Source organism: Bradyrhizobium sp. GW821-FHT12B03 (assembly GCF_058807535.1).
Window position 1 is genome coordinate 613835 of the sequence record NZ_JBXAQU010000001.1, and the last position, 55924, is coordinate 669758.

Consider the following 55924-nt stretch of genomic DNA (forward strand, 5'->3'; position numbering starts at 1 on the left):
TCACGAGGCCCTGGAGGTTGATGAAGCCCCAGACGTCCCTTGCCGGAATGAAGGCCGAGATGATCAGCGTGTAGACCGGAATGCGCGCCGAGCAGGTCATGAGCGGCGCGATCAGGATCGTGGTCAGCCGGTCGCGCTTGTTGTCGATCACGCGCGTCGCCATGATGCCGGGAATGGCGCAGGCAAAGCTCGACAGCAGCGGAATGAAGGCGCGGCCGTGCAGCCCGGCGCCGCCCATGATGCGGTCCATCAGGAATGCGGCGCGTGCCATGTAGCCGAAATCTTCCAGGAGCAGGATGAACAGGAAGATGATGATGATCTGCGGCAGGAACACGATGACGCTGCCGACGCCCGAGATCACGCCGTTCTGGAGGAAGCTCTGCAGCAGTCCGGCGGGCAGGGTGGCGTGCACGAACTCGCCGAGCGCATCGAAGCCGTTGTTGAGCAGCTCCATCAGCGGCTGGGCCCAGGCGAACACCGCCTGGAACATCACGAACAGGATCAGCGCCAGCACGATGAGGCCGCCGACGGGGTGCAGCACCACCGCGTCGATCCGCGCGGTCCAGGTGTCGGGTCTCGCAGGCAGGCTGACGCAATCGGCGATGATGCGGTCGGCCTCGCGCTGGGTGGAGCGCAATTCGCCGACGCTGAGCGCGCGCCAGGTGTTCTCCTGGGGCTCGGCGGCGAGCCTGGCCGAGATCTCGTCGGTCAGCGTCAGGAGGTCGGCCGTGCCGCCCTTGCGCACCGCGATCGAGGTGACCACGGGTACGCCGAGCTCCTTGGCGAGCCGTTCGACGTCGACGGCGATGCCGCGGCGGGCGGCGATGTCGAACATGTTGAGCACGAGGATCATCGGGCGACCGGTGCGCTTGAGCTCCAGCAGCAGGCGGATGGTCAGGCGCAGATTGGTGGAATCGGCCACGCACAGCACGAGATCGGGCACCGCCTCGCCGGTGGCCTTGCCGAGCACGAAGTCGCGGGTGATCTCCTCGTCCGGGCTGCGGCCGCGCAGGGAATAGGTGCCGGGCAGGTCGACCACCGAGACCTGGCGTCCCTGGGGCGTGACGAAGAAACCTTCCTTGCGCTCGACGGTGACGCCCGGATAGTTCGCAACCTTCTGCCGGCTGCCGGTCAGCGCATTGAACAGCGAGGTCTTGCCGCTGTTTGGCGTGCCGACCAGGGCGAGATGCAGCAGGGGTGCTTCCATGACTTCTAACGATCTGGGATCAAAGGCCTGGGAACGAGGGTCCGGTCGCTGTCTAAGCGACGATGATGGCCATGGCTTCGCGCCGGCGGACCGCGATCGTGATGCTGTCGACCCTCACGGCGATCGGGTCGCGCCCGACCAGCCCCTCGTGCAGGACCTCGACCCGGGCCCCCTCGACGAAGCCGAGCTCGATCAGCCGGCTCTCGAGCTCGACGTCCGAGAGTGCCGAACCCGCATCCCCAGCAGACAGGTGCTGGATGACGCCGGTATAGCCGCGCAGGGCCAGACCCAGCGGCATGTGAGGGCGCGTATCTTTGGTGTCGGTCATGCCCTGTATTTTCAACGCAGGGCATTGAGGTCAAGCGCACTTGCGCGCCGAAACTGCACCTTAGAGTGATTTTAAAGTGCAGACGCCGGTGTGCGTCGGAAAGTCGCCTCTGCGGCTACTGGGCCGGGACCTTTTCCGGCTGGATGGCGGCCATGGCGCGGCTCTTGAAGTAGTCCAGGACGAACAGGCGGATCGCCGAGGACAGGTTGCCCTGCTGACGGGCACCGTCGATCTCGCCGACGAGCTCGGACAGCGTCATGTTGCGCAGACCCGAGATCTCCTTCATGCCGTTCCAGAACGCCTCTTCCAGGCTGACGCTGGTCTTGTGGCCGGCGACGACGATCGACCGCTTCACGACGGGCGACTTCATGACTGATCCTCGCGATCGATCTGATGCTGGTCCAGGTGCTCCTTGGCCCTGTCCGCGCGCGTCTCCTCCGCCGACCGTTCCGCCTTCGTGCGGCCGAACTTCGCCCGATTGGTGTCCGCCTGCTTCGCCGAGGCTTCCCGCTCGGCGCGCTTCCGGAAACGATTCAGGTTGATGACGTTCCCCATGCCGCGTCTCCATCATCCGATCCTCTTCAGGCAGGATGAAACATTCAGGAGGGCGCGTCGCGCCCCAAAAGACTTGATTGCCATTCGCTCGCCCTCGTCAATCGGCCGCTTGGGCCATCAAACGATGAATTTCGCCCCGTCAAGGGCAGAAGGGCTGCGTAACACGCCGTTCCGCCGCAACATTGACGGTAATCAAATCCCTCCCCCAAAGCCGCATATTTCTGCCGGTCAGGCGCCCGTATCACTACGGATGGCTATCGGAATTCGGAATTTATCCCGGGCTGGTCATCTTCTCGGGGCGTACCAGGCGGTCGAATTCATCCGCCGAGACGAAGCCGAGTCGCAGCGCCTCCTCCTTCAGCGTGGTGCCGTTGGCATGCGCCGTCTTCGCCACCTTGGCGGCGTTGTCGTAGCCGATTTTCGGCGCGAGCGCCGTCACCAGCATCAGCGAGCGTTGCATCAGCTCCTTGATGCGCTTTTCGTCGGCGCGGATGCCACTGACGCAATGCTCGGTGAAGGAGCGGGCGGCATCCGCCATCAGGCGGATCGAGTGCAGCATGTTGTAGGCCAGCACGGGTTTGTAGACGTTGAGCTCGAAATGGCCCTGGCTGCCGGCGACCGTGATCGCAGTGTGATTGCCGAACACCTGGCAGCACACCATGGTCATCGCCTCGCACTGCGTCGGATTGACCTTGCCCGGCATGATCGAGGAGCCCGGCTCGTTCTCCGGCAGGATCAGCTCGCCCAGGCCCGAGCGCGGGCCCGATCCGAGCAGGCGGATGTCGTTGGCGATCTTGAACAGGCCTGTTGCGACCGAATTGATGGCGCCGTGCGCCAGCACATAGGCATCGTTCGAGGCCAGCGCCTCGAATTTGTTGGCGGCGCTGGTGAAGGGCAATTTGGTGATGCCGGCGACGTGCTTGGCGAACAGTCTTGCAAAGCGCGGCTTCGAGTTGAGGCCGGTGCCGACGGCGGTGCCGCCCTGTGCCAGCGGATAGAGATCCTTCACCGCGACCTTCAGTCGCGCGATGCCGCTTTCGACCTGCGCGGCATAGCCGGAAAACTCCTGGCCGAGCGTCAGCGGCGTCGCGTCCTGGGTGTGGGTGCGGCCGATCTTGACGATCCTGGCGAACTCCTTCTCCTTCTTGCGCAGCGCGCGGAGCAATTCCCCGAGCGCAGGAACGAGATCGGCATTGATGCGGCTGGCGGCCGCGATGTGCATCGCGGTGGGAAAGGAGTCGTTCGACGACTGGCTCATGTTGACGTGATCGTTGGGATGCACCGGCTTCTTGGCGCCGAGCTCGCCGCCGAGCAGCTCATTGGCGCGATTGGCGATCACCTCGTTGAGGTTCATGTTGCTCTGGGTGCCCGAGCCGGTCTGCCACACGACGAGCGGAAAATGGTCGTCCAGTCTGCCCTCGATGACCTCGCGCGCAGCGCGGATGATGGCATTGGCGCGGCGCTGGTCGAGCAGGCCGAGCTCGCGGTTGGACTGCGCCGCGGCGAGCTTGACGATGCCGAGCGCATGCACGAGCGAGATCGGCATGCGATCGGTGCCGATGCGGAAATTCTGGCGCGAGCGCTCGGTCTGCGCCCCCCAATAGCGATCGGAGGGGACCTCGATGGGACCGAAACTGTCGGTCTCGATGCGGGTCGCGGGGCGGGCGGTCTTTGAGTTAGTCGGCTTGGAGCGAGCAGCTTTGGCCATGAGCACATCCATTCCGCCGCGCGAAACGCCGCGCGGCCTCTTCAGGTGCTCTTCTATATAGGCAGTTTTGCCGGGCGCGACCGTTTCGCGGCCAACCTAGATCATTTCTTGCGGAAACGATCGAGCCGCACGACCTCGGCGCCGCCCTGGCTCGGCGGGGTCGGCTCTTCCGCGGTCTCCGCCTTGTCAGTGGCGGGCGTGGGCACCGACAGGGCCGAGGGGGCGGGGGCTGCCGGCAACGTCTCCGGAGCGACCTCGGCGACATCGGACGTGTCGAACTGGAGGCCGAATTTCACGGACGGATCGAGGAAGCTCTTGATGGCGCTGAACGGCACCACCAGCCGCTCCGGAATGCCGCCGAACGACAGGCCCACCTCGAAGCGGTCCTCGAGCACGGTCAGATCCCAGAACTGGTGCTGGAGGATGATCGTCATCTCTTCCGGATATTGCGCCAGCAGCCGCGACGACAGCTTCACGCCCTCGGCCTTCGACACGAAGGTGATGAAGAAATGATGCTCGCCGGGCAGTCCATGGGACGCGGCGTCGGTCAGCACCTTCCGCAGCACGCCGCGCAGCGCGTCGCGGGCCAGCACATCGTATCGGATATGATCGGTCGCCATGGTGTCCTGTTGCATTCCAGGAGTTGGGCCCTGCCGGCCCGACTCGCCAAGTCGCAATAGTACCGCGCCTGACGGGTCAGCAGGAGTCCCCGCCGGGGAGGAAATAAAATGTAAGTGGAGGCTTCTGTTGCCAGGTGCCTCCGAACCCCGCCTAACGGAGCTTAACCCGTTAGGACTTTAAGATGGTCTTTCAAACTGCGTTACGCAGCCTGAGCAACCGGAGCAAAGTTGTCGTTGGCAACTATTGCAGTAGCCCGATAACGGCGGAACAATACCGGGAAAAAGCACGCCCTTTACGCCCTCGTCGATCCTATTTCGCCCCCGCCAAAACCCGCTTCCAGGGCTCGCCCGCTGTGGGCTTTGGTGGAGGCGCCGGGTACCGCCCCCGGGTCCGAATGGTTTATTGCGACGACCGTTTATTTCCATAGCCGGCGAACCGGCCCCCCCAATATAGGGGGCAAAGGTTTAGAAAGACAGGGGTTTGGCGCAGGCATGGCGCGGTTCCCTTTGGATAGGTTCCGGACAGCCTTGGCCTTGCGGCGGCCCACGTTCTAAGCTCCTGACATGTCCCCGGATTCAGCACCGGCCGCCCAAGAGCCGGATCGTGCCGCGACCAGCGGCCCCCCGCCCAGCCTGGCCGCGCTGTTCGTGGCTTTCGCCCGGATGTCGCTGGCCGGTTTCGGCGGGGTCCTGGTGTTCGCCCGGCGGGCGATCGTCGAGCAGCACCGCTGGATGACGGCGGACGAGTTCAACGAGACCTTTGCGCTCTGCCATTTCCTGCCCGGACCCAACATCGTCAATCTGTCGATGGTGTTCGGCGCGCGGCTGCGCGGGATTGCGGGCGGCGTTGCCGCCTTTGCCGGCCTGCTGCTGCCGCCGACGCTGATCATGACCGTGCTTGCGATCATCTACGCCCGGTTCGGCGACGTGGAGGTGCTGCGCCGCATCCTCGCGGGCATCTCCTGCGCGGCGGTCGGCCTCCTGATCGCGGTCGTCTTCCGCATGATGACGCCGCTGCTCAAGCGGTTGGAGCCGGTCGCGCTCATTCTGATGCTCGGCGTCTTCCTCGCCATCGGCGTGCTGCGCCTGCCGCTGCAGGCGGTGCTGCTGGTCGCGATCCCCGTGAGCATCAGCGCCACCTACCTCCTGCGGCGGAAGGTAGCAGCGTGAACGCCGAGAACCCGATCTGGGCGCTGATCTCGACCTTTGGTCTGATGTCGCTATTCGCGGTCGGCGGCGCCGCGGCGGCGGTGCCCGAGATGCACCGCATCGCGGTCGACGTGCATCACTGGATGACCGACAAGCAGTTCACGGATGCCTATGCGATCGCGCAGCTCTCGCCAGGTCCGAACGTGCTTATCGTGACGTTAATCGGCTATGCGGTCGCCGGCATCCCCGGCGCGCTGGCGGCGACGCTGGCGATGTGCCTGCCGACCGCGCTGGTTGCCTATTATGTCAGCCGTCTGTTGGGCCGGCCCAGCCAATCGCGCTGGCCCGGCCTGATCCAGGCTGCACTGGTTCCGCTCTCGATTGGATTGATGGCAGCCAGCGCCCTGATCCTGGCCCAGTCGACCGATCGCACGATTGCTGCACTGCTTCTGACCGCGGTGGTTGCGGTGGTCGCGTCTGTCTCGCGCATCAATCCACTATGGCTCCTGCTCGCCGGGGGCTTGTTGGGTTTTGCTGGCATTGTGTAATGAAAATCGCTAGGCAGTGATCCGGGCGGGGGATCCATTTCCAGCCGATTAGAACAACACTGCGCGTGACTTACGGGTCGCGGAGGAGACATGCATGGCCGATACGATGGGCCACTCAGCGACGGCCACCCGAAACACATCGGTGGCGATCGGCTTTTGCCTGCTGGCGATTGCGCCGCAGATCTTCGAATTCATCTGGTCGATCGGGACGATTTTCGGCTGGGGCGCGGGACGCGGCCCGGCCACCGTCCTGATCAGCCATGCCACCGCGCTGGTCGCGGGCGCTCCCGCTGCGCTGATCGGAGCGGCCAGTGGTGACACCAAGAAGGCGTCATCCGATGTGCTGCTGGCGCTGATCTATTCCTACCCGATCCTTGTGGTGGCGATCGTCACGCTTTTCATGACCATCCGGTCGGCACAGGATTATGTCGGCGGCATCATCCTGATGGCGCTGGCTTTGTTCGCGCTGTGGGCCTCGAGCGATTTGCAGGGGATGCGCGGCTTCTCCTTCGGCGCGGGCACCGCGCCGCGCATGTTCGGCGGGCTGCTCGTCGCCTTGTCCGCTGGCATCGCCTTGACAGGCCTACTGACCGATGGGCCGGCGATGGCGCATTATGCCTGGCGCGGGCCGATGTTCGTGATGGCCTCGATCGTGTTTTTCGCGCTGGCGATCCGGCCACTCGGTGTTGTGGTCTCGGCCTTCGTCAGCTTCATGATCGCAGCGACAGGATCGCATGAGACGCGCTGGCTGGAGGCTGCCATCGTCGGCGCCTGCCTGACGCTCGGCTGCGCGATCCTGTTCCCGTACGTGCTCGGGCTGCCGATGCCGATGTTCCCGCGTTTCCTGGTCCAGTGAGGGCGTGATGGATATTTTTGCCAACCTCGCTCACGGCTTTGCCGTCGCGCTCTCTCCGATCAACCTGCTGATGTGCCTGATCGGCGCCCTCGTCGGCACGCTGGTCGGCGTTCTCCCTGGGATCGGCACCATCGCCACGGTCGCGATGCTGCTGCCGATCACCTTCGGTCTGCCGCCGGTCGGCGCGCTGATCATGCTCGCCGGCATCTATTACGGCGCGCAATATGGCGGCTCGACCACGTCGATCCTGGTCAATATTCCAGGTGAGGCGACATCGGTCGTCACCGCCATCGACGGTCACCAGATGGCCAAGCAGGGTCGCGCCGGTCCGGCGCTGGCGATCGCCGCGATCGGCTCGTTCTTCGCCGGCTGCGTCGCGACTGTCCTGATCGCTGTCCTCGGCGCGCCACTCACAAAACTCGCGCTGGCGTTCGGTCCGGCCGAATATTTCTCGCTGATGGTGCTCGGCCTGATCTTCGCGGTCGTGCTGGCCAAGGGCTCGGTGCTGAAGGCGATCGCGATGATCGTGTTCGGTCTGCTGCTCTCGATGGTCGGTTCGGACATCGAGACCGGCGCCTCGCGCATGGCCTTCAACATTCCTGAGCTTGCCGACGGTCTCGGCTTTGCCACGGTGGCGATGGGCGTGTTCGGCTTTGCCGAGATCATCCGCAATCTCGACGCCGGCGCCGAGATGAACCGCGATCTCGTGCAGCAGAAGATCACCGGCCTGATGCCGACCAGGAAAGACCTGACCGACTCGGCGCCTGCGATCCTGCGCGGCACGGTGCTCGGCTCGATCCTCGGCATTCTGCCGGGCGGTGGCGCGGTGATCGCGTCCTTTGCGGCCTACACGCTTGAGAAGAAGCTCGCCAAGAACCCGTCGCGGTTCGGCCGCGGTGCGATCGAGGGCGTGGCGGCGCCGGAAAGCGCCAACAACGCCGCGGCGCAGACCTCCTTCATTCCGCTGCTCACCCTCGGCATCCCGCCCAACGCGGTGATGGCGCTGATGGTGGGTGCGATGACCATTCACGGCATCGTGCCGGGCCCGCAGGTGATGCAGAAGCAGCCGGATCTCGTCTGGGGCATGATCGCCTCGATGTGGATCGGCAACCTCATGCTGATCATCATCAACCTGCCGCTGGTCGGAATCTGGGTCCGCCTGCTGCGCGTGCCCTACCGGCTGATGTTCCCCTCGATCGTGATCTTCTGCGCGATCGGCATCTACTCGGTGAACAACGCGCCGGTGGACGTCATCCTCGCGGGCGTCTTCGGTCTCGTCGGCTACTGGCTGATCAAGCACGATTTCGAGCCGGCGCCGCTGCTGCTCGGCATGGTGCTGGGCCCGCTGATGGAAGAGAACCTGCGCCGTGCGCTGCTGATCTCGCGCGGCGACTGGAGCGTGTTCCTGACGCGTCCGCTGTCGGCGGTGCTACTGGCGATCGCGGCATTCCTGCTGGCGCTCACGCTGTTGCCCATGCTGCGCGCCAAGCGTGACGAGGTGTTCACCGAGTCCGAGAACTGAGCGCACCTGCGTCGGCGCGGCGCCCTGCGTCCGGGCGCCGCATTCGGAAGTCGAATCGACTTGTGTGATGTCTTCGTGACATGAAAATGCCGGCCCTTGTGGCCGGCATTTTTGTTTGTGTCCCGGGGGAAACGACATGATTTCTATTCGCGCGCTCGCGACGGGCGCATGTGCTGCTGCGCTCGCATCGCTGTGTGCCTTTGTCGCACCGGCGAAGGCGCAAACCTATCCGACGCGCGGCATCACCATGATCGTACCGTTCGCTGCCGGCGGCCCGACCGACGTGATCTCGCGCATCGTCACCTCGCATATGGCGCAGACGCTCGGCCAGAGCATCATCATCGAGAACGTGGTGGGCGCCGGCGGCACCACCGCGACCACGCGCGCCGCGCGCGCGGCCAATGACGGCTATACGCTGATCACGGGGCATATGGGCACGCATGCCGCTTCCGTGCCGCTCTATCCGAAGCTTGCCTATCATCCGGAGAAAGACTTCGAGCCGATCGCGCTGCTCGCGGGCACACCGATCCTGATCCTGGCGCGCAAGGACTTCCCGCCGAAGGACCTGAAGGAATTCGTAACCTACGTGAAGGCCAATGCCGAGAAGGTCAACGCGGCGCATGCCGGCGTCGGCTCGGTCTCGCATGTATCCTGCGAGCTCTTGCATTCCATCCTGGACATCAAGCCGGTCGGCGTGCCCTTCAACGGCACCGGTCCCGCGATGAACGCGCTGGTGGCGGGGCAGGTCGACTACATGTGCGACCAGATCGTCAACGCCGTGCCGCAGATCAACGCGGGCACCATCAAGGCCTATGCGATCGCGACGGCCGAGCGCAATCCGTCGCTGCCGAACGTGCCGACGACGACGGAAGCCGGGCTGCCTGCGTTCCAGGCCCAGGCCTGGAACGCGATATTCGCCCCGAAGGGAACGTCGCCGGCGATCGTGGCGAGCCTGAACGCCGCTGCCATCAAGGCGCTCGACGACGAGACCGTGAAGAAGCGCCTGCTCGAACTCGGCAGCGTCATCCCCACGCCCAAGGACCGCACGCCGGAGGCGCTGGCGACCCTCGTCAAGAGCGAGATCGCGAAGTGGACCCCGGTGCTCAAGCCGGCAAGTTAGCCAGCACTTTCAGACCGATAGGCAAGGGGCGGGACGCCAAGTTCCGCCCCTTGTCGTTTGTGCCGGGAACGCTCACTTTTCCGGGTATAATCGGTGGAGGCAGCGAATCGCCGCTGTCGCAGCGCGGGGGCGGCCGTTAAGTTCGCCGCTTCCCCAAAGGCTCACGGCACATGCACCAGTATCAGGACCTGCTCGAGCGGATTCTTTCAGACGGCGCCGAGAAGACCGACCGGACCGGCACCGGCACGCTCTCGGTGTTCGGCCATCAGATGCGCTTCAATCTGTCGGCCGGCTTCCCGATGCTGACCACCAAGCGGCTGCCGCTCAAGGCGATCGTGCACGAGCTGTTGTGGTTCCTGAAGGGCGACACCAACATCAAATATCTGCGCGATAACGGCGTCACCATCTGGGACGAGTGGGCGGATGCCAATGGCGATCTCGGCCCGGTCTACGGCCATCAATGGCGTTCCTGGCCCGCGCCGGACGGACGCAGCATCGACCAGATCTCGAATGTCGTCGACATGATCAAGCGCAACCCGGACTCGCGCCGCCTGATCGTCTCGGCCTGGAATCCGGCCGAGGTCGACAAGATGGCGCTGCCGCCGTGCCATTGCCTGTTTCAGTTCTACGTCGCCAACGGCAAGCTGTCGTGCCAGCTCTATCAGCGTTCGGCCGACGTGTTCCTGGGCGTGCCCTTCAACATTGCCTCCTATGCGCTGCTCACCATGATGGTGGCGCAGGTCACGGGTCTCAAGCCCGGCGACTTCGTGCATTCGTTCGGCGACACCCATCTCTATTCCAACCATCTGGAGCAGGCGAAGCTCCAGCTCACGCGCGCGCCGCGTGCGCTGCCGGTGATGCGGATCAATCCCGATGTGAAGGGCATCTTCTCCTTCCGCTTTGAGGATTTCGAACTCGTCGGCTACGACCCGCATCCGCACATCAAGGCGGAAGTCGCGGTCTAGATGTCGCTGAACATTCGCCGCGCGCGCCCGGGTGAAGCCGGGCTCGTTCTCGACTTCATCCGAGAACTTGCCGAATACGAAAAGCTCACGCACGAGGTCGAGGCGACCGAGGCCGACATCGCGGCCGCGCTGTTCGGCGAGAGACCGCAGCTCTATTGCGCGATTGCCGAGTGGAACGGCGAGGCGGTCGGCTTTGCGGTGTGGTTCGCCAATTTCTCCACCTTCAGCGGCCGTCACGGCATCTATCTCGAAGATTTGTATGTGCGGCCGTCGCATCGGGGCAGGGGCCTCGGCAAGGCGCTGCTGGTCTATCTCGCCAGGGAATGCGTCGAGAACGGCTGGTCGCGCCTGCAATGGGCGGTGCTCGACTGGAACGCGCCGTCGATCGCGTTCTACAAGTCGCTCGGCGCCGTCATGATGGAGGACTGGACGCTGTGCCGCGTCACCGGTCCTGCGCTGACGCGGCTTGCGGGGAGTGTTGCCTGATGGAGATCGTCTTCGTCGTGGCGATTGCGGAGAACGGCGTCATCGGCGCCGGCAACGCCATTCCTTGGCGATTGAAGTCCGACATGGCGCGCTTCAAGGCGCTGACAATCGGCAAGCCCATGATCATGGGCCGCAAGACCTTCGAATCCCTGCGCCGGCCGCTGCCGGGCCGCACCCACATCGTGATCACGCGCGATCCGGACTATCGTGCCGCTGGCGCCATCGTCACGACATCGGCCGCGGACGCAGGCGCGATCGCCCGTGGCGATGCCCTGCGGCGTTCGGTCACCGAGATCGCGGTGATCGGCGGTGCCGAGATCTATCGGCAATGGCTCGATCGTGCCGATCGCCTCGAAATCACCGAAGTGCATGCGCGGCCCGAAGGTGACACGCATTTCGACATCGACAGGGCAGAATGGGAGGAGACGGCGCGCGTCCGTCATCCTGCCGGAGCGGACGACAGCGCCGATTTCTCCTATGTGACATATCGTCGGCGGCCGCCCCATTAACCGCATTCGTCAATGTTTACATTGACTTTTTCGTGCCCGAGCATAGCTCCAAAGACAGGCCGGGCTGCGTTGTAAGGGACTTGCCTGTCCCCTATAAAGCCGGACCGGACAAAGCGGGCAGGGGCAATTCCACCCCGCCGAGGAGAGCGTCGAATGCCGTGGAAGAATCAGGGCGGTGGCCCATGGGGCTCGGGTCCAAAGGGACCATGGGGTTCAGGCCCGCAACCGGTCGGGCCGAGGCCGCCGGATCTGGAAGACCTTCTGCGGCGCGGCCAGGATCGCCTCCAGCAGATCATGCCGGGCGGCTATTTCTCCGGCGTCGGCATCACGCTGATCATCCTGCTCATCATCGCGTTCTGGCTGCTGTCGGGCTTCTTCCGCGTGCAGTCCGAAGAGCGCGGCGTCGTGCTGCGCTTCGGCAAGCATGTCCGCACCGTGGATCCGGGCCTGAACTATCATCTGCCCTATCCGATCGAGACAGTGCTGCTGCCCAAGGCGCTGCGCGTCAACACGATCTCCATCGGCATGACGCTGATCGACGATCCGGCGCGGCGCGGCCGCTCCATTCGTGACGTGCCGGAAGAGAGCCTGATGCTGACCGGCGACGAGAACATCGTCGACGTCGATTTTACCGTGCTGTGGCGCATCAAGCCCGACACCGCCGGCGTCGGCGACTTCCTCTTCAACATCCAGAACCCCGAAGGTACGGTGAAGGCGGTCGCCGAGAGCGCGATGCGCGAGGTGATCGGCCGTTCGCAGATCCAGCCGATCCTCACCGGTGCGCGCAACGTCACTGAACAGGGCGTGCAGGAGCTGATCCAGAAGACCCTGGACAGCTACGGCGCCGGCATTCAGATCAGCCAGGTGCAGATGCAGAAGGTCGATCCGCCGGCGCAGGTGATCGACGCCTTCCGCGACGTGCAGGCGGCGCGCGCCAATCTCGAGCAGTTGCAGAACGAAGCGCAGACCTACGCCAACCAGGTGGTGCCGCAGGCGCGCGGACGTGCGGCGCAGATCATGCAGGCCGCCGAAGGCTACAAGGAGCAGGCGGTTGCCGAGGCCAAGGGCCAGAGCTCGCGCTTCCTGAAGGTTTACGAGGAATACAAGAAGGCGCCCGACGTGACGCGTGAACGGATCTATCTGGAGACGATGGAGCGCGTGCTCGGCGGCGCGGACAAGCTCGTCTATGACGGCGGTCCCTCGGGCCAGGGCGTCGTGCCCTATCTGCCGCTCGGCGAATTGACGACCAAGCGGCCGCCTACCCCCGGTCAGCAGTCGAGCGGAGGCACGAGATGAGGTCTCCGGTCACAGGTATCGTCACCCTTCTCGGACTCCTGCTCGTCGTGATCGTCGGCTACATGTCGCTGTTCACGGTGCAGCAGACCGAGCAGACCATCGTGCTGCAGTTCGGCAAGCCGGTCGACGTCGTCACCGATCCCGGCCTGCACTTCAAGGCGCCGTGGAATTCGGTGATCAATGTCGACAAGCGGATCCTCGATCTGGAGAACCCGTCGCAGGAAGCGATCGCGTCCGACCAGAAGCGGCTCGTGGTCGACGCCTTCGCGCGCTACCGGATCAAGGACGCGCTGCGCTTCTATCAGAGCGTCGGTTCGATCCAGGCCGCCAACATCCAGCTCACCACGCTCCTGAACGCGGCGCTGCGCCGCGTGCTCGGCGAGGTCACCTTCATCAACGTGGTGCGCGACGACCGCGAGAAGCTGATGCTGCGTATCCGCGACCAGCTCGATCGCGAGGCCGACGGTTACGGCATCCAGGTCGTCGACGTTCGGATCCGGCGCGCCGATCTGCCGGAGCAGAACAGCCAGGCGGTCTACCAGCGCATGAAGACGGAACGCGAGCGGGAAGCCGCCGAGTTCCGGGCGCAGGGCGGCCAGAAGGCGCAGGAGATCCGCTCCAAGGCCGATCGCGAGGCGACCGTGATCGAGGCGGAAGCCAGATCGCTGGCCGAGCAGACCCGCGGCGTCGGCGACGCCGAGCGCAACCGCCTGTTTGCGGAAGCCTACGGCAAGGATGCCGACTTCTTCGCCTTCTACCGGTCGATGACCGCCTACGAGAACGGGTTGCGCGCGAATGACACCCGCTTCCTGCTGCGGCCGGACTCGGATTTCTTCCGGTTCTTTGGTAACCCGTCCGGCAAGGCGGCGACCGCGACGCCGGCAAAGCCGTAAGCCAGGCAAGGGCGGCAGATATGGCCGCCCTTCGCCCAGAAGAACAGCACAACGGGAGGTTCCAATCCGATGAGGTCCATTGCGTTCGCCGACTTCCTCATCGGCTTAGGCATCCTGTTCGTGCTGGAAGGCTTGATGTTCGCGGCGAGTCCGAACTGGATGCGCAAGGCCATGAAGAGCGCGATCGCCACGCCGGACAACGTCCTGCGGGCGGTCGGGATCGGTTCGGCCGTGGCCGGCCTGATCCTGATCTGGGTGATGCGGCGTCCGATTTAGGCCTCGCGCCAACGCCAAAGTGAAGGCGAGGGACCGGTTTTCGCCGTATTATCCGGGTCTTGGGGCCCGTGAAGCTCCGCGCTTGCGCCGTCCCCCCGTTCGAGCGCAGTCTTGACGCCGAATCCCTTTCTCTGGAGATCACAATGACCGCTGCCATCATTGCCCCGTCCCGCTTGCGCCATCGTGCGCGACTTGGCGTGCGAATTGGGCTGGCCGCGCTCGCCGTCAGTGCTTTCGGCGCGTTCGGCGAGCCGGCTCATGCGCGCGGTCCGGAGGGCATCGCCGACGTCGCCGAGAAGGTGATCGACGCGGTCGTCAACATCTCGACCTCGCAGACCGTCGAGGCCAAGGGCGGCGGCAGCAACACCATGCCGCAACTGCCACCCGGCTCGCCCTTCGAGGAGTTCTTCGACGACTTCTTCAAGAACCGCAGGGGTCCCGGCGGCGGCAAGAGCGACAACGGCCCGCCCCGCAAGACCAACTCGCTCGGCTCCGGCTTCATCATCGACACCGCTGGCGTCGTCGTCACCAACAACCACGTCATTGCGGATGCCGACGAGATCAACGTCATCCTCAACGACGGCACCAAGATCAAGGCCGAGCTGGTCGGCGTCGACAAGAAGACCGACCTCGCCGTGTTGAAGTTCAAGCCGACGAAGCCGCTGGTCGCGGTGAAGTTCGGCGACTCCGACAAGCTGCGGCTCGGCGACTGGGTGGTCGCGATCGGCAACCCGTTCAGCCTGGGCGGTACGGTGACGGCCGGCATCGTCTCGGCCAAGAACCGCGACATCTCCTCGGGTCCCTATGACAGCTACATCCAGACCGACGCCGCCATCAACCGCGGCAATTCCGGCGGTCCGCTGTTCAATCTCGATGGCGACGTCATCGGGGTCAACACGCTGATCATCTCGCCCTCCGGCGGCTCCATCGGCATCGGCTTCGCCGTGCCGTCGAAGACGGTCGTGGGTGTCGTCGACCAGCTCCGCCAGTTCGGCGAGCTGCGCCGCGGCTGGCTGGGGGTGCGCATCCAGAGCGTCACCGACGAGATCGCCGAGAGTCTCAACATCAAGCCGCCGCGTGGCGCGCTGGTGGCCGGCGTCGATGACAAGGGCCCGGCGAAACCCGCCGGCATCGAGCCCGGCGACGTCGTCGTCAAGTTCGACGGCAAGGACGTCAAGGACCCGAAGGACCTGTCACGCGTCGTCGCCGACACGGCGGTCGGCAAGGAGGTCGACGTCATCATCATCCGCAAGGGCCAGGAGGAGACCAAGAAAGTCACGCTCGGCCGTCTCCAGGATCCCGACAAGGTGCAGGCGGCGGTGAAGACCGACGAGCCCGCGCCCGAGAAGCCGGTGACACAGAAGGCGCTCGGCCTCGATCTCGCCGCGCTGAACAAGGACCTGCGGACGCGCTACAAGATCAAGGACAGCGTCAAGGGCGTGGTCGTCACCAATGTCGACGCCAATTCCGACGCTGCCGAGAAGCGGCTCTCCGCCGGCGACGTCATCGTCGAGGTGGCGCAGGAGGCGGTATCGAGCGGTGCCGACATTCAGAAGCGCGTTGACCAGCTCAAGAAGGACGGCAAGAAGTCGGTGTTGCTGCTTGTCTCCAACGCCGACGGCGAGCTGCGGTTTGTCGCGCTGAGCGTGCAGTAGGCGCGGTACAGTCTCGTAGGGTGGGCAAAGCGACTTGTCCGCCGTAGCTCGAAGGGCGAAGGCGGGAGCGTGCCCACCATCTTTCCACCATCACGGCAGGAGTGGTGGGCACGGCGCAAGCGCGCCTTTGCTCACCCTGCGGCTGCTGAGCAGGCAGCAAGAGCTGACGACGGAGGAGGCTAGGCCTCCACAAACTCCTCGCGCCGATACCCCTGCGCATAAAGCAGCGCGGTGAGATCGCCGTGGTCGATCCGCGCGGCTGCTGCCGCAGCAACGGCCGGCTTGGCGTGATAGGCCACGCCCAGCCCCGCCGCCTGGATCATCGCCAGATCGTTGGCGCCGTCGCCGACCACGACCGAGTCGATGTCGTCGAGATCGAACGATTCCATCAGATCCACCAGCGTCGCGAGCTTTGCGGCGCGGCCCAGGATCGGCTCCTTCACCTCGCCGGTGAACTTGCCGTCGCGCACGATCAGCTCGTTGGCGCGGTTCTCCTGGAAGCCGATCCTGGCGGCGACCGCGCTCGTGAACAGCGTGAAGCCGCCCGAGACGAGGCAGGTATAGGCGCCGTGCGCCCGCATGGTGGCGACCAGCGCGCGGCCGCCCGGGGTCAGCGTGATGCGCTTGTCCAGCACCTCGTCGACGACGCTGGCGGGAAGGTCCTTCAAAAGCGCGACGCGTTCACGCAGCGCCGGCTCGAACTCGATCTCGCCGCGCATGGCGCGTTCGGTGATGCCTGCGACATGGGCCTTCATCCCGACGAGATCGGCGAGCTCGTCGATGCATTCCTGACCGATCATGGTGGAATCCATGTCGGCGAGAAAAAGCTTCTTGCGCCTGAAGCCAACAGGCTGCACGACGATGTCGATCGGCAGGTCGCCGCGAAGTTCGCGCAACCGCTGTTCGATGGCGTGACGGTCGCCTTCGAGGTTACTGTCGGCGCCGAAGGGAATGTCGACCGCAACCCCGTCGAACAGCCAGTGCGCAGGCGCCGCCTGAGGCAGCACGGCGCGGGCGCCGTCGACGAAGGTGCTGTCGAGCGCGGGACTATCGGGATTGCAGATCAGCGTGGCGACGAGGGACATTTGAGGTTTTCGTGAGCGAGGGGCAAGTCAGCAGAAGCCAAGTTGGCAAGGCCGTGCTTATCGCAGGCCCGACCGCCAGCGGCAAGTCGGCGCTGGCGCTCGAGCTTGCCCTCGGCGCCGGCGGCGTCGTCATCAACGCCGATTCCATGCAGGTCTACCGCGACCTGCGCATCATCACGGCACGTCCCACGCGGTCGGATGAAGCGCGCATTCCGCATCGCCTCTACGGCCATGTCGATGCGGCCGTGAATTTCTCGGCCGGCGCCTGGGTGAGCGATGCTGCGAAGGCGCTCGAAGAGGCCAGGGCCGAAGGCCGCCTGCCGATTTTCATCGGTGGCACCGGGCTCTATTTCAAGGCACTGACCGCGGGTCTCTCGGTGGTGCCGCCGATTCCCGCGGAAGTACGCGACGACGTGCGCGCGCGGCTGGAGCGGAATGGCGTCGAGGCGCTGCATGCGGAACTCGCACGCCGCGATCCGCGCGCGGCCGGGCGATTGAACCTGCGCGACCGCACCCGCGTCGCGCGGGCGCTCGAAGTCGTCGAGGCGACCGGCCGCTCGCTTCTCGACTGGCACCAGGAAGGCCAGCCACCTTTGTTGCCCAGGGACAGTTTTCACGCGGTCTTTCTCGCTCCCGAGCGTGACGAGCTCTATGCCCGCATCGATGCCCGTTTCGACGCCATGCTCGGCGCCGGCGCCTTGAGGGAGGTCGAGCGCCTCGCCGCCAGAGAGCTCGATCCGCTGCTGCCGGCCATGAAGGCCCATGGCGTGCCGGCCTTGATCAGGCATCTGCGTGGCGAGCTCAGCCTGGAGCAAGCCGGCACGATCGGCCGCGCCGATACCCGCCATTACGCCAAGCGGCAATTCACCTGGTTCCGGCACCAGCTGCCGGAATTCGAATGGGTGAAGCCGGAGGAGGCACGGGGGTGGCTTGCGGCGCTCGTGAAGGCGGCCCGGGACCCCGGCTGACACGGTTTTGTGCCGCAGTTCCCGAATTTACCTCTCGCCGAACCCCGGGAACACCGCTACACTGCCAAAATCGCGCGGGAACGGCCGCATCGCCTTGACATCCAGGCTTTGGCCGCTATGTTTCGCGCAACCTTTGGGAAGCCGGGCACCTGCCATGCGTAACATTATTACCAAACTCCTTATCGCCGTCGTACCCAGGCACACCGCCGGGGATGGCTAGCTGCCATCCACATGACAGGCGGTGTGCATGGGCCCTCTTCGGGGCCTTTTTTATTTCCCGAACCCGACACGAACGAAGCCGCTGACAACAGCGCATCCGGAGCAAGCCAATGAGCGACAAGAGCCACGATCCGAACCAGATGACCGGCGCTGCGATGATCGTCCGCGCGCTCATCGATCACGGCGTGACCGACATTTTCGGCTATCCCGGCGGCGCGGTGCTTCCGATCTATGACGAGATCTTCCAGCAGAGCGAGGTCCAGCACATCCTGGTCCGCCACGAGCAGGGCGCGGGCCACGCTGCCGAGGGCTACGCGCGCTCGACCGGCAAGCCGGGCGTTGCGCTGGTGACCTCCGGTCCCGGCGCCACCAACATGGTGACGCCGCTCACCGACGCGCTGATGGACTCGATCCCGCTGGTCTGCATCTCCGGCCAGGTGCCGACGCACCTGATCGGCAACGACGCGTTCCAGGAATGCGACACGGTCGGCATCACGCGCCCCTGCACCAAGCACAACTGGCTGGTGCGTGACGTCAACGACCTCGCCAAGGTGCTGCACGAGGCGTTCTACGTTGCGACCACGGGGCGACCGGGCCCGGTGCTGGTCGACGTGCCCAAGGACGTGCAGTTCGCGACCGGCACCTATCATCCGCCGCGCAAGTCCGACGTGCACCGCTCCTACGCGCCGCGCGTGAAGGGCGATGCGACGCAAATCCGCAAGGCCGTCTCGCTGCTCGCGAACGCCAAGCGGCCGGTGATCTACAGCGGCGGCGGCGTGATCAATTCCGGCCCCGAGGCAACCAAGCTGCTGCGCGAGCTGGTCGAGGTCACCGGTTTTCCGATCACCTCCACGCTGATGGGCCTGGGGGCGTACCCGGCGTCGGGCAAGAACTGGCTCGGCATGCTCGGCATGCACGGCACTTACGAAGCCAACATGACGATGCACGATTGCGACGTCATGCTGTGCGTCGGCGCGCGCTTCGACGACCGCATCACCGGCCGCGTCGATGCGTTCTCGCCGGGCTCGAAGAAGATCCACATCGACATCGACCCGTCTTCGATCAACAAGAACATCCGCGTCGACGTGCCGATCATCGGCGATTGCGGCAATATCCTCGGCGACATCCTCCAGGTGTTCAAGGCGGAAGCGAAGAAGCCCGACATCAAGGCGTGGTGGCAGCAGATCGCGCAGTGGCGCGCCCGCAACTCGCTCTATTACAGGAAGAGCAGTGACGTCATTCTGCCGCAGCACGCGATCCAGAGCCTGTTCGAGGCGACGCGCGGCAGGGATACGTACATCACCACCGAGGTCGGCCAGCATCAGATGTGGGCGGCACAGTTCTACGGCTTCGAGGAGCCGCATCGCTGGATGACATCGGGTGGTCTCGGCACGATGGGCTACGGCTTGCCGGCCGCGGTCGGCGTGCAGGTGGCGCATCCGGACAGCCTCGTCATCGACATTGCAGGCGATGCCTCGGTGCAGATGACGATCCAGGAGATGTCGACGGCAGTTCAGTACGAATTGCCGATCAAGATCTTCATCCTGAACAACCAGTACATGGGCATGGTGCGGCAGTGGCAGCAGCTGCTGCACGGCAACCGCCTGTCGCATTCCTACTCGGAGGCGCTGCCGGATTTCGTCAAGCTCGCGGAAGCCTATGGCGGCGTCGGCATCCAGGTGCACAAGCCCGCCGATCTCGACGGCGCCATCCAGGAGATGATCTCGGTCAAGCGCCCGGTGCTGTTCGACTGCCGCGTCGCGGCGCTGGAAAACTGCTTCCCGATGATCCCCTCCGGCAAGGCGCATAACGAGATGCTGTTGCCTGAACAGGCCAACGACGAGGCGACCGCGAAGGCGTTCGCCGGCGGCAAGGCGCTGGTGTGAGGCTTCGGGATGTTTGACCTGACAGAGCTCGAACGCGCCCACCAGATGGTCGGTGCCGCCATGCCGGCAACGCCGGCGCATGCCTGGCCGCTTCTCGGCCAGCGCTTGGGGACGCACGTCGTCGTCAAGCATGAGAACCACACGCCGACCGGTGCGTTCAAGGTGCGCGGTGGCCTCGTCTATCTAGATCGGCTGAAGCGGGAGCGGCCGAACGTGCCGGGCATCATCTCGGCCACCCGCGGCAATCACGGCCAGAGTCTTGCCTTCGCAGCGCGGCGTCACGGCGTGCCCGCGGTGATCTATGTGCCCAAAGGCAATTCGGTCGAGAAGAATCATGCCATGCGTGCGTTCGGCGCCGATCTGGTCGAGCATGGTGACGATTTCCAGCTGGCGCGGGAGGAGGCCGGGCGCCGTGCGCAGTTCGAAGGCCTGCACATGGTGCCGTCGTTCCACCCGGACCTCGTTCTGGGGGTTGCGACCTACGCACTGGAGCTGTTTCGCGCGGCGCCTGATCTCGACGTGCTCTACGTTCCGATCGGGCAGGGCTCCGGCATCAGCGCCTGCATCCTGGTCCGAGACCTGCTCGGCCTGAAGACCGAAATCGTCGGCGTGCAGTCGACCGAAGCGCCGTCTTATGCGCTGTCGTTTGCGGCAGGCCACGTCGTGACCACCGAGACGAGCAACACGCTGGCCGATGGGGTGGCGACGCGCTTTCCGGACGCGGAAGCCGTCGCGCTGATCCGCAAGGGCGCTTCCCGCATCGTGCAGGTGACCGACGACGAGATCGCGCGCGCGATTCGCGCCTACTGGACCGACACGCACAATCTCGCGGAAGGCGCCGGCGCGGCCGCGCTCGCCGCGGCGCTCCAGGACAAGGCAAAACTGTCGGGCAAGCGCGTCGGTCTCGTGCTGTCCGGCGGCAATATCGATTTCGATCTGTTCCGCAGTTGGGTCGGGATGGATGCGCCGGCGACGGCGTAGCGACAAGATCAGAGGGGACGATAATGAACCAGCCCGCATCCGCCTATTTCATCGAGGATCGCCACGATCCCAACGAGACGCATACGCTTTCGGTGCTCGTGCAGAACGAGCCCGGCGTGCTCGCGCGCGTCATCGGCCTGTTCTCCGGGCGCGGTTACAACATCGAGAGCCTCACCGTCTCGGAAACCGAGGCCCAGAAGCATCTGTCGCGCATCACCATCGTCACCACGGGAACGCCGATGGTGATCGAGCAGATCAAGCACCAGCTCGACCGCATGATCCCGGTCTACCGCGTCGTCGACATGACGCAGACCAAGCGCTCGATCGAGCGCGAGCTGGCGATGGTGAAGGTGCGCGGACAGGGCGAGCACCGGGTCGAGGCGCTGCGGCTGGCGGATGCGTTCCGCGCCCGCGTGATCGACGCCACCACCGAGAGCTTTGTGTTCGAGATCACGGGCAATACGGACAAGATCAATCAATATATCGATCTGATGCGCCCGCTCGGCCTTGTCGAGGTGTCGCGCACGGGCGTTGCCGCGATCGGCCGCGGGCCTGAAGGGATGTGAGCCATGCTGGCGCGCGACTGGTACTATAACGAGCGGAACCGGATGGGCATCGGGCCCGCGGTGGCGTCGATCTATGACAGCCACGACGATGCCGACCTGCGGGCGCGCGCCGCCCTGAAAATGCTCGGTGTCCAGCGCGGCTGGCGTATCGCCGACATCGGCTGCGGCAACGGCGTGCTTGCGACCGAAGCCGCGCTGATGGGCGCCGAGGTCGACGCCATCGACATCTCGCCGGCGATGCTGGCACTCGCCGAGATCTATGCGCGCGACCGCAAGGCGCCCGTGCGCACGCAGTCTGCCGGCCTGCTCAGCTTCGCCTACCGGCCCGAGTCCTATGATTTGATCGTCAGCGAGTTCACGCTGCACCATCTGCCGGATTTCTGGAAGGCGGTGGCGATGTCGCGGATCTATCGTGCGCTGAAGCCGGGTGCGACGTTCTATCTGCGCGACATCGTCTATGCGTCAATGCCTGATGCGATGGAGCGCGACGTCGAGCAATGGGCCGACTTCCATATCAAGAACCACGATTTCCCGCGCGAGAGCGTGGTCACGCACATGCGCGACGAATATTCCACATTCGGCTGGGTGATGGAGCGGATGCTGACCGATGTCGGCTTCACGCTGGTCTCGGCCGATTACCACGCGCCGATGCACGGCACCTATCTGCTGCGGAAACCGAAAGCCGGCGAACAAGGCTAGACTAGTGGCAACGAACCCAGCCAGCCAGAGCGGCGGTGCGCTCCCTCTCCCGCTTGCGGGGGAGGGTTGGGGAGGGGGTGTCTCCACGAGTCGGAGCCCCCGTGTGGAGAAAGCCCTCACCCGCGCCTTCGGCGCGACCTCTCCCGCAAGCGGGAGAGGTTAAGGAGTTGAGATGAAGCCGGCCGACATCCTCATCGCCGTCGTGGTGGCGATCATCTGGGGGCTTGCCTTCGTGGCGAGCCGGATCGCGCTTGACGAACTTTCGCCGGAGCTGATGACCGCGATGCGATTCAGCATTGCCGCGGTGCCATGCCTGTTCATCCGCAAGCCCAAGATTGCCTGGTCGCTGCTGATTGCGATCAGTTTCACGCTCTTCCTCGGTCAGTTCCTGAGCCAGGCCTACGGCATCGCCCATGGCGTGCCGGTGGGCCTGACCTCCGTCGTGGTGCAGAGCCAGGCGCTGTTCACGATCGGCTTTGCCGCGATCGCCTTCGGCGAGCGGCCGACACCCGTGCAGACGCTCGGCATCGTCATTGCAGCAGTCGGCCTTCTGATGATCTGCGGCACAGTGGGCTACGATTTCAGCGTCGGTGCCTTCGCTGTGCTGATGGTCGCGCCTGTCAGTTTTGCCGTCGGCAATCTGCTGCTGCGCGGCGCCCGCGGCGCGCCGATGTTCGACTTGTTCGCTTGGCTGTGTCTTGCGTCAGCCGTGCCGCTGTTCGCGCTGGCACTGATCGCCGACGGCCCCGCGCCGACCTGGGCCTCGCTGACGCAGATGTCGCTGACCTCCGGTCTGTGCATGCTGGGGCTTGGCGGCATCTCGACCAGCATCGCCTATTGGCTATGGGGCCGGCTGCTGCGCGATTATCCGGCTGCCCAGGTGGTGCCGTTCGCGCTGCTGGTGCCGTTCGTCGGCTCCGCCGCCTCCAGCATCGTGTTCGGCGAGCGGTTCGGACCTTTGAGGCTCGCCGGCATGCTGACCGTGATCGGCGGTATCGCAGTGATGGTGCTGGCGAAGCGTCCGCAAATCCTGCCGAAGACCGCGTGAGGTGACTATGGCCTACTCGCTGTTCTATGCCTTCCTCGCCTTCATGGTGGTGATGTACTTCACCCCCGGGCCGAACAACATCATGCTGCTGGCGTCGGGCCTGACCTACGGCTTCCGGCGCACCATCCCCCACATCGCCGGGATCGTCATCGGCTTTGCCTTCATGGTCGCGGCGGTGGGCCTCGGGCTCGGGACCGTGTTCCTGGCCTATCCGATCCTCCAGACCATCTTGAAATATGCCGGCGCCGCCTATCTGATTTACCTCGCGGTGGTGATTGCCATGTCCGGCCCGACCACGCCGGGCGGCGACAGCGGCCGCGGCCCGATGACCTTCTGGGGCGCGGCCATGTTCCAGTGGATCAATGCCAAGGGCTGGGTGATCGTGATCGGCACCATCACCGCCTATGCGGCGATTGCCCAGTTTCCCGTCAACATCGCGATCCAGACCCTGATCAGCCTGCTCGTCGGCACGGTCTCGACCGTGGTCTGGGCCCTGTTCGGCACTGCACTACGGCCGGTCCTGACCTCCGAGCGGCTGGTCCGGGCCTTCAACATCGTGATGGCAATCCTGCTGCTCGCCTCCCTCTACCCCGTTTTCATGGATGCATGATGTCGCGGATTTCCATGCAGAAACGGGTTTCCTTAAGGGGCCAAAATGCTCTAGACAGCCCCCGAAATCCGCAAATTTCGCCCTTCGGACACTGACCTTTGGCCGATTCTGGCCCTGAATGAGGAAACGACTATGCGTGTTTATTACGATCGCGACGCCGACCTGAACCTGATCAAGGGCAAGAAGGTCGCCATCGTCGGCTACGGCAGCCAGGGCCATGCCCATGCGCTCAACCTGAAGGATTCCGGCGTCAAGGACGTCGCCATTGCGCTGCGCAAGGACTCCGGCTCGGTCAAGAAGGCGGAAGCCGCCGGCTTCAAGGTGATGGAAGTCGCCGAGGCCGCCAAATGGGCCGACCTCGTCATGATGCTCACCCCCGACGAGCTCCAGGGCGACATCTACCGCGAGCACCTGCACGACAACATGAAGAAGGGTGCCGCGCTGGTGTTCGCGCACGGCCTCAACGTCCACTTCAACCTGCTCGACCCGCGGGCCGACCTCGACGTGCTGATGATCGCGCCGAAGGGCCCCGGCCACACCGTGCGCTCGGAGTATCAGCGCGGCGGCGGCGTGCCCTGCCTGATCGCAATCGCCAAGGACGTCTCGGGCAACGCCCATGATCTCGGCCTGTCCTACGCCTCCGCCGTCGGCGGCGGCCGCGCCGGCATCATCGAGACCACCTTCAAGGAAGAGTGCGAGACCGACCTGTTCGGCGAGCAGGTCGTGCTCTGCGGCGGCCTGGTCGAGCTGATCAAGGGCGGCTACGAGACCCTGGTCGAAGCCGGCTACGCGCCGGAGATGGCCTATTTCGAGTGCCTGCACGAAGTGAAGCTGATCGTCGACCTGATCTATGAAGGCGGCATCGCCAACATGAACTACTCGATCTCCAACACTGCCGAGTACGGCGAGTACGTCACCGGTCCGCGCATCGTCACCGCCGAGACCAAGGCCGAGATGAAGCGCGTTCTCGCCGACATCCAGGGCGGCAAGTTCGCCCGCGACTGGATGCTCGAGAACAAGGTCAACCAGACCTCGTTCAAGGCGACCCGCGCCAAGCTCGCCCAGCACCCGATCGAGGAAGTCGGCGCGAAACTCCGCGACATGATGCCCTGGATCAAGAAGGGCGCGCTGGTCGACAAGAGCAAGAACTAAGGTTTGCAGTCCCGGACGCCGCTCATCACGCAAGTGGCGCGCGGCATCTGTCGGGCCCGCGCGAGCAACACAGGCTTTGCGCGTCCAATCAAATCTTGAATCTTCGCGGCTACATTCGAGCGAGATCGCACGGCAGCGGTCTCGCTCTTTTCGTCTCGCGCGAACCATGCTGCTTCGTTCAAATTCTTGGCGGGTTGGAATTGCTCCGCGAGCTGACGCCTAAACCAAATTCTTGAAATCGCGTCGCAGGCCTCAACTGGAGAAGCGACACCTGCAATGCCTTGTTGTGGCACCTCGCGGGTGAAGGAAAGTGTCAATGTTGCGCGTGGTGAGAACCGCTGTCCATTGCGCTGGCGCGGCGCTCTCCTACATGATCGTGGGAACTTCGGGGGGAAGAGACCATGCGATCTGTCGTCGTCACCGGCGCGTCTACCGGCATCGGCTGGGCCATTGCAAAATTCCTGGTCGGGCGCGGCTATCGCGTCTTCGGCAGCGTCCGCAAGCAGGCTGATGCCGATCGGCTCAAGGGTGAATTCGGCGCCAATTTCACGCCGCTGCTGTTCGATGTCACCGACGAGGCCGCGGTACTGACCGCGGCGCGCCAGGTGCGCGAGACGCTCGGCGGCGAGACGCTGGCGGGGCTCGTCAACAATGCCGGCGTTGCCGTGGCCGGTCCCGTCCTCGAATTGTCGGCCGCCGATTTCCGCCGCCAGATGGACATCAACGTCATCGGCCCGGTGATCGCGACACAGGCTTTCGGGCCGCTGCTCGGCGCAGACCCGTCGCTGAAGGGGCCGAAAGGGCGGATCGTGATGATCAGCTCGGTCGCGGGCAAGAACGGCAATCCGCTGTCGGCGCCCTACTGCACCTCCAAGCATGCGATGGAGGGACTGTCGGAAAGCCTGCGCCGCGAGCTGATGCTGTTCGGCATCGACGTCATCATCGTCGCCCCCGGCGCGGTCAAGACGCCGATCTGGAGCAAGGCGGAAGAGATCGATCTCTCGGTCTACAAGAATTCGCCCTACCTGCCGGCGCTGAACAAGGTCATGGCGTATATGATGGCGCTCGGCGCGAATGGCCTGCCCGCCGAGCGCATCGCCGAAATCGTATTCGAGGCGCTGACGGCGGCAAGCCCCAAGGTCCGTTATCAGATCACACCCAATCGGATGCGCCATCTGATGATGGCCGTGCTGCCGAAACGGACGCTTGACCGCATCATCGCCAAGCAACTCGGGCTGCTGCCGCGGGGCTGACGCCCGTTTCAGCCTGCCACGGCCGCCCGCCCGCGCGGATGTGCGGCCATCGCGATCAGCCGCAGCGCCATCACGGCGAGCAGAGGGACGAGGAAGGCAGCATAGAGCGGCATCGCCGGCACGCGCTTGCCGAACGACACCATGAACTGGAACCAGAGATAATAACCGGCGGTGAGGTGCAGTGCGCGCCAGGCGCGAGGCCCGATCAGGGCGGCGGTGCGGTCGAACGAGGTCGCACTCATGATGACGATGGCGCCATAGCCGATGCCGCCGAAGATGTAGGAGGCGGCCGAGGTGGCCTCCGCAAAGCCGGCTGGATCCATGTTGGCGAATGCGACGATCGCGACCGCGTGGATCGCGTGGGAGGCGGCGAAGCTCAGGCCCAGATAGCGGCGGTTGCGACGCTGCCAGCGCGTCCACGCATTGGGCCAGAGCCGGGCGAGAGCTGCGGCGCCGAAGGCGAGGCAGAACAGGAGCAGCGAGCTGCGCGCCGTGAAGCGGATCACCATCCGCACGCCCTCGGCCTCGAATTGCCGCATCGAGGCGATCCACAGGCTGAGGACGATCAGGCTGAGAGTGAGGGCGGCCAGCAGCCGCCAGCCTTCGAGCCAGCTTTGACGTTGCGACACGGTTGTCTCCTCCATTATGTAATCATCGATTACATTTACTGTCGCCGTCTCCGTCAACGGTGTAATCGCTGCTTACATTCACGTTCGGGTGATGCTAGAAGGCGCCATGCCCATCCGTCAGACGTCCAAGCCCCGCGCCCGCCGCCGTCCTTCGGAAGCCCGGCCGTACCACCACGGTGACCTTCGCCGTGTGCTGATCAATGCTGCGCTGCAACTGGCGGAGGAGGGCGCCGAAGTCTCCGTCCGGGAGGCCGCGCGCCGGGCTGCCGTGTCGCCGGCGGCACCGTTCCGGCACTTTCCGAGCCGTGACGCCTTGATGGCGGCGGTGGCTGAGGAAGCGCAGCGGCGCCTTCGGACCGAGATCGAGGCGGCGCTGGGCGAGGCCCTGGCCACCGATCCGCTCGGCCGCTTCCGCGCCTTCGCTCTCGCCTACCTGCGTTGGGCGATGCGCAATCCTGCGCATTTCGAGATCATCTCGACGGGACGCTACTTCGCCCATGGCAGCTCCGCGGAACTGACCCGCGACAATGCCGAGCTGATCGCTCTGACGGAGCGAATACTGGCCGAGGCGGCGGAGCAGGGCCTGCTGCGGCCTGCCGACCTCAAGCGCATCCAGATCGCCGGCCGAGCCCTGGTCTACGGTTTTGCCCGGATGAACCTCGATGGCCACTTCCCGCGCTGGGGCGTCGAGGAGGGCGAGATCGAACGGATGGCGGAGGGGGTGATCGACCTGTTCATCGCCGGGATCGCCAAGCGCTAGCGTTGCTCGCCGTGCGGCACATTCGCTCGCCGCTAAGATTAAGCGAAGGTCGGGCCATTGCGCGCGTTGCTTGTCCTTGACCGTTCCGTTACAGTTTTATGACACGGTGCAGGCTTCCGGCTGCGCCGGGCGCCGTGGCCGTTTTCGACCGGCCTGACGGCTTGGCATCACTGCGCCGGACCTCAGTTTAGCGTGTCGTCGATGGCGTCCGCGCCCAATCCAGGTCCTTCTGCCACGACCGCCGTGCTGGCGAGCGTCGCCGCGCTCGGCATCTGGCGGCTGCTCGCGGTTGCCGCGCCGCATCTGGCGGCGCTCGCGCTGATGTACGAGACCGAGACCGATTTCGGCTCGCGCCTCTCCTTCGTGCTCGCCTGGGGCATCCTCAACTTCTTCTGGCTTACGCTGCTGCGGCGGCCGGCGCTGTCGGGCGCGCTGTCGCTGACCATGGTCGTCGTGCTGGTGCTGCTGTCGCGGCTCAAGCACGACGTCGTGCAGATGACGGTCAACTTCATCGACCTGATGATGATCGACCGCGACACCGTTGCGTTCCTGTTCACGATCTTCCCGAACCTGCGCTGGTCGGTGATCCTGACTGGCCTCGTCACGCTGCCGCTGATGTATGCGCTGTGGTGGCTCGATCCGTTCCGCATCCGCCGCCTGCCGGCGCTGACCTGCAAGCTCGCTTGTCTCGCCGCGCTGGTCGGCTATTCGCTCTATCATCCGGACGAGGCCTGGCGCGGTTACTACGACGACGGCTATCTCTCGAAGTTCTTCCGATCCGGCGTCAGCGCGGTGTCCGACTTCGCGCAATACGGTTTCATGGAATCGGCCATCTCGACCGACGAGCGGCTCAACATGCCGCTGGTCGATGCCTGCCATCCCGCGGGCCGGCGGCCGAACATCATCATGGTTCATGATGAATCGAGCTTCGACATCCGCGCCGCGCAAGGAATCAAGGTGCCGACGGGCTATGGCAGTCACTTCAAGTCCTGGGACGGCAAGCAGCGTACGTTTCTGGCCGAGAGCAATGGCGGGCCGAGCTGGTTCACCGAGTACAACGTTCTTGCCGGCCTGTCCTCGCGCTCGTTCGGCCGCTTCGCCTATTTCGTGACGCGCATCGCGACGGGCCGCGTCGAGCGCGGCCTGCCGCTGGCGCTTCGCCGTTGCGGTTACGATACCCTGTCGCTCTATCCCGCCTATGGCGGCTTCATGGGTGCGCGCAGTTTCCAGATGACGACCGGCATCGAGCGCTTCCTCGACTCCAAGGATCTCGGCGCCAAGGACGTCGAGCCCGACAGCTTCTTCTACGACAAGGCGCTCCGGCTGATGGGCGAGCGGACGCCGAACAAGCCGCTGTTCACCTTCATCTATCTCGGCGCCAATCATTTTCCCTGGGAGACGCGCTTCCGTCCCGATCTGATGCCGAACTGGCGCGCGCCGGGCAATGTGGCGTCCATCGACGAATATCTGAGACGGCAGGCGATGAGCGCCGAGCAGTACAGGGCTTTCGTTGCCGGCCTGAAAAAGAATTTTCCCGGGGAGCCCTTCCTGATCGTGCGCTATGGCGATCATCAGCCCGAGTTTGCGCCTGCGATCCTCGAGCCCGGGCTCGACGAAGGCGCTCTCGGCAAGAAGCTCGACGCCTACGATCCGCGCCTCTATGCGACCTACTACGCGATCGACGCCGTCAATTTCGAGCCGGTGAAAAGCGAAGCCGTGATGGACACGATCGACGGCCCCTATCTGCCGCTGGTGATCCAGGAAGCCGCCGGCATCCCGCTCGACCCGTCCTTCGCCGAGCAGAAGGACATCATGCTCCGCTGCAAGGGCGTCTTCTACGGCTGCAAGGACGGCGCCGAAGCGCGGCGGCTGAACCGGCTGCTGATCAATGCGGGGATGATCCGGGGGCTGTAGCGGCCCGGCCAATGCCTTGGACGTGCCTGCATATTCCTGCTGATCCTCCGTCGTTCAATATTTTGTCGATTTGTATTTTGTTGATTTGTGCGATGTTCCTGCGCCTGCTGTCGCCGCAATTTCTCGTGCTTTGGGCCTTCATCGGCTCGACCCTGGCCGTGCACTTTCGCGGGGAAGTGCGGCTCGGCTTCTGGCGTCAGCTCTCCGACCATTCGACGCTGACCGCCCCGTACAACGTGCTGATGTACATGTTCTCGGTGGTACCAAACCGGCCAATCCTGAACGTCGGCATGATCCCCGAGCTCCGTATTCTGCGCGACAATTGGCAGACCATCCGTGCGGAAGCGCAACATGTGTTCGCGCAAGGCGGCATCAAGGCCGCCGACAAGTACAACGACTGGGGCTTCAACTCCTTCTTCCACACGGGCTGGAAGCGCTTCTATCTGAAATGGTACGAGGCGCCGCTGCCTTCCTGCCGCTGGGCGGCCGGCTCGTGCAGCACCGCGATCCCTATGCCGGCTCGTTGCGCTATCACCTCGGCCTCCAGGTGCCGGCCTCCGCCGGCGAGTGCCGCATCTTCATCGACGGGCAGCCCTATAGCTGGCGCGATGGCGAGGGTCTGCTGTTCGACGAGACCTATCTGCATTATGCGGAAAACACCACCAGCGAGGATCGCCTGATCCTGTTTTGCGACGTCGAGCGGCCGCTGACGGCGCACGCGATGAGCGCGGTCAACCGCTGGGTCGCGCGTCACATCATCAACCAGAGCGCGACGCAGAACGTCGATGGCGAACGCGTCGGCTGGATTAACCGAATCTTCGCCTATGCCTACCAGATACGCCTCGTCGGCAAGCGCATGAAAGCCTGGAACAAACGGATCTATTACGTGGTGAAGTACGCCCTGATCGACGCGCCGCTGGCCGCGTTCCTGGCGACGGCGTTTGCGTGACAGCATCGTATTACAGAGCCGTAATCTTGCGAGCGCGCATGCCGTCTTCAAACTAAAGTTTGAGCCGAAGAGGGGCGAAATCACCAACTTGTAACTGGCAGGCCGCTTCGTCTCCAAAACTTTGTCACGATTCCTTCCATCATCCGGTAAGCCGCGACTATCATCTTTCCGGCGGCACGATGCCCGTCCCTGATCCATCCACCTTGCAGGAGTATTGTCCATGCGAGCGCTTGATGCTGCGCGTCTTGCATTTGCCCTCATGCTGCTGAGCCCAGCCGCCCGCGCGGCCGAAGCCGTGCACGACATCAAGGGCCTTTATCTCATGACCGACTATCCGGCGGTCACGGTGCGACCCGGCACCACCGCCAATATTGCCTTGCGCTTGCAGGACTATGGTCTCGCGCCGGAGCGTTACCAGCTTTCGGTGGCAGGCGTGCCGAGCGGCTGGACGGCCACGCTGCTCGGCGACGGCCAGCCGGTCGGCGCGGCGATGCCCGCGCCTGACGGCAGCGTCGCGCTTCAGCTCAGACTCGACGTGCCCGCCGGCAACGATCTCAACGCGCATACGGTCACGGTCAAGGCCGAGGGGCAAGGCAGCAGCGTCGAGCTTCCGATAGCGGTGTCGCTCGCCAAGGAGCTGCCCGCGAAGCTCAGCGTGAAATCGAGCCTGCCGTCGTTGCGCGGCAGTCCGAAATCCAACTTCGACTATACGCTCTCGATCAAGAACGACTCCGGTCGGAATTTCGTCGCGAGCTTCGCGGCCGAAGCGCCGGCGAACTTCGAAACCTCGTTCACCGAGGCTTATGGCACGCAGGAGCTGTCCTCGATCCCGATCGATGCCGGTCAGTCCAAGGACATCAAGCTGAAGGTGCGCCCGCCCACGACAGTCGATGCTGGCCATTTCCCGGTGAAGGTGACGGTGAAGGCGGCTGACGCGTCGGCATCGACCGAGCTCGCACTCGACGTGGTCGGCGAGCCGCAGCTCCAGATTTCCGGGCGCGACGGCCTCTTGAGCGCGCGCGCGGTTGCGGGCAAGCAAAGCTCGATCCCGATCGTCGTGACCAACACCGGCACGGCGCCGGCCGAGAATATAGCGCTGGCCGGAACGGCACCGAGTGGGTGGAAGGTGACATTCGAGCCGGCGACGATCGACCGCCTCGTGCCTGGCAAGGACAGCGAGGTGCAGGCGTTGCTCACGCCGAGCGACAAGTCGCTGGCCGGCGATTACCAGACCAATATCCGGGCGACTTCGCGCGGAGAAAGTGCGTCCAGCCAGTTCCGCATCACGGTCGCCACATCGACGGTGTGGGGCATGGCGGGTGCCGGCGTCATCGGCGTCGCGCTGTTGTTGATGCTGGGTGCGGTTGCGAGGTTCGGACGGCGATGAGCGAACAACAGATCGAGAGCAAGAGCGTGTCGCGCGATCTCGTCATCAGTGCGAGCGGCCTGACCAGGCGCTATGGAAACTCAGCCGTCGTCGATGCCATCGACTTCGGCATCACCCGGGCCGAGGTGTTCGGCCTGCTCGGCCCGAACGGCGCCGGCAAGACAACGACCATCCTGATGATGCTCGGCCTAACCGAGATATCGTCGGGTGAGGTCAGCGTGCTCGGCTTCAATCCCGCGCGCGAGCCGCTGAAGGTGAAGCGGCGCGTCGGCTATCTGCCGGACGCCGTCGGCTTCTACGATCAGCTTACGGCCACGGAAAACCTAGCCTACACCGCCAAGCTGATGGGTCTTGCGCGCGCCGAGCGCGCGCGCCGGATTGAGGCTGCGCTCGCGCGCGTCGGTCTCGCTGAGGTTGCCGCCAAACGTGTCGCGACCTTCTCGCGTGGGATGCGGCAGCGGCTGGGTCTTGCCGAGATCATCATGAAGCGTGCCGAGATCGCGATCCTGGACGAGCCGACGTCCGGGCTCGATCCGCAGGCGACGCAGGAGTTCCTCGGACTGATCGGGGAGCTGAAAGCCGAGGGTGTCACCGTGCTGCTGTCATCCCACATGCTCGACCAGGTGCAGCGCGTCTGCGACCGCGTCGCGCTGTTCCGCGCCGGCCAGATCGTGCTGATGGGTACGGTGCCGGAGCTTGCGGTCAAGGTGCTAGGCGCAGCCTTCGTCGTAGAGGTCGAGGCCGAGGGGCCCGGCATCGCCCGGCGGCTAGCGATGATCCCGGGCGTCACCGAGGTGGAGACCCTGGCCGCCGATCGTTTCCGCATGACTGCCGAGCGCGACGTGCGGCCGGATGCAGCCCGTGCCGTCGTCGCGGTCGACGGGGCGCTGCGAAGACTGTCGGTCGACGAGCCGAGCCTCGAAGCGATCTATGCGCACTATTTCCATGCGCAGCCAACGGGAGACGTTCGTCATGCGGCGTGAGGGATCACCGTTCCAGGGACTGTCGACCGTGTTCGTCAAGGAGCTGGCGGACCATGTCTCCAGCATCCGGATGCTGATGCTGGAGCTCCTCATCGTCTTTACGGCGCTCGCCGCGCTTTATGAGGCGATCAGCAGCCTCAGGCAGAACACTGCCGAAGATCCGTTTCTCCTGCTGCGGCTGTTCACGATCGACCAGGCGCCGTTGCCATCCTTTGTCGCGATCCTCGGCTTTCTCATTCCGCTGATGGCGATCGGGCTTGGCTTCGATGCCGTCAACAACGAGCACAACAGGCGGACGCTGTCGCGCATCCTGGCACAGCCGATCTACCGCGATGCGCTGCTGATGGGGAAGTTTCTCGCGGCCCTCGCCACCATCGGCATCAGCCTCGCGGCGTTGTGGCTGCTCGTCATCGGCCTTGGCCTGATCTTCCTCGGCGTGCCCCCCGGCGGCGAGGAGATCGCGAGATCATTTGTGTTCATGATTGTGGCGATCTTCTATGCCGGTGTCTGGTTGTCGCTTGCGATGCTGCTGTCGATCGTGTTCCGTTCGCCGGCCACCGCGGCGCTGATCTCGCTGGGCATATGGCTATTCCTGACCGTACTCTGGCCGATGCTGACGCCGGCCCTTGCGCAAGCGATTGCGCCGTCCGATCCGCGCTATGCGCTGCTCGGCTTGAACGATCCGGCCACCGCGGTCTGGACGCAGGAGCTGTTGCGGTTGTCGCCAAACGATCTGTTCGGGGAAGCGATGCTCGCCGTGCTGTCGCCGACGACTCGGACGCTCGGACCGGTCTTCCTCGATCAGCTGCGGGGCGCCGTGATGGGTGCGCCGCTGCCCTTCGGCGAGAGCATCATGATTGCATGGCCGCAGACTGTCGGCCTGATTGCGGGCACCATCGTGCTGTTTGCCTTCGGCTACGTGCTGTTCCAGCGGCAGGAAGTGAGGGCCTGAACTGATTGCGCTTTGCCCTCTGTCCCTCCAGAGACGCGCGAGAGGGGTAGCCGAAGTCCCCCATCGCGGCTACTCCCTCAACCTATGCCCTACCGTCGCCCGATCTTTTCCCACAACCACCTTGCCACCACCTCCGGCGACGAATTCGCATCGTTGCCGGCCGCGCGCAAGTTTGCTTCTCGCATGGTGCCGATGTCGATCTTCCCCAGCAGCGGCTTGAGCGCCGCCTGCAATCGCTCGTCGCCGGCGCGCTTCGGCGCGAGCAGCAGGATGGCATCGTAGGGCGGGATCGCGTGCCTGGGATCGTCGAGCGCTGTGAGATCGTATTTCGCGATCAGCCCGTCACTGGTGTAGCCGGCGATGACGTCGACCTCGCCGCTGGCGACCGCTGCATACATGAAGTCCGGCTGCATCTGGCGCTGGGCGCGGAATTGAAGGCCGTAGGCCTTTTGCAGCGCCGCCCATTCGGGGCGCGAGAAGAACTCGTAGTCGCCGGCAATCGACAGCGTCGAGGCGTGTGCGGCAAGATCGGCGATGGTGCGGATGCCAAGCGCCTCGGCGCGCTTTTTCGGGATCACCAGCGCATAGGCGTTCTCGAAGCCGAGTTCGCCGAGCAGGGTGATGTTCTGCTTCGCGAGCTCCGTCTTCAGCTCCGCCACCAGCTCGGCGCGCGGCTTGATGTCGGTGCGATGCAGCTGGTTGGCCCAGAGCGTGCCGGAATAGTCGATGTAGAGATCGATGTCGCCGGCCTTCAGCGCCTCGAAGATCACGCTCGAGCCGAGGCCCGACCGCGCCGTGGCCGACAGGCCCGCCACCTGGAGACGATCCCTGAGCAGGGCCGACAGCACATATTGCTCCGCAAAGGTCTTGGCGCCGACGATGTAACCCTGCGACGAACCGCCCATCGTCGGCACCAGCGTTGCCGCGACCAGAGCCGCGATCCCGACTGCGCCGAGTCCGGTGCGCAGGCGGCTGCGGCGGCGCAGCCCGCCCTCGATCAGGCCGAGCAGCTGATCGACGGCGAGCGCGAGCAGGGCGGACGCAAAACAGCCGAACAGCACGAACACCCAATTCTGGGTCTGCAGCCCCGCAAAAATGTAGTTGCCGAGGCTGGTCTGCCCGATCGGGGTCGAGAGCGTCGCGGTACCGATCACCCACACTGCGGCGGTGCGGATGCCGGCCATCATCACCGGCAGCGCCAGCGGCAACTCGACCATGACCAGCGATTGCCGTGTGGTCATGCCGACGCCCTCAGCGGCTTCGATCAGCGCCGGATCGATGCCGTTCAGCCCGGTGATGCCGTTGCGCAGCACCGGCAGCATCGAATACAGCGCCAGCGCCAGCATCGCCGGCAGGAAGCCGAACGCCGAGAAAGAAACGCCGAACCAGGCGAGCGTCAGGGACGCCGCCGCCAGCAACAACGGATAGAACAGCGCCAGCAGCGCCAGTCCCGGCACCGTCTGCACGATGCTGGCGAGCGCGAGCAGGATGCCGCGCGGCGCCGGACGGTTGCGCGTCAGGATCGCCAGCGGCAGGCTGACGATCAGTCCCAATGCGAGCGCGGCAAGGCTCACGCGCACGTGGTTGCCGAGATAGTCGGGCAGATGCGACAGCGCCTCGCCCCAGCGCGGATCAGTGAAGAGGCTCATGCCGCACCGCTTTGCGGCAGCAGCGCGTTCAGCCGTTCGACCTGGCGCCGCGGCGTGCGCAACAGCTCCAGCACATAGGCCTCGCCGCTCGTGGAGAGCGCCGCGGGCGTGCCCTGCGCGAGCAGCTTGCCTGCGCGCATCACCGCGATGCGGTCGGCAAGCAGGATCGCTTCCGTCATGTCATGCGTGATCATGACGGTGGTCAGGCCGAGCTTGCGATGCAGTGAACGATAGTCGTCGCCGAGCGCGTCGCGGGTGAGGGGATCGAGCGCGCCGAACGGCTCGTCCATCAGCACGATGCGCGGTTTTGCCGCGAGCGCCCGTGCCACGCCGACGCGCTGGCGCTGGCCGCCGGAGAGCGCCTCCGGCAACCGGTCGCGGTGGGCGGCGCGGTCGAGCTGCACGAGCTCCAGCAATTCGTCGACGCGTGCTGCGATATCCGTCGCCGGTGCCCCCAGCAATCTCGGCGTGATCCCGATATTGTCGGCGACGCTCAGATGCGGGAACAGCCCGCCGCTCTGGAAGACATAGCCGATCCGGCGCCGCAGCGCGACCGGATCGACGTTTTGCACGTCCTCGCCCTCGACCGTGATGGTGCCGTGATCCGCCTCGATCAGCCGGTTGGCGAGCCGGAGCAGTGTCGTCTTGCCCGATCCCGAGCCGCCGACGATGGCCACAAACTCGCCCTCGGCGATGTCGAGCGACACATCATCCACGGCCTTGAGAGAGCCGAAGCTCTTGGTGATGTGGGTGTAGCTGATGGCAGGTTTAGAAGGCATCCGACGCGGCTCACTCTTCCTTACCTTCCCCTGGAGGGGGAGGGTCGCTCGCGCGAAGCGCGGGCGGGGTGGGGTGATCTCTCAACACGGGCGGTGTTGGACGTGGAGGGACCGTCACGCACCCCGGCAAGACCCTATGCGTAGCACGCTTGGCGGGTTGATTGAACTTGGCCGCGCGAGCGGCTAAGGCATCGGACCAAATTCGGAGGGAACACATGACGACGCCCACGGCAGTGGCGCTGGAAGATGCCAAGGTCGCGTTCCGGCTGGGGGACGGACGGGTCTATACGGCGGTGGAGAAGGCGCATCTTTCGGTCGCCCAAGGCGAGTTCGTCGCCATCGTTGGCCCGACCGGCTGCGGGAAATCGACGCTGCTCAATGTCGCGGCCGGCCTGCTGAAGCCGGCGGCCGGGAGCGTCAAGATCTTCGACCGGCCGCTCGCGGGGCTGAATCGGGATGCCGGCTACCTGTTCCAGGCCGATGCGCTGTTCCCCTGGAAGACCGCGCTCGACAACGTCGCAATCGGGCTCGAGATCAAGGGCACCCCGCGCGCGGAGGCGCTGCCGCGGGCGCAGAAATGGCTGACATCGGTGGGCCTTGGCGCCTTCGCGGGGCGCTATCCGCACATGCTCTCCGGCGGCCAGCGCAAGCGCGTGGCGCTGGCGCAGGTCCTGATCCGCGACCCAAAAATCCTGCTGATGGACGAGCCGTTCGGACCGCTCGATGCGCAGACCCGCCAGGTGATGGGTAATCTGCTGCTCGATCTCTGGAACGCCGACCGCAAGGCCGTGCTGTTCGTGACCCATGACCTGGAAGAGGCGATCGCGCTCGCCGACCGCGTTGTGATCATGTCGGCGGGGCCGTCCTCGCGCATCATCGGCGACTGGCGCGTCAGCCTCCCGCGTCCGCGCGACATCTTCGAGGTGCGGCTGGACAAGGAGTTCCATGCGCTCCACCGCGAGATCTGGAGCGTGCTCAAGGACGAGGTCATGAAGGGCTACGCGCAATCCACCCAAGCGGCGGAGGCGGTCTGATGTCGCGCCCGACGCTGCTTGCGCTGCAGGTCCTGGTCGCAGTCGTCTGCATTGTGCTGTGGCAGGTGCTGTCGACCGTCCCCGTGTTCGGCAAGATCCTGCTGCCGCCGTTCTTCTTCTCCAACCCGTTCGACGTGTTCAGCCAGATCGTGAAGTGGTTTTCCTCCGGCGTGATCTGGAAGCATCTCGGCATTACGCTCGCGGAATCGATCCTGGCCTTCGTGATCGGATCGCTCGGTGGCGTCCTGGTCGGCTTCTGGTTCGCGCGCCAGCCGCTGGTCGCCGCGGTGTTCGACCCCTACGTGAAAATGGTCAACGCACTGCCGCGCGTCGTGCTGGCGCCGATCTTCGCGCTGTGGCTCGGGCTCGGCATCTGGTCCAAGGTCGCGCTCGGCGTGACGCTGGTGTTCTTCATCGTGTTCTTCAACGTCTATCAGGGCGTCAAGGAGGTCAGCCGCACCGTGCTCGACAACGGCCGCATGCTCGGCATGAGCGAGCGGCAATTGATGCAGCACGTCTATTGGCCGTCGGCGCTGTCGTGGATGTTCTCCTCGTTGCACACCTCCGTCGGCTTTGCCGTGGTCGGCGCCGTCGTCGGCGAGTATCTTGGATCGGCGGCCGGTCTCGGCTACCTGATCCAGCAGGCGGAGGGCATGTTCGACGTTGCCGGCGTGTTCGCCGGCATGTTCGTGCTGTCGGCCTTCGTCATCCTGATCGACTACGGGGTCACGCTGGTGGAGCGGCGTCTGCTGGTCTGGCGGCCAACCGCGTCGGACGGGCGCGGCTAGGCCGCCGCCCCCGACAGCTGACATTTATGTGATCGACCAGCCGGAATAGAACGCGCGCCCACGCGTCAAACCCCCATGCAACCACCTGCATGGGAGTTCAGGATGCCCCCCTCACAGTTTCGCCCCGCGGTAGCGGCGCTCGCAGGCAGATGCCGATGGCCGAGGCCTGGGCTCGGCACAGCGTTCCTTGCCGCGCGCATTCTCGTCGCTTTCGCGCTCCCTCCAATCGTCTTCGCGCACGAGTCCCATCCGAACCCACCTGCTGTGCCGAGCACGGAAGAGAGCGCCTTTCTGCAAGAGAACGATGCCGCCATGACCAGGATGATGAACGACATGGCGGTCAAACCGACCGGCGACATCGATCGCGACTTTGTCGCGATGATGAGCCCGCATCATCAGGGCGCCATCGACATGGCCGTGATCGAGTTGCGGTACGGTAAGAACGAGCAGCTTCGGCGCATCGCTCAGGAAATCATCGTCGACCAGATGCAGGAGATCGCTGCCATGAAGCTCGCCATCGGCGAGCCGGCGACCGACACCACGCCTGCTCCGACCCAGCCGCAATCCGTTCCCATCGCAACCGTTCATCATCATCCTGTGATGCAGATGGACATGTCCACTGGAATGAAGAAGTAGGAGCGGCAGATGACCAGGTCTCGAAGCCATATGATGAAGACCATTTTCCTGGCGGCCACCATGCTCGCCACCGGCTCCGTCGCATGGGCAGGGCAGGCGCCGGGCGCGCTGTCCTCCACCGACATTCCGATCAGTCATCACGATCGGGTCTACGCGGCTGAGCAGTTCTCGAACACGGTTTCGGTCACCGACCCCGTCGACAACAAACTGCTTGGCGTAATCCGGCTTGGTGACCCGCAACCCGGCAATTTCAGCCCGCTCTACAAGGGCCAGGTGCTCGTGCACGGCATGGGTTTCTCGCCCGATCACAAGACGCTGGCCGTGGTGTCGATCGGCTCGAACTCAGTGAGCTTCATCGACACCGCGACCAACGCGGTCAAGCACGTGACCTATGTCGGGCGGTCGCCACACGAGGCGTTCTTTACACCCGACGGCAAGGAGGTCTGGGTTACCGTCCGCGGCGAGAATTACATCTCCGTCATCGACCCAACGAGCTTCAAGGAGAAGACCCGCGTCACGACGCCGAACGGGCCGGGGATGCAGATATTCTCACCTGACGGCAAATACGGCTACATTTGCTCGTCCTTCAATCCCGAGACCGATGTCGTCTCGGTCGCCGAGCACAAGATCATCGCCACGGTGAAGCAAGAAAGCCCGTTCTGTCCGAACATCGCGGCGACGCCCGATGGAGACCAGGTGTGGTTCACGCTGAAGGACGTCGGCCGTACACAAGTGTTCAACGCCAGGCCACCGTTCAACGCAATCAAGACGATCGACACCGGGCCCATCACCAATCACGTCAACTTCGCGCACACCGCCAAGGGCACGTTCGCCTATGTCACCGTCGGCGGCTTGAACGAATTGAAGGTGTTCCGCACCGACGACTTCTCGCAAGTCGCCACGATCCCGGTCGGCAATCTGCCGCACGGCGTGTGGCCGTCCGGCGACGGCACCCGCATCTATGTGGGGCTGGAGAACGCCGACGCGCTCGCGGCTATCGACACCGCGACCAACAAAGTGGTTGGGAACATTCCGATCGGCCAGGCGCCGCAAGCGATCGCCTATGTTCCGAATGCTGCGCCTGACCCGGATGACCGCCAGAACCTGCAGGCACTCGGCGTGGCTGGCCAGGTCGCTCATCTGGCGCTCGCGTCGAAAGACGGCACAAAGCACGGTAAGGCGCCGACCACCGTCTCGCTGTTCGATCAGGGCCTGATCCAGATCCTGCAGGCTTCGGTGACGGGACTTCAGCCCAAGCAGAAATATGTGTTGGCGCTTGCGGAGCGTAGTGACGGGGGCGGCCCATTGCAGCCGCTGGCAGCCTTCATGACCAATCCGGCCGGATCCGCTATCGTCAACGCGGCCGGTCCGATCCGGCAGATCGTCGACCAGTCTGCCGCGGCCGCAAAGCGCTATTTGGTGATAGCGTCCGGCGACGCGGCGATGCCGGGCGAGGCGGTCCAGATCGAGACTCAATGATTCCGGTTCGAACGCCAATGGAGAGATGGCGGAGCGCGTCATGAAGGACATGCTGGTTCAAGTCGAGCTGCTGATCCCCGCGCTCCGCCGCTATGCGCGCGCGCTCATGCGCGAACGCGCCGCGGCCGACGATCTGGTTCAGGATTGCCTGGAACGCGCCGTCGGCCGCTGGCACCAGCGGCGCGATGGCAGCGTGCGCGCCTGGCTGTTCACCATCCTTCACAACCTGGCTGTCACTCAGTTTCGCCAGGCGACAGCGCGGGGCAGGCATATGCCGATCGACGATGCAGGCGAGCGGGAACTTGTCAGCGCGGCGGAGCAAGAGCACAGGCTGATCTATCAGGACGTCCTGGGCAAGCTTGCAAAACTCCCGGAGGAGCAGCGGGCCGTGTTGTTGCTGGTCGCAGTCGAGGATCTCTCCTACGCGGATGCGGCAGTGGTGCTGAACATCCCGATCGGGACCGTGATGTCGCGCCTGTCGCGTGCGCGGGAGAGGCTGCAGCAGGAGATGGATGGCGTTGCGGCGGGAAATGTCGTGGCTTTGCGGAGCGTGAAATGAACCAGCGGCCGATCACCGAGGATGATCTCCACGCCTATGTGGACCAGGCGCTCGAGCCCGAGCGTCGCGCGGAGGTCACATCCTATCTGGACGATCATCCGGATGTTGCCGCGCGCGTTGCGGCCTTCGCTACCCAGCGCGAGCAGCTGCGCGGCGCGCTTGCGCCGATCGCCGACGAGCCGTTGCCGGCAGAATTAAACTTGTCGCGCATCATCGAGAGCCGAAAACGGCGTCCCCTGCGAACGTGGGGAGCGATCGCTGCGATGTTGCTCCTCGGTGTCGGCGGTCTCGGCGGGTGGACCATGCGCAGCGTGTTGCAGGAGGGCTCTAACGGACTGTCTGCGCTGGCACAGGAGGCAGCCTATTCTTATGGCGTCTACGCACCGGACCGCGTGCGTCCGGTCGAGATTCGCGCCTCCGAGAGCGCGGAGCTCACGCGATGGGTCTCGACCCGGCTGAAGCAGCCGGTGAAGGTGCCGGACCTCTCTGTCTCGGGCTATAGGTTGATGGGGGGGCGCTTGGTTGCGACGTCCCATGGCCCGGCCGCGATGTTCATGTACGATGACGATCGTGGCGACCGTCTCGTTGTGCTGACGCGTCCGATGAGCAACCGCAATCTGGACACGCCTATGATGCCGCAATCGACCGGCGATGTCGCGGGCTTCGTGTGGGCGGATGGCGGCATGGGTTACACGCTCGTTGGCCAGCTCCCGGGGGAGACCCTCAAGCCGATCGCGAACGAAATCCGGAAGCAGGCGCGCCCGATCTAGCGCCGGAATTTACCAAGCGGGTCCGCGCAGCGGCGCGAGCCCGAACATTCGCCCCGCGCCGGTTGAGGTGATCTCAATCCAGCAGCTTGGTATCATCCGGCGCCTGCGGCGGCGTCTTGATCGCGATGGCCTTGACCTGGCCGCTGATCGGCTTGGTGCCGCCATGCGGCGTGCCCTTGGGGATGATGACGAGGTCGCCCGGCTTGACCGTGACCTCCTTGTCGCCGAGCCAGATCGTTCCGGTGCCGTCCAGGATATACTGGATCTCGTTGGTGTTGGGATGCATGTGCTTGGGGACGTTGCCGACCTGGATCGAGATGGTGGCGCCGTCCGCGCTTGCGAACATTTTTGAGCGGTAGCCGACATTGTTGGCGGGCCCGAGCGCGTCGCCTTCCATCTCGCCGGTGTGGACGAGCTGCGCGGTGATGTTCTCGGCGGCCAGCGCCGGTCGAAGCAACTGGTTGGCGCCGCATCCGGCGGCAAAGGCGACGGCGATCGACAGTCCGGCAGCAAGGCGATTCATGGATGATTCTCCCCATCAGGAATTGTTCTTGTCTGGGCATGCTATTGCGCCGAAAGGCCGGTGGCGAGTCGCATTTAGGCAGTGCTTCTCAAGCCGGCCCCGCTGCTCTATGGTGCCGCCAGCCGAACGGAGGAACCCAATGAAGAACACGATTGCCAGGCTCGCCGGCGCGCTGCTCGCGCTGACGCTCACCACCTCGCTTGCCGCGGCGCAAAGCAAGGTGACCATCGCGGTCGGCGGCGGGGCCTGCCTGTGCTATCTGCCCACGGTGCTGGCCAAGCAGCTCGGCGAATACGAGAAGGCCGGCCTCAACGTCGAGCTGGTCGACCTCAAGGGCGGCTCGGACGCACTCAAGGCCGTGCTCGGCGGCAGCGCCGACGTGGTCTCCGGCTATTTCGACCATTGCGTCAACCTCGCCGCAAAGAAGCAGGAGCTTCAGGCCTTCGTGGTCTATGACCGCTATCCCGGCCTCGTGCTGGTGGTTTCGCCCGCGCACACGAACGAAATCAAGTCGGTCAAGGATCTCGCCGGCAAGAAGGTCGGCGTCAGCGCACCCGGCTCCTCCACCGACTTCTTCCTCAAATACATGCTCAAGAAGAACGGGCTCGATCCCGCCGGCACCGCCGTGATCGGCGTCGGCCTCGGCGCCACCGCGGTTGCCGCGATGGAGCAGGGCCAGATCGATGCGGCCGTGATGCTCGATCCCTCCGTCACGGTGCTCCAGGGCAGCCACAAGGATCTGCGCATCCTCAGCGACACCCGCACCCAGAAGGACACGCTCGAGACGTTCGGTGGCGAATATCCGGGCGGCGCGCTGTATTCGACCGCGGCCTGGGTCAACGGCCACGAGAAGGAGACGCAGGCGCTCACCAATGCGATCCTCGCCACGCTGGCCTGGATTCACTCGCACTCGCCCGAGGAAATCATGGCGAAGATGCCGGAAGAGACGGTCGGCAAGAACAAGGACCTCTATCTCGCCGCGCTGAAGAACACGATCCCGATGTTTTCCGAGACCGGCAAGATGGACCCGAAGGGCGCGGACGCCGTGCTCGCCGTGTTCAGCGTCGGCTCGCCGGAGGTCGCCAACGCCAAGATCGACGTCGGCAAGACCTTTACCAACAAATATGTCGAGCAGGCCAAGAAGACCACGGGGAGCGCCAAATAACAGACGCGAAGGCGTGGTAACCGACCCGTCATGACATCCCCGGTCATTCATCGCGTCACGTCGCTTGATCTTGCCGTGCGCCAAGGCGTCTGGCCGTTCGCCGAGGAGCGACGCGCCGAGATCGCGGCGCATTTCGCCGAGAAGCAGCGCGAGCGGCCGAAGATCTGGAACGGGCGCGTTCTGCTCGGGCGCGATCCCGTGTTCTCGGACGGCCATCTCGCCGCGACCTATTTCGAGACCGATTTCGCCAGCTTCCTCGCCTGGCGCGACTGGGGCTTTCCCGATCCTGCCGTCTTCAACGGCTTTGGCATGGGCGCGCTGCGCACCTCCGACGGCGCCTTCGTGATGGGCGAGATGGCGCAGCACACCTCCAATGGTGGGCGCATCTATTTCCCCTCGGGCACGCCCGACCCCGAGGACGTCAGGGACGGGGTGCTCGACATTCCCGGCAGCGTCGTTCGCGAGATCGCGGAGGAGACCGGCTTGACCACGGCCGACTACGCGGCGGAAGCGGACTGGCACTGCGTGGTCAACGGCCCCTCGATCGCGATGATACAGGTTCTCAACCTGGATATGCCGGGCGAGGCGATCCGCGCCCGAATCGAAGCCAATCTGGCGCGCGAGGCGGAGCCTGAGCTGTCGGCCATTCATCTCGTGCGCGGGATGGATGATCTCACGCCGAGCATGCCGCGATTTGTCACGGCCTTCATCGCGCAGCAGTTCGCCTCGCGCTGACGCGCGAGACTTGACATCGCTGCGCGCAGCCCATGTGATGGGCAAAAAGCAAAAGCAAGAAGAATGCAATGCACAATCGTCCAGGGAGGTTTAGATGCGCCTGCGCATGGCTGCCCATTTGGTACGTGGGCTATTGGTCGCGATATCGGCGACGGGCTTGGCGGTCTCCGCCCAGGCCCAGGACAAGAAGATCAAGATCGGCGTGGTGTTCGACCTGACCGGACCGCTCGCAGGCGGCGGGTCCGAGCTCAACTATGTCGGCGCAAAGATCATCCTCGACCATTTCGCCAAGACCGGCGTCGAGGGCTACAAGATCGAGGCGGTCTACGCCGATGCCCAGAGCAAGCCCGACATCGCCATCAACGAATCCGTCCGCCTGCTCGAGCAGGAGAAGGTCGACATGGTGCTCGGCTTCTTCTCCTCGGCACAATGCGTGCCGGTCGCCGCCCGCGTCGAGCAGCTCAAGAAGTTCATGTGGATGACGACCTGTATCTCGTCGGCCGTGTTCAACGAGAAGGGCTACAGATACGTCTTCCGCCCGCAGGCGAGCGGCGACCAGTTCGGCATGATGACGATGGATTTCATCGCCCAGAACGCCAAGGCGAAGTTCGACAAGGAGCCAAAGGACCTGCGCGTCGCCATCATCCACGAGGACGGCGCCTATGGCGTCGACGTCTCCAAGGGCAATGAGGCCGGTGCCAAGAAGGCCGGCTTCAACGTCGTGATGAAGGAAGGCTATTCGGCGACCGCGCCGGATCTTTCCGCGCTGGTGACCAAGCTGAAGCGCGCCAAGCCCGACGTCATTTTCCACACCGGCTACAACCCCGATATCACGCTGCTGCTGCGCCAGGCCCGCGAGCAGGGCCTGAAGTTCGGTGCATTGATGGGGCATGGCGCCGGCTACGGCGTCTATGAGAAGCTGAAGGAGGGCATGGGCGCGGACGCCACCTATATCTTCAACGCCGACCCGATCTCGATCTGGCTTGCCAACCAGAAGACCATGGACCCCAAGCTCCCGGCCGTGATCAAGATGGTCGGCGAGGAATTCGACAAGATCAGGCCCGGCGTCGCCATCCGCTCCGCCCATATCGGCATCGGTGCGTCCAACACTTATGTGTTCATGAGCGACGTGCTGCCGCGCGCGATCAAGAAATATGGCGGGGTCGATCCCGACGCGCTGCGCAAGGCGGCGCTCGACACCGACCTCCCCGAGGGCGGCACCATGCTCGGCTTCGGCGTCAAGTTCTACGGCGAGGGTACGCCGATGGCCGGGCAGAACGAGCGTTCGTTCCCCGTGGTGATCCAGTATCTCGACGACAAGTCCCATGTGGTGTGGCCCAAGAGCCAGGCGCAGCGCGAGGCGGTGCTGCCGCTGCCGAAGGGCACCACCTACAGCAACCAGTAGCGCAAATACTCGGAGCAAGGAGGGCGGGGCGGTGTTGGAAGTCAGCGGGCTGGTGAAGCGGTTTGGCGGCTTCACCGCCGTGAACAACGTGTCGTTCAAGGTCGAGCAGGGCGAGATCCTCGGCCTGATCGGCCCCAACGGCTCGGGCAAGAGCACGATCTTCAACATGCTCTCCGGCACGCTGGCGCCGACGTCAGGATCGATCCTGTTCGCTGGCTCCGAGATCGCGGGCCTCGCGCCGCACCGGATCATCAACCGCGGCATCGGCCGCACCTTCCAGATTCCGCGTCCGTTCCGCCGCCTGACGATTTTCGAGAACGTCGCGCTCGCCGGCTTCTACGGCCAGGGCCGCCACAGCCGGATCAAGGCGGAGGAAGCCGCCGAGCGCTCGCTCGCGATGGTCGGCCTGCCGACCGATCGCCATGCCAGCGTCGATGGCTTAGGGGCGGCCGGCCTGAAGAAGCTCGAATTGGCGAAAGCACTCGCCACTGCACCCAAGCTGCTGCTTGCCGACGAAAGTCTCGGCGGTCTCGACGAGGCCGAGATGGGCCAAGCGGCCGACATGCTGCGCAACATCCGCGACGAGCTCGGCATCACCATCATCTGGGTCGAGCACATCATGGGCGTGCTGATGCGCGTCGTCGACCGCGTCATGGTGCTGGATCACGGCGAGAAGATCTCGGAAGGCCTGCCGAGTGCGGTTGCCGGCGATCCGCGCGTCATCGAGGTCTATCTCGGCACCGATGCCGAAACCACGCAGGCCGCGGCTGCCGCAGCGCGCCGTCGCGCGGGAGGGTAGCCGATGCTGGAGCTCCGCGGTGTCAACGCCGGCTATGGCACCTTCCAGGCGCTGTTCGACGTCGATCTCGACGTGAAGGCGGGCGAGGCCGTCGGCGTCATCGGTCCCAATGGTGCCGGCAAGACCACCCTGATGCGCGTGATCTCCGGGCTGATCCGCCCCTCGCGCGGGTCGATCGCCATGGAGGGCGTCGATGTCGTGGCGACGCCGCCGCACAAGATCGTCAGCCTCGGCATCGCGCATGTGCCGGAGAACCGGCGGCTGTTTCCGCAGCTCACGGTCGACGACAATCTCAAGATGGGCGCCTTCATGAAGGAAGCGCGCGGCCATTATGCCGAGCGACTGGAGGTCGTGTTCGACCTGTTTCCGCGCCTGAAGGAGCGCCGCCACCAGATGGCCGGCACCATGTCCGGCGGCGAGCAGCAGATGTGCGCGATCGGCCGCGCGATGATGTCCAATCCAAAGCTGTTGCTGCTCGACGAGCCGTCGGCGGGACTGGCGCCGGTCGTGGTGCAGCAGGTGTTCGAGCTGGTGAAGCGGATCCGCGCCAGCGGGCTGACCGTGCTGATCGTCGAGCAGAACGTACAGCAGGTGCTGAAGGTGGTCGACCGCGCCTACCTGATCGAGGCCGGCACGATCCGCAGCTCAGGCACCTCGGCCGAGATGCTGGCGAGCGACACGGTCAAGGAAGCGTATCTCGGGGTGTGATGTTCATGCAGGGGTTCCTGGACATTTTCGACATCTACCTGCTGGAGGCCGTGATCAACGGCATCCTGCTCGGCGGCGTGCTGGCGCTGCTCGCGATCGGGCTCAATCTGATCTTCGGCGTCATCGACGTGACCTGGATCTGCTATGCCGAGCTCGTGATGATCGGCATGTACGCCATGTATTTCATGGTGCAGTATTACGGCCTCAGCTATTTCATCGCGGCGCCGTTCACCATTCTTCTGGTGGCGCTGCTCGGCGCCGCGCTGCATTATCTCGTGATCGCGCCGCTGCTCACCGCGCCGCCGATCAACCAGCTGCTGGCGACCGGCGGCGTGCTGTTCGTGCTGCAGAGCTTTGCCACGGTCGCCTTCGGCATCGACTTCCGCAATCTCGGCATCCGCCTGCCGGTGCTCGCCTTCGGCGACATGAACTTCAGTTACGCGCGCCTCCTGTCATTTCTCGCTGCGCTGGTCGGCATGGTCGCCGTCTATCTGTTCATGACGCGCACCTTCACCGGCACCGCAATCCGCGCCATCTCGCAGGACCGGCAGATCATGGCGCTGATGGGCGTCGACACGAAGAAGATCTATCTCATCACTTCGGCGCTCGGCGGCGCGCTGGCCGGCCTCGCCGCCTGCCTGCTGGTGCTGCAATACGACGTGCATCCTTTCGTCGGACTTTCGTTCGGGCCGATCACCTTCCTGATCTGCGTGCTCGGGGGGCTCGGCAATTTCATCGGCGGCTTCATCGCCGCCTTCGTGTTCGCCGAGATCATCTCGCTCGGCGGCCTGTTCTCCGACCTCGAATGGGGCTATGTGCTCGCCTTCGCCTTCTTCATCGTCATGATGTTCATCCGGCCCGCGGGCCTGTTTGCGAGGCGCCGATGATGGGGCAGGGGCGGCTTGCAGCATGGGGGATCGGACTGGCGGCGCTGATCGCGCTGCCCTTCGTCTACCGCGACCCCTATCATCTGCACATCCTGGTGCTGATCCTGATCTGGTCGTTCGCCTATACGTCCTGGTCGATGATGGGGCGGTTCGGCCTGGTCTCGCTCGGCCATGGCGGCTTCATGGGCATCGGCGCCTATGTCACCGCGCTGCTGTGGAATCATCTGGGCTGGTCGCCCTGGATCGGCATTCCCATCAGCATGGTGGCGGCGGGTGCGCTGGCGCTGATCGTCGGCTATCCCTGCTTTCGCTTTCGCATCACCGGCCACTATTTCGTGCTGGTGACGCTGGCGCTGTCCGGCATCGTGCTCCAGGTCATCACCGCGACGCGCGACTATACCGGCGGCTCGCTCGGCTACACGCCGAACCGGGCCTCCAGCAACAAGCTGCTGGCGCTGCAATTCGACGACAAGATCACCTGGTACCTGATCGCGCTCGGGGTCTGGCTGTTCGGCATCGTGGTCTGGCACTGGGTCGATCGCAGCATGAGCCGCTACGCGCTGGAGGCGATCTCGGAGGACGAGGACGCCGCGGCAGCCGCCGGCGTCGACGTCACCGCGGAGAAGCTGAAGATCACGCTGCTCAGCGCGCTGATGACGGCGCTCGCGGGCGCGCTCTACTGCCAGTACCAGATGTTCATTACGCCCGACACGGTGAGCGGCATCGCGGTGTCGCTCCAGATGGTGTTTGCCGCCATCGTCGGCGGCCTGTTCGTCTCGCTCGGTCCGACCTTCGGCGCCGTCATCACGATCCTGCTGGCGGAAACCCTGCGCATCGGCTTCGGCACCAAGGCGGTCGGCTGGGACAATCTCGTCTACGGCGTGCTGCTGGTGCTTTTCATCATATTCCTTCCCAAGGGTATCCTTGGTAGCGTGCTCGACCGGCTGAAGCCGCAACGCAAGGTGCCCCGCGCTCATGAACAAGAAGCCGCCCAGATCGCTCGCCCAGGAGCTTGACCGCTACATCACGCCATTCCGCTACGATGGCTCGGGCAAGTTTCATCTCAAGGACCACAAGACCAACGAGAGGGGCGATCTCGACAAGGAGACGGCGCAGGAGCTTCTCGACGCCAACAAGAAGCGGCTGATCGAGTTCCAGGAGAAGCTCTACGCCCAGGACCGCTGGTCGGTGTTGATCGTGTTCCAGGCCATGGACGCCGGCGGCAAGGATAGTGCGATCAAGGCGATCTTCGAGGGCATCAATCCGCAGGGCTGCGAGGTCCATGCTTTCAAGGCGCCGAGCACCAAGGAGCTCGACCACGATTTCCTCTGGCGCCATGCGATCGCGCTGCCGGAGCGCGGCCATATCGGCATCTTCAACCGTTCCCATTACGAGGAGTGCCTGGTCACGCGGGTGCACCCGGAGATTCTTGTCAAGCAGAAGCTGCCGGAAAAGCTCGTTACCAAGAACATCTGGAAGGAGCGGTTCGAGGACATCTCCGCCTTCGAGCGCCATCTCAGCCGCAACGGCACCATCGTGCTGAAGTTCTTCCTCAACCTGTCCAAGGAGGAGCAGCGCGAGCGCTTCCTCGACCGGCTCGATGAGCCGGCCAAGCAGTGGAAGTTCTCGATGGACGACATCAAGGAGCGCGCGCTGTGGCCGCGTTACCAGGCGGTCTATCAGGACATCGTCCGGCACACGGCAACGGCTCATGCGCCCTGGTATGTCGTGCCGGCCGACCACAAATGGTTCGCCCGCGTCGTGATCGGCTCGACGATCGTCGCGGCGCTCGAAAAGCTGGACCTGCGCTTTCCCCGTGCCGACAAGGCCTCGCTGGGGGAGTTCGAGGCGGTGCGCAAGGCGCTGGAGAAGGAGGAAGGAAAGAAGCGTGCAAGATGAAAAATGCGAAAACAACCCCATGCACAGTAGCCGATGACAGTGAAATCAACGGCTTGCGGGCGAGTGAGAAGCGACGTTCGGATTTTAAGAAATTCGCTTGACCCGTCGGGCAAAACAGGGGTATGGTGTGATCATCGCGACAGTGCCGTTTGGCGCATCAAGAGCAGCCCATGACCGGTCCCGCAGGGTGGGCAAAGCGACTTGTCCGCCGTAGCTCGAAGAGCGAAGGCGGAAGCGTGCTCACCAATTTTCATTGCTGATAGAGGTGGTGGGCACGGCGCAAGTGCGCCTTTGCCCACCCTTCGGGTTCTGGGCCAGCCGTCAGTAACCGCGGCCCCACCAATAGCAGAAGCGCTCGACATTGGCGGGAAGGCTCGCTTCGTAGTTCGCCCACTTCTCGTATTTCGGCAGCTTCACCTCCTTCATCGCGGTGTCGAAGCATTTGCCTGAATCAGCCGCCTTCTTCACTTCGGCGGAGAGGTCCTCCATATAGGCGATGTCGTCCTCGATGTCCTTCTTGGTGCCGAAGCGGCCGCCGGCATAGGGATGGCCGGGGATCATGCGTTCCCAATCGAGCGAGGCCAGCTTCTTCAGCGAGGCGATGTATTCCAGCGGCGAGGCGTTGTCGGGGATGTTGCGGAACTGGACGGATTCGATCGGCGCAAAGTCGACGACGAAGACGATCTTCTCCTTCGGCAGCCGCATCACCAGCGAATTGTCGGAGTGGTTGCGGCCGACATAGTTCAGCTCCAGCGTGGTGCCGCCGAGCGTGATGGCCTTCTTGTCGTCGACCACCTGGTCCGGCATCACGACGTCGGCGAGCAGCGAATTCTGCTTCTTCAGCTCGAGCAGGCGCTCCTTGGTCCGCCGGTGGGCGATGAAGGTGGCGCCGAGGTCCCTGAAGGGCTGCCCGCCGGCGATGTGGTCGTAATGATGATGGCTGTAGACGACATATTTGATCGGCTGGTCGGTGACCGCCTTGATCGCGTCGATATAGGGTTTTGCAGGGCGCAGGTAAGAGATCGGGTCGGTCGCGATCACGCCCTTCGGCGTCACCACGAACATCGATTGATGGCCGCCATAGCGGAAGATGTAGACGTTGTCGGTGCCGTCGACCTTCCTGGTGGAGGTCTGCGGCGGGGTTTGCGCGAACGCTGAACCGGTCGCGAGGGCCGCAACAATTGCGATGCAAAATGATGCTTTCATCTCTGGCTTTCTGGAAAAGGGGAGGCGGGAGCGGCGAGTATTCTCTTCGAGAAAAACGCTGCGTCGAGGGATTTATTCCGCTGCTGCACGCGGCCAATCTGTCGCGGGAACGGCATGGAACGCGTCTGCAAATGTGATTTGAGAGCCGTTGATCCCGCTTGACAGTATTGTGTCATGGGAGGAGCATGGCGTTGGTCGCGAATACGCGACGCGCAACGTCCACCTCGTGAGCAAGGGGAGGTCTATGACTCCACCTCCGCAAATCCAGCCGCGTTAAGTGCGATGGAGCTCGTTCGGACTATCGCATAGCGGCAGAAACCGCGAACGGCACGCCGGGTTAAGGTTTAGTGGGCTGCATCAGCGAGGCATAGCCCCTACCTGCCCGGCGCTGTGCGTTTGGGGTCATGCTGCGTAAGACAATCCGGGCCCGCATGGTTCGAGACGCCCGCTTTGGCGGGCTCCTCACCATGAGGGTCTAGAATCTCCATGAAGGTCTAGAATCTCGCCGCGCAACATGTCCTCATCCTGAGGGCCCGCGCAGGCGGGCGTCTCGAAGGATGGGCCGCGGGCGAGCTACCAGCCACCTGCGAACTGGACGCAAAGGACCGCGGTTCCTGCTTCCGGCATTGCGGCAAATGCCAAGAGAATGTCGCCTCCTTGGCCAACTTCCGACACAGCGCCGGGGCGAATAGCAGCGACCATCCGACATGACGCGTGTGCTTCGGCGGTGACGGTCCCGTCGCCGCCGGCGCATTCATTTTCTCAAGGAATCCTCGTGTCGCACAAGCTTGTCCCGGCGCTTCTCGCAGCGCTCTTCCTCGCCATCTCACCGCTCGCCGGCGCCCACGCCGAGCCGCCGGCCGCCAAGGGCGCCGCCGCACTGTCACCCGACGAGGCCAGGCGCGCGCTGGAGACGCTCCAGGACGACCAGAAGCGCGCGCAGATGATCGACACGCTGCGTGCCATCGCGAATGCATCCGGTCAGCAGCAGCCTGCGCCCGAGCCAAAATCGCCGATCCCGCTGTCCGCCGACGGCCTCGGTGCGCAGCTTCTGCTCACGGTCTCCGAGGAGATCGGCGAGATCTCGGGCGAGATCGCCAGCATGGCGCGGACGCTCACGCACTTTCCGGCGTTCTACTACTGGATCATGCGCACTGCGAACGATCCCGCCGCCTACAATCTCCTGATCGAGATCGCCTGGAAGCTCGCGCTGGTGCTCGGCTGTGCGCTCGCAGCCGAATGGGTGATTTTCCGTCTGATCCGGCGTCCGGTCGTATTTCTGGAAGGACGCGTGCCGCAAGCCGTGCAGCTGCCGGCGCAGGCGCTGCCCATTACCGATCCGCCGTCATCGGTGGCCGACGTCACCCCCGCGCCCGACCTGCACAAGCGCCGCCACAGCCTGGCGCGGATCTGGCAGGTCATGCTGCGGCTGCCCTTCGTGCTCGCCCGCCTTCTGCTCGAACTGCTTCCCGTGTTCATTTTCGTGGGTGTCGCCACCACGCTGCTTGGAACCGAGATTGGCGAGCCCAACACCGTCCGCCTCGTGATCCTCGCGGTCGTCAACGCCTACGCATTCTCGCGCGGGCTCATCTGCGTGGTCCGTGCGCTGGCGGGGCCGTTCGGCCTGTTTCCGGTTCGCCCCGAGACCGCGGCCTATATCGAGATCTGGGCGCGCCGCATCGTCGGCGTCGGCGTCTCCGGCATCGCCTTTGCCAATGTCGCGCTGCTGCTCGGCCTGCATCGCGCCGGCTACGCCGCGCTGCTGCGCATGGTGATGCTGGTCGTGCATCTCTTCATCGTCGTCATCATCCTGCAATGCCGCCGCCAGGTCGCCGAAGCCATTCGCGCGCCGGCCGACCGGCAGGGTATTGCGGCCCGCCTGCGCAATCGCATCGCCGGCGGCTGGCACTATCTTGCCATTGCGCTCGATCTTGCGCTGTGGGCGGTGTGGGCGCTGAACATCCGCAACGGCTATGCGCTGCTGCTGCAATATTTCGTCGGCACCATCGCCGTGGCGCTGATCACGCGCGTCGCCATCATGCTGACGCTCGGCCTGATCGACCGCGGTTTCCGCATCAAGCCGGAGATCCTCCAGCGCTTTCCGGGGCTCGAAATCCGAGCCAACCGCTATCTGCCGCTGCTGCGCAAGATTGTCTCCGGCGTGATCGCTTTCATCGGCTTCGTGGCCATGCTCGAGGTCTGGGGCGTGGATGCCATCGTCTGGTTCTATGGCGGCCAGATCGGCAGCCGGCTGATCTCGGCCGTGGTGACGATCGCTCTCGCCGCAGCTATCGCGGCTGCGATCTGGGAAGCCAGCAACGCGCTGCTGGACCGCCAGATCAACACGCTGTCGCGTGACGGGCACTACGCCCGCGCCGCACGGCTGCGTACCTTCCAGCCGATGCTGCGCACCGCGCTGCTCTGCGTGATCGCCGCCGTCGTCGGCCTCACCGCGCTCAGCGAGATCGGCGTCAATGTCGCCCCACTGCTCGCAGGTGCCGGCATCGTCGGCATCGCCATCGGCTTCGGCTCGCAGAAGCTGGTGCAGGATCTCATCACCGGCCTGTTCCTGCTGCTGGAGAACACGGTGCAGGTCGGCGACAATGTCAGCGTTTCCGGGCTGTCAGGCGTCGTCGAGAACGTCTCGATCCGCACCATCCGCCTGCGCGCCGGCGACGGTGCCGTGCACATCGTGCCGTTCAGCGCGGTCACGACCATCACCAATGCCAGCCGCGGTGCCGGCAACGCCTCCGTCAGCGTCAACGTCGCCTACAAGGAGGACACCGATCGCGCCGGCCAGATTCTCAAGGACATCGTCGAGGAGATGCGCCGCGAGAGCGAATTCCGCGCGCTGATCCGCGGCGATCTCGAGCTCTGGGGCATCGACAAGGTCGACGGCGCCATGGTGTCGATCGTCGGCCAGATCCGCTGCACCGAGGCCGGCCGCTGGCCGGTCCAGCGCGAATTCAACCGCCGCATGAAGCAGCGCTTCCAGCAGAACGGCATCGAGGTCGCGTCCGCCACCCAGACCATCCTGATGCAGATCGCGCCGCCGGCCGATCATGCTGCGAACCTCGCGCCGCGGCGCGCCGCCGGATAGCGGCCCGGTCAACTTACCGCTTGCCTCCGCGCACCCGGCATCGTTCACTCCAGCTCCAGTCCGCTGACAACATGCGGGCGGCAAAAGGGTGGGAGAGAACGATGCGGGGGCTGTGGGCCGGATCGCGCGGTCACCTGATCGTCATTGGCGCGTTGATCGGATGTGCGGCGGAGATTGCGCCGGCAAGCGCCCAGCCGTTTCCATCACGCCCCATCACCCTCGTTGTGCCGTTCGCGGCGGGCGGCCCGACCGACACGCTGGCGCGGATTCTGTCCGAGCGGGTCGCTGCCGAACTGCACACGACGATCGTGGTCGAGAACGTCGCCGGCGCCTCCGGCAGCATCGCCGGCGCCCGCGTTGCGCGCGCAACCCCTGACGGCACGACCATCACCATCGGCCATTGGGGCACCCATGTGCTGAACGGCGCGATCTTCAAGCTGCCCTATGACGTGATCGCCGATTTCGAGCCGGTCGCGATGATCGCGATGGGGACGCAGCTCATCGTCGGACGGAAGACGCTCGAGGCCAACAATCTGAAAGAGATGATCGCGTGGCTGAAGGCCAGCCCCGGCAAGGCCACCGCCGGGACGGCCGGCGCCGGCACCGGCGCTCATGTCGCCGGGGTCTTCTTCAAGGAAAGGACCGGTACCGACTTCCAGTTCGTGCCCTATCGCGGCGCGGGTCCCGCCATGATCGATCTCGTGGCCGGCCAGATCGACATCATGTTCGACCAGGCCTCGAACTCGCTGCCGCACTACAAGAACGGCGCGATCAAGGCGTTCGCCGTGACCTCGCCAACGCGGCTCGCATCCGCGCCCGACGTCCCGACCGTCGACGAGGCGGGCCTGCCCGGCCTCTACATCTCCTACTGGCACGGCATCTGGGCGCCGAAGAACACGCCGAAGGACATCGTCGCGAAGCTCAATGCCGCCATCGTCGCCGTGCTCGCCGACCCGTCCGTGAAGCAGCGCTTTGGCGAATTGGGGCAGGAGATTCCGCCACCGGCGCAGCAGACGCCTGCGGCGCTCGCGTCTTTCCAGAAGGCCGAGACCGAGAAATGGTGGCCGATCGTGAAGGCCGCCGACATCAAGCCGGAGTAGCGCTGCGCCACAAGCGCTTCTCCTCATCCTGAGGAGGCCGCGTAGCGGCCGTCTCGAAGGATGGCCGCAGGCGGGATAGGGGCCTTCATGGTTCGAGACGCGCGAAGACGCGCTCCTCACCATGAGGAGCGGGAGCAGCTTTGCCGCGTTAACCTTTGCCTCGCGCTTGATCTGCGATCTGCACTAAAATTCTCGCTGCGGTGCGAGATCACAATCGATGCGCGGGTTGCTATGTCCTTGATATCAGGGGAGCGGTGGCCGACAATGGCTGTGGTTCAATAAGAAAATCCTTGGGGGAATTCGTGAATAGACCTGCCCGGGTCGTTGCCCAGCCGACATCGTCCGATCAATCGCATGGCATGGCGCTGCTGCGCGATCCCCTGCTCAACAAAGGCACCGCCTTCACGGAAGCGGAGCGTGCCGCGCTCGGCCTGCGCGGCCTGTTGCCGCCCTGCGTGCTGACGATGGAGACGCAAGCTCAGCGCGTCCTGACCAATCTGCGGTCGCTGCCGACGGACCTGGAAAAATTCGTCGCGCTGAACGCGCTGCATGACCGCAACGAGGCGCTGTTCTTCCGCGTCGTGGTCGACAATATCGACGAGATCCAGCCGATCATCTACACGCCGACGGTCGGGCTCGCCTGCCAGAAGTTTGGTCTGATCTACCAGCGTCCGCGCGGCATGTTCATCTCCTCGCGCGATCGCGGCCAGATCGCCGATATCCTGAAGAACTGGCCCAATCCCGCAAAGCTCATCGTCGTGACCGATGGCGAGCGCATTCTCGGCCTCGGCGATCTCGGTGCCAACGGCATGGGCATTCCGGTCGGAAAGCTCTCGCTCTATTCGGCCTGCGCCGGCGTGCATCCCGAGCATTGCCTGCCTGTTGTGCTCGACGTCGGCACCAACAACGAAGAGCTGCTGGGCGACCCCTATTATCTCGGCCTGCGCCAGCGCCGGCTCACGGGCGAGG

Annotated in this window: 56 protein-coding genes and 1 other RNA gene (2 of these 57 cut by a window edge); 44 read left to right on the plus strand and 13 right to left on the minus strand. The window is 64.7% G+C overall.

Annotated elements, in window-relative coordinates; genetic code table 11:
- The 7 genes from feoB to ssrA all read right to left on the minus strand — a co-directional run.
- On the minus strand, positions 1-1207 hold the 5' portion of the coding sequence (feoB, locus tag AC1RUR_RS02970) for a ferrous iron transporter B (protein WP_492841142.1). It extends 665 nt beyond the left edge of the window; the window shows 1207 of its 1872 coding nt (coding positions 1-1207); its start codon is at positions 1205-1207; its stop codon lies beyond the left edge, outside the window.
- Between the two features lie 52 nt (positions 1208-1259).
- Positions 1260-1535 carry a FeoA family protein gene (locus tag AC1RUR_RS02975; protein ID WP_492841144.1) on the minus strand — a complete coding sequence of 92 codons (276 nt, stop codon included), beginning with the start codon at positions 1533-1535 and terminating at the stop codon, positions 1260-1262.
- A 115-nt stretch (positions 1536-1650) separates the two neighbouring features.
- Positions 1651-1905 carry a ribbon-helix-helix domain-containing protein gene (locus AC1RUR_RS02980; protein ID WP_027529561.1) on the minus strand — a complete coding sequence of 85 codons (255 nt, stop codon included), beginning with the start codon at positions 1903-1905 and terminating at the stop codon, positions 1651-1653.
- Positions 1902-2090 carry a DUF4169 family protein gene (locus AC1RUR_RS02985; RefSeq protein WP_492841146.1) on the minus strand — a complete coding sequence of 63 codons (189 nt, stop codon included), beginning with the start codon at positions 2088-2090 and terminating at the stop codon, positions 1902-1904. The genes AC1RUR_RS02980 and AC1RUR_RS02985 overlap by 4 nt, the downstream gene beginning before the upstream one ends.
- Before the next feature lie 271 nt (positions 2091-2361).
- On the minus strand, positions 2362-3810 hold the full coding sequence (gene fumC / locus AC1RUR_RS02990) for a class II fumarate hydratase (protein ID WP_492841148.1): 1449 nt from the start codon (positions 3808-3810) through the stop codon (positions 2362-2364).
- 89 nt (positions 3811-3899) lie between these two features.
- Positions 3900-4418 carry an SspB family protein gene (locus AC1RUR_RS02995; RefSeq protein WP_011089258.1) on the minus strand — a complete coding sequence of 173 codons (519 nt, stop codon included), beginning with the start codon at positions 4416-4418 and terminating at the stop codon, positions 3900-3902.
- A 113-nt stretch (positions 4419-4531) separates the two neighbouring features.
- Positions 4532-4898, minus strand: a transfer-messenger RNA (tmRNA) gene (gene ssrA / locus AC1RUR_RS03000).
- Positions 4899-4982: 84 nt separating this feature from the next.
- On the opposite strand from ssrA, the gene AC1RUR_RS03005 reads away from it, so the two are divergent.
- The 12 genes from AC1RUR_RS03005 (at position 4983) to AC1RUR_RS03060 (ending at position 15693) form a co-directional block, all read left to right on the plus strand.
- A complete protein-coding gene (locus tag AC1RUR_RS03005) occupies positions 4983-5588 on the plus strand; it encodes a chromate transporter (protein WP_492841152.1) in 606 nt (201 codons plus the stop codon).
- Positions 5585-6115, plus strand: a complete 531-nt coding sequence (locus tag AC1RUR_RS03010; RefSeq protein ID WP_492841154.1) for a chromate transporter — start codon at positions 5585-5587, stop codon at positions 6113-6115. Before AC1RUR_RS03005 ends, AC1RUR_RS03010 begins: the two co-directional genes overlap by 4 nt.
- Positions 6116-6209: 94 nt before the next feature.
- Positions 6210-6971 (plus strand): tripartite tricarboxylate transporter TctB family protein, encoded by a 762-nt coding sequence (locus AC1RUR_RS03015; protein ID WP_492841156.1) that lies wholly within the window; start codon positions 6210-6212, stop codon positions 6969-6971.
- Between the two features lie 7 nt (positions 6972-6978).
- Positions 6979-8493 carry a tripartite tricarboxylate transporter permease gene (locus tag AC1RUR_RS03020; RefSeq protein ID WP_492841158.1) on the plus strand — a complete coding sequence of 505 codons (1515 nt, stop codon included), beginning with the start codon at positions 6979-6981 and terminating at the stop codon, positions 8491-8493.
- A gap of 136 nt (positions 8494-8629) precedes the next feature.
- A complete protein-coding gene (locus AC1RUR_RS03025) occupies positions 8630-9613 on the plus strand; it encodes a tripartite tricarboxylate transporter substrate binding protein BugD (protein WP_492841160.1) in 984 nt (327 codons plus the stop codon).
- A 170-nt stretch (positions 9614-9783) separates the two neighbouring features.
- Positions 9784-10578, plus strand: a complete 795-nt coding sequence (locus tag AC1RUR_RS03030; RefSeq protein ID WP_492841162.1) for a thymidylate synthase — start codon at positions 9784-9786, stop codon at positions 10576-10578.
- Positions 10579-11064, plus strand: a complete 486-nt coding sequence (locus AC1RUR_RS03035) for a GNAT family N-acetyltransferase (protein ID WP_492841164.1) — start codon at positions 10579-10581, stop codon at positions 11062-11064.
- Positions 11064-11573 (plus strand): dihydrofolate reductase, encoded by a 510-nt coding sequence (locus tag AC1RUR_RS03040; RefSeq protein WP_492841166.1) that lies wholly within the window; start codon positions 11064-11066, stop codon positions 11571-11573. The genes AC1RUR_RS03035 and AC1RUR_RS03040 overlap by 1 nt, the downstream gene beginning before the upstream one ends.
- Positions 11574-11726: 153 nt before the next feature.
- Positions 11727-12869: an FtsH protease activity modulator HflK gene (gene hflK, locus AC1RUR_RS03045; protein ID WP_492841168.1), complete on the plus strand. Its 1143-nt coding sequence runs from the start codon at positions 11727-11729 to the stop codon at positions 12867-12869.
- Positions 12866-13762 (plus strand): protease modulator HflC, encoded by an 897-nt coding sequence (gene hflC / locus AC1RUR_RS03050; protein WP_492841170.1) that lies wholly within the window; start codon positions 12866-12868, stop codon positions 13760-13762. Before hflK ends, hflC begins: the two co-directional genes overlap by 4 nt.
- A 69-nt stretch (positions 13763-13831) precedes the next feature.
- Complete coding sequence (locus AC1RUR_RS03055; RefSeq protein WP_492841172.1) at positions 13832-14038, plus strand: DUF2065 domain-containing protein; 207 nt, start codon at positions 13832-13834, stop codon at positions 14036-14038.
- A gap of 143 nt (positions 14039-14181) precedes the next feature.
- Positions 14182-15693, plus strand: a complete 1512-nt coding sequence (locus AC1RUR_RS03060) for a Do family serine endopeptidase (RefSeq protein ID WP_492841174.1) — start codon at positions 14182-14184, stop codon at positions 15691-15693.
- A gap of 179 nt (positions 15694-15872) precedes the next feature.
- On the opposite strand, the gene serB is transcribed toward AC1RUR_RS03060, so the two are convergent.
- Entirely contained in the window at positions 15873-16778 is a 906-nt protein-coding gene (gene serB, locus AC1RUR_RS03065) for a phosphoserine phosphatase SerB (RefSeq protein ID WP_492841176.1), read from the minus strand.
- 11 nt (positions 16779-16789) lie between these two features.
- Here serB and miaA point away from each other — a divergent pair, with 11 nt between their 5' ends.
- The 9 genes from miaA to AC1RUR_RS03110 all read left to right on the plus strand — a co-directional run bounded on the left by miaA (position 16790) and on the right by AC1RUR_RS03110 (position 26160).
- Complete coding sequence (gene miaA / locus AC1RUR_RS03070) at positions 16790-17746, plus strand: tRNA (adenosine(37)-N6)-dimethylallyltransferase MiaA (RefSeq protein WP_492841178.1); 957 nt, start codon at positions 16790-16792, stop codon at positions 17744-17746.
- A gap of 329 nt (positions 17747-18075) precedes the next feature.
- The gene (locus AC1RUR_RS03075) at positions 18076-19851 is read left to right on the plus strand and encodes an acetolactate synthase 3 large subunit (protein ID WP_492841180.1); all 1776 of its coding nucleotides are present in this window, start codon (positions 18076-18078) and stop codon (positions 19849-19851) included.
- A 9-nt stretch (positions 19852-19860) separates the two neighbouring features.
- Positions 19861-20832, plus strand: a complete 972-nt coding sequence (locus tag AC1RUR_RS03080) for a threonine dehydratase (protein ID WP_492841182.1) — start codon at positions 19861-19863, stop codon at positions 20830-20832.
- A gap of 23 nt (positions 20833-20855) precedes the next feature.
- Entirely contained in the window at positions 20856-21398 is a 543-nt protein-coding gene (gene ilvN / locus AC1RUR_RS03085) for an acetolactate synthase small subunit (RefSeq protein ID WP_011089241.1), read from the plus strand.
- 3 nt (positions 21399-21401) lie between these two features.
- Positions 21402-22097, plus strand: a complete 696-nt coding sequence (locus AC1RUR_RS03090) for a class I SAM-dependent methyltransferase (protein WP_492841183.1) — start codon at positions 21402-21404, stop codon at positions 22095-22097.
- A gap of 172 nt (positions 22098-22269) precedes the next feature.
- Entirely contained in the window at positions 22270-23145 is an 876-nt protein-coding gene (locus AC1RUR_RS03095; RefSeq protein ID WP_492841185.1) for an EamA family transporter, read from the plus strand.
- 7 nt (positions 23146-23152) lie between these two features.
- Positions 23153-23755, plus strand: a complete 603-nt coding sequence (locus AC1RUR_RS03100) for a LysE family translocator (RefSeq protein WP_492841187.1) — start codon at positions 23153-23155, stop codon at positions 23753-23755.
- A gap of 132 nt (positions 23756-23887) precedes the next feature.
- Positions 23888-24907, plus strand: coding sequence for a ketol-acid reductoisomerase (gene ilvC / locus AC1RUR_RS03105; protein WP_028145443.1), 1020 nt, complete (start codon positions 23888-23890; stop codon positions 24905-24907).
- Positions 24908-25308: 401 nt separating this feature from the next.
- Positions 25309-26160, plus strand: a complete 852-nt coding sequence (locus AC1RUR_RS03110; RefSeq protein WP_492841189.1) for an SDR family oxidoreductase — start codon at positions 25309-25311, stop codon at positions 26158-26160.
- An 8-nt stretch (positions 26161-26168) separates the two neighbouring features.
- Here AC1RUR_RS03110 and AC1RUR_RS03115 read toward each other — a convergent pair whose 3' ends face one another.
- Positions 26169-26789: a hypothetical protein gene (locus AC1RUR_RS03115; protein WP_492841191.1), complete on the minus strand. Its 621-nt coding sequence runs from the start codon at positions 26787-26789 to the stop codon at positions 26169-26171.
- A gap of 106 nt (positions 26790-26895) precedes the next feature.
- Between AC1RUR_RS03115 and AC1RUR_RS03120 the strand changes: the two genes are divergently transcribed.
- The 6 genes from AC1RUR_RS03120 (at position 26896) to AC1RUR_RS03145 (ending at position 33734) form a co-directional block, all read left to right on the plus strand.
- The gene (locus tag AC1RUR_RS03120; protein WP_492841193.1) at positions 26896-27549 is read left to right on the plus strand and encodes a TetR/AcrR family transcriptional regulator; all 654 of its coding nucleotides are present in this window, start codon (positions 26896-26898) and stop codon (positions 27547-27549) included.
- A 201-nt stretch (positions 27550-27750) separates the two neighbouring features.
- The gene (locus AC1RUR_RS03125; protein WP_492841195.1) at positions 27751-29463 is read left to right on the plus strand and encodes a sulfatase-like hydrolase/transferase; all 1713 of its coding nucleotides are present in this window, start codon (positions 27751-27753) and stop codon (positions 29461-29463) included.
- A gap of 448 nt (positions 29464-29911) precedes the next feature.
- Positions 29912-30412, plus strand: a complete 501-nt coding sequence (locus AC1RUR_RS03130; RefSeq protein ID WP_492841197.1) for an aspartyl/asparaginyl beta-hydroxylase domain-containing protein — start codon at positions 29912-29914, stop codon at positions 30410-30412.
- A gap of 220 nt (positions 30413-30632) precedes the next feature.
- Positions 30633-31799: a COG1470 family protein gene (locus AC1RUR_RS03135; protein ID WP_492841199.1), complete on the plus strand. Its 1167-nt coding sequence runs from the start codon at positions 30633-30635 to the stop codon at positions 31797-31799.
- Positions 31796-32782, plus strand: coding sequence for an ABC transporter ATP-binding protein (locus AC1RUR_RS03140; protein ID WP_492841200.1), 987 nt, complete (start codon positions 31796-31798; stop codon positions 32780-32782). The genes AC1RUR_RS03135 and AC1RUR_RS03140 overlap by 4 nt, the downstream gene beginning before the upstream one ends.
- Positions 32772-33734, plus strand: coding sequence for an ABC transporter permease (locus tag AC1RUR_RS03145; protein ID WP_492841202.1), 963 nt, complete (start codon positions 32772-32774; stop codon positions 33732-33734). Before AC1RUR_RS03140 ends, AC1RUR_RS03145 begins: the two co-directional genes overlap by 11 nt.
- 89 nt (positions 33735-33823) lie before the next feature.
- Here the strand turns inward: AC1RUR_RS03145 and AC1RUR_RS03150 are convergent, their stop codons facing one another.
- Positions 33824-35383 carry a glycine betaine ABC transporter substrate-binding protein gene (locus AC1RUR_RS03150; RefSeq protein ID WP_492841204.1) on the minus strand — a complete coding sequence of 520 codons (1560 nt, stop codon included), beginning with the start codon at positions 35381-35383 and terminating at the stop codon, positions 33824-33826.
- Entirely contained in the window at positions 35380-36162 is a 783-nt protein-coding gene (locus AC1RUR_RS03155; protein WP_492841206.1) for an ATP-binding cassette domain-containing protein, read from the minus strand. Before AC1RUR_RS03155 ends, AC1RUR_RS03150 begins: the two co-directional genes overlap by 4 nt.
- A gap of 215 nt (positions 36163-36377) precedes the next feature.
- Here AC1RUR_RS03155 and AC1RUR_RS03160 point away from each other — a divergent pair, with 215 nt between their 5' ends.
- From AC1RUR_RS03160 to AC1RUR_RS03185, 6 genes are all read left to right on the plus strand, one after another.
- Positions 36378-37196 carry an ABC transporter ATP-binding protein gene (locus AC1RUR_RS03160; RefSeq protein ID WP_182869394.1) on the plus strand — a complete coding sequence of 273 codons (819 nt, stop codon included), beginning with the start codon at positions 36378-36380 and terminating at the stop codon, positions 37194-37196.
- On the plus strand, positions 37196-37984 hold the full coding sequence (locus tag AC1RUR_RS03165; RefSeq protein ID WP_492841209.1) for an ABC transporter permease: 789 nt from the start codon (positions 37196-37198) through the stop codon (positions 37982-37984). The genes AC1RUR_RS03160 and AC1RUR_RS03165 overlap by 1 nt, the downstream gene beginning before the upstream one ends.
- A gap of 102 nt (positions 37985-38086) precedes the next feature.
- On the plus strand, positions 38087-38620 hold the full coding sequence (locus AC1RUR_RS03170) for a DUF305 domain-containing protein (protein WP_492841211.1): 534 nt from the start codon (positions 38087-38089) through the stop codon (positions 38618-38620).
- Between the two features lie 9 nt (positions 38621-38629).
- Positions 38630-40099, plus strand: coding sequence for a YncE family protein (locus tag AC1RUR_RS03175; protein WP_492841213.1), 1470 nt, complete (start codon positions 38630-38632; stop codon positions 40097-40099).
- 40 nt (positions 40100-40139) lie between these two features.
- Positions 40140-40658 (plus strand): sigma-70 family RNA polymerase sigma factor, encoded by a 519-nt coding sequence (locus AC1RUR_RS03180; protein ID WP_492841215.1) that lies wholly within the window; start codon positions 40140-40142, stop codon positions 40656-40658.
- Entirely contained in the window at positions 40655-41428 is a 774-nt protein-coding gene (locus AC1RUR_RS03185; RefSeq protein WP_492841217.1) for an anti-sigma factor family protein, read from the plus strand. The genes AC1RUR_RS03180 and AC1RUR_RS03185 overlap by 4 nt, the downstream gene beginning before the upstream one ends.
- Positions 41429-41501: 73 nt before the next feature.
- Here AC1RUR_RS03185 and AC1RUR_RS03190 read toward each other — a convergent pair whose 3' ends face one another.
- On the minus strand, positions 41502-41951 hold the full coding sequence (locus tag AC1RUR_RS03190) for a cupin domain-containing protein (protein ID WP_492841219.1): 450 nt from the start codon (positions 41949-41951) through the stop codon (positions 41502-41504).
- A 139-nt stretch (positions 41952-42090) separates the two neighbouring features.
- Here AC1RUR_RS03190 and AC1RUR_RS03195 point away from each other — a divergent pair, with 139 nt between their 5' ends.
- From AC1RUR_RS03195 to AC1RUR_RS03230, 8 genes are all read left to right on the plus strand, one after another.
- Positions 42091-43116, plus strand: a complete 1026-nt coding sequence (locus AC1RUR_RS03195; RefSeq protein ID WP_492841221.1) for an ABC transporter substrate-binding protein — start codon at positions 42091-42093, stop codon at positions 43114-43116.
- A 30-nt stretch (positions 43117-43146) separates the two neighbouring features.
- Entirely contained in the window at positions 43147-43851 is a 705-nt protein-coding gene (locus tag AC1RUR_RS03200; protein ID WP_492841223.1) for an NUDIX hydrolase, read from the plus strand.
- A gap of 94 nt (positions 43852-43945) precedes the next feature.
- Complete coding sequence (locus AC1RUR_RS03205) at positions 43946-45256, plus strand: ABC transporter substrate-binding protein (RefSeq protein WP_492841225.1); 1311 nt, start codon at positions 43946-43948, stop codon at positions 45254-45256.
- A 31-nt stretch (positions 45257-45287) separates the two neighbouring features.
- A complete protein-coding gene (locus AC1RUR_RS03210) occupies positions 45288-46055 on the plus strand; it encodes an ABC transporter ATP-binding protein (protein ID WP_492841227.1) in 768 nt (255 codons plus the stop codon).
- A 3-nt stretch (positions 46056-46058) separates the two neighbouring features.
- Positions 46059-46763: an ABC transporter ATP-binding protein gene (locus AC1RUR_RS03215; RefSeq protein ID WP_492841229.1), complete on the plus strand. Its 705-nt coding sequence runs from the start codon at positions 46059-46061 to the stop codon at positions 46761-46763.
- 5 nt (positions 46764-46768) lie between these two features.
- Positions 46769-47650 carry a branched-chain amino acid ABC transporter permease gene (locus tag AC1RUR_RS03220; protein ID WP_492841231.1) on the plus strand — a complete coding sequence of 294 codons (882 nt, stop codon included), beginning with the start codon at positions 46769-46771 and terminating at the stop codon, positions 47648-47650.
- Positions 47647-48666: a branched-chain amino acid ABC transporter permease gene (locus AC1RUR_RS03225; RefSeq protein WP_492841233.1), complete on the plus strand. Its 1020-nt coding sequence runs from the start codon at positions 47647-47649 to the stop codon at positions 48664-48666. Before AC1RUR_RS03220 ends, AC1RUR_RS03225 begins: the two co-directional genes overlap by 4 nt.
- Entirely contained in the window at positions 48626-49549 is a 924-nt protein-coding gene (locus AC1RUR_RS03230) for a polyphosphate kinase 2 family protein (RefSeq protein ID WP_492841235.1), read from the plus strand. Before AC1RUR_RS03225 ends, AC1RUR_RS03230 begins: the two co-directional genes overlap by 41 nt.
- 321 nt (positions 49550-49870) lie before the next feature.
- Here AC1RUR_RS03230 and AC1RUR_RS03235 read toward each other — a convergent pair whose 3' ends face one another.
- Positions 49871-50755: an MBL fold metallo-hydrolase gene (locus tag AC1RUR_RS03235; protein WP_492841237.1), complete on the minus strand. Its 885-nt coding sequence runs from the start codon at positions 50753-50755 to the stop codon at positions 49871-49873.
- Positions 50756-51530: 775 nt separating this feature from the next.
- On the opposite strand from AC1RUR_RS03235, the gene AC1RUR_RS03240 reads away from it, so the two are divergent.
- The 3 genes from AC1RUR_RS03240 to AC1RUR_RS03250 form a co-directional block, all read left to right on the plus strand.
- Positions 51531-53855 carry a mechanosensitive ion channel family protein gene (locus AC1RUR_RS03240; protein WP_492841239.1) on the plus strand — a complete coding sequence of 775 codons (2325 nt, stop codon included), beginning with the start codon at positions 51531-51533 and terminating at the stop codon, positions 53853-53855.
- 101 nt (positions 53856-53956) lie between these two features.
- A complete protein-coding gene (locus AC1RUR_RS03245) occupies positions 53957-54955 on the plus strand; it encodes a Bug family tripartite tricarboxylate transporter substrate binding protein (protein WP_492841241.1) in 999 nt (332 codons plus the stop codon).
- A gap of 302 nt (positions 54956-55257) precedes the next feature.
- A protein-coding gene (locus AC1RUR_RS03250; protein ID WP_492841243.1) for an NAD-dependent malic enzyme crosses the window boundary here: on the plus strand, positions 55258-55924 show its beginning. The gene runs 986 nt beyond the window's last position; 667 of the gene's 1653 nt are visible here — the first part of the coding sequence; its start codon is at positions 55258-55260; the stop codon falls past the right edge of the window.

Excerpts from the sequence above, each read along its gene's own strand:
- ilvN (WP_011089241.1), top strand. The coding sequence starts at position 20,856 with ATGAACCAGCCCGCATCCGCCTATTTCATCGAGGATCGCCACGATCCC.
- AC1RUR_RS03075 (WP_492841180.1), top strand. The coding sequence starts at position 18,076 with ATGAGCGACAAGAGCCACGATCCGAACCAGATGACCGGCGCTGCGATG.
- AC1RUR_RS03235 (WP_492841237.1), bottom strand. The coding sequence starts at position 50,755 with ATGAAAGCATCATTTTGCATCGCAATTGTTGCGGCCCTCGCGACCGGT.
- AC1RUR_RS03035 (WP_492841164.1), top strand. The coding sequence starts at position 10,579 with ATGTCGCTGAACATTCGCCGCGCGCGCCCGGGTGAAGCCGGGCTCGTT.
- AC1RUR_RS03080 (WP_492841182.1), top strand. The coding sequence starts at position 19,861 with ATGTTTGACCTGACAGAGCTCGAACGCGCCCACCAGATGGTCGGTGCC.
- AC1RUR_RS03120 (WP_492841193.1), top strand. The coding sequence starts at position 26,896 with ATGCCCATCCGTCAGACGTCCAAGCCCCGCGCCCGCCGCCGTCCTTCG.
- AC1RUR_RS03025 (WP_492841160.1), top strand. The coding sequence starts at position 8,630 with ATGATTTCTATTCGCGCGCTCGCGACGGGCGCATGTGCTGCTGCGCTC.
- AC1RUR_RS03095 (WP_492841185.1), top strand. The coding sequence starts at position 22,270 with ATGAAGCCGGCCGACATCCTCATCGCCGTCGTGGTGGCGATCATCTGG.
- AC1RUR_RS03190 (WP_492841219.1), bottom strand. The coding sequence starts at position 41,951 with ATGAATCGCCTTGCTGCCGGACTGTCGATCGCCGTCGCCTTTGCCGCC.
- serB (WP_492841176.1), bottom strand. The coding sequence starts at position 16,778 with ATGTCCCTCGTCGCCACGCTGATCTGCAATCCCGATAGTCCCGCGCTC.
- ilvC (WP_028145443.1), top strand. The coding sequence starts at position 23,888 with ATGCGTGTTTATTACGATCGCGACGCCGACCTGAACCTGATCAAGGGC.
- AC1RUR_RS02985 (WP_492841146.1), bottom strand. The coding sequence starts at position 2,090 with ATGGGGAACGTCATCAACCTGAATCGTTTCCGGAAGCGCGCCGAGCGG.
- AC1RUR_RS03135 (WP_492841199.1), top strand. The coding sequence starts at position 30,633 with ATGCGAGCGCTTGATGCTGCGCGTCTTGCATTTGCCCTCATGCTGCTG.
- AC1RUR_RS03055 (WP_492841172.1), top strand. The coding sequence starts at position 13,832 with ATGAGGTCCATTGCGTTCGCCGACTTCCTCATCGGCTTAGGCATCCTG.
- AC1RUR_RS03100 (WP_492841187.1), top strand. The coding sequence starts at position 23,153 with ATGGCCTACTCGCTGTTCTATGCCTTCCTCGCCTTCATGGTGGTGATG.
- AC1RUR_RS03030 (WP_492841162.1), top strand. The coding sequence starts at position 9,784 with ATGCACCAGTATCAGGACCTGCTCGAGCGGATTCTTTCAGACGGCGCC.
- AC1RUR_RS03195 (WP_492841221.1), top strand. The coding sequence starts at position 42,091 with ATGAAGAACACGATTGCCAGGCTCGCCGGCGCGCTGCTCGCGCTGACG.
- hflK (WP_492841168.1), top strand. The coding sequence starts at position 11,727 with ATGCCGTGGAAGAATCAGGGCGGTGGCCCATGGGGCTCGGGTCCAAAG.
- AC1RUR_RS03155 (WP_492841206.1), bottom strand. The coding sequence starts at position 36,162 with ATGCCTTCTAAACCTGCCATCAGCTACACCCACATCACCAAGAGCTTC.
- AC1RUR_RS02980 (WP_027529561.1), bottom strand. The coding sequence starts at position 1,905 with ATGAAGTCGCCCGTCGTGAAGCGGTCGATCGTCGTCGCCGGCCACAAG.
- AC1RUR_RS03175 (WP_492841213.1), top strand. The coding sequence starts at position 38,630 with ATGACCAGGTCTCGAAGCCATATGATGAAGACCATTTTCCTGGCGGCC.
- hflC (WP_492841170.1), top strand. The coding sequence starts at position 12,866 with ATGAGGTCTCCGGTCACAGGTATCGTCACCCTTCTCGGACTCCTGCTC.
- AC1RUR_RS03110 (WP_492841189.1), top strand. The coding sequence starts at position 25,309 with ATGCGATCTGTCGTCGTCACCGGCGCGTCTACCGGCATCGGCTGGGCC.
- AC1RUR_RS03200 (WP_492841223.1), top strand. The coding sequence starts at position 43,147 with ATGACATCCCCGGTCATTCATCGCGTCACGTCGCTTGATCTTGCCGTG.
- AC1RUR_RS03090 (WP_492841183.1), top strand. The coding sequence starts at position 21,402 with ATGCTGGCGCGCGACTGGTACTATAACGAGCGGAACCGGATGGGCATC.
- AC1RUR_RS03205 (WP_492841225.1), top strand. The coding sequence starts at position 43,946 with ATGCGCCTGCGCATGGCTGCCCATTTGGTACGTGGGCTATTGGTCGCG.
- AC1RUR_RS03165 (WP_492841209.1), top strand. The coding sequence starts at position 37,196 with ATGTCGCGCCCGACGCTGCTTGCGCTGCAGGTCCTGGTCGCAGTCGTC.
- AC1RUR_RS03170 (WP_492841211.1), top strand. The coding sequence starts at position 38,087 with ATGCCCCCCTCACAGTTTCGCCCCGCGGTAGCGGCGCTCGCAGGCAGA.
- AC1RUR_RS03015 (WP_492841156.1), top strand. The coding sequence starts at position 6,210 with ATGGCCGATACGATGGGCCACTCAGCGACGGCCACCCGAAACACATCG.
- AC1RUR_RS03060 (WP_492841174.1), top strand. The coding sequence starts at position 14,182 with ATGACCGCTGCCATCATTGCCCCGTCCCGCTTGCGCCATCGTGCGCGA.
- AC1RUR_RS03125 (WP_492841195.1), top strand. The coding sequence starts at position 27,751 with ATGGCGTCCGCGCCCAATCCAGGTCCTTCTGCCACGACCGCCGTGCTG.
- AC1RUR_RS03150 (WP_492841204.1), bottom strand. The coding sequence starts at position 35,383 with ATGAGCCTCTTCACTGATCCGCGCTGGGGCGAGGCGCTGTCGCATCTG.
- AC1RUR_RS03040 (WP_492841166.1), top strand. The coding sequence starts at position 11,064 with ATGGAGATCGTCTTCGTCGTGGCGATTGCGGAGAACGGCGTCATCGGC.
- fumC (WP_492841148.1), bottom strand. The coding sequence starts at position 3,810 with ATGGATGTGCTCATGGCCAAAGCTGCTCGCTCCAAGCCGACTAACTCA.
- AC1RUR_RS03160 (WP_182869394.1), top strand. The coding sequence starts at position 36,378 with ATGACGACGCCCACGGCAGTGGCGCTGGAAGATGCCAAGGTCGCGTTC.
- AC1RUR_RS03020 (WP_492841158.1), top strand. The coding sequence starts at position 6,979 with ATGGATATTTTTGCCAACCTCGCTCACGGCTTTGCCGTCGCGCTCTCT.
- AC1RUR_RS03225 (WP_492841233.1), top strand. The coding sequence starts at position 47,647 with ATGATGGGGCAGGGGCGGCTTGCAGCATGGGGGATCGGACTGGCGGCG.
- AC1RUR_RS02995 (WP_011089258.1), bottom strand. The coding sequence starts at position 4,418 with ATGGCGACCGATCATATCCGATACGATGTGCTGGCCCGCGACGCGCTG.
- AC1RUR_RS03140 (WP_492841200.1), top strand. The coding sequence starts at position 31,796 with ATGAGCGAACAACAGATCGAGAGCAAGAGCGTGTCGCGCGATCTCGTC.
- AC1RUR_RS03185 (WP_492841217.1), top strand. The coding sequence starts at position 40,655 with ATGAACCAGCGGCCGATCACCGAGGATGATCTCCACGCCTATGTGGAC.
- AC1RUR_RS03180 (WP_492841215.1), top strand. The coding sequence starts at position 40,140 with ATGAAGGACATGCTGGTTCAAGTCGAGCTGCTGATCCCCGCGCTCCGC.
- AC1RUR_RS03215 (WP_492841229.1), top strand. The coding sequence starts at position 46,059 with ATGCTGGAGCTCCGCGGTGTCAACGCCGGCTATGGCACCTTCCAGGCG.
- AC1RUR_RS02975 (WP_492841144.1), bottom strand. The coding sequence starts at position 1,535 with ATGACCGACACCAAAGATACGCGCCCTCACATGCCGCTGGGTCTGGCC.
- AC1RUR_RS03220 (WP_492841231.1), top strand. The coding sequence starts at position 46,769 with ATGCAGGGGTTCCTGGACATTTTCGACATCTACCTGCTGGAGGCCGTG.
- AC1RUR_RS03130 (WP_492841197.1), top strand. The coding sequence starts at position 29,912 with ATGGTACGAGGCGCCGCTGCCTTCCTGCCGCTGGGCGGCCGGCTCGTG.
- AC1RUR_RS03145 (WP_492841202.1), top strand. The coding sequence starts at position 32,772 with ATGCGGCGTGAGGGATCACCGTTCCAGGGACTGTCGACCGTGTTCGTC.
- AC1RUR_RS03230 (WP_492841235.1), top strand. The coding sequence starts at position 48,626 with ATGAACAAGAAGCCGCCCAGATCGCTCGCCCAGGAGCTTGACCGCTAC.
- AC1RUR_RS03005 (WP_492841152.1), top strand. The coding sequence starts at position 4,983 with ATGTCCCCGGATTCAGCACCGGCCGCCCAAGAGCCGGATCGTGCCGCG.
- AC1RUR_RS03245 (WP_492841241.1), top strand. The coding sequence starts at position 53,957 with ATGCGGGGGCTGTGGGCCGGATCGCGCGGTCACCTGATCGTCATTGGC.